This is a genomic window from Pseudoalteromonas sp. SW0106-04, assembly GCF_001293805.1.
GTDB classification, from domain to species: domain Bacteria; phylum Pseudomonadota; class Gammaproteobacteria; order Enterobacterales; family Alteromonadaceae; genus Pseudoalteromonas; species Pseudoalteromonas ruthenica.
In genome coordinates this window covers 115343-172135 of sequence record NZ_BCAI01000007.1, presented here as the reverse complement: position 1 = coordinate 172135, position 56793 = coordinate 115343, and the positions used below count along the sequence as shown (strand labels likewise).

The 56793-nt window shown below is 46.7% G+C and carries 60 protein-coding genes and 4 tRNA genes (2 of these 64 only partly in view); 27 read left to right on the top strand and 37 right to left on the bottom strand.

Going from position 1 to position 56793, the window contains the following annotated elements:
- Nucleotides 1-29 carry the start of a phosphoenolpyruvate--protein phosphotransferase gene (ptsP, locus tag W04_RS10145; RefSeq protein ID WP_053910738.1) on the bottom strand. It extends 2245 nt beyond the left edge of the window, so 29 of the gene's 2274 nt are visible here — the first part of the coding sequence; it begins with the start codon at nt 27-29; its stop codon lies beyond the left edge, outside the window.
- 9 nt (nt 30-38) lie between these two features.
- On the bottom strand, nt 39-560 hold the full coding sequence (gene rppH, locus W04_RS10140; RefSeq protein ID WP_022944084.1) for an RNA pyrophosphohydrolase: 522 nt from the start codon (nt 558-560) through the stop codon (nt 39-41).
- Nucleotides 561-1019: 459 nt separating this feature from the next.
- Here rppH and mutH point away from each other — a divergent pair, with 459 nt between their 5' ends.
- Complete coding sequence (gene mutH, locus W04_RS10135; RefSeq protein ID WP_053910737.1) at nt 1020-1688, top strand: DNA mismatch repair endonuclease MutH; 669 nt, start codon at nt 1020-1022, stop codon at nt 1686-1688.
- 39 nt (nt 1689-1727) lie between these two features.
- On the opposite strand, the gene W04_RS10130 is transcribed toward mutH, so the two are convergent.
- Both W04_RS10130 and W04_RS10125 read right to left on the bottom strand, forming a co-directional pair.
- Nucleotides 1728-2159 (bottom strand): fosfomycin resistance glutathione transferase, encoded by a 432-nt coding sequence (locus tag W04_RS10130; RefSeq protein ID WP_053910736.1) that lies wholly within the window; start codon nt 2157-2159, stop codon nt 1728-1730.
- Between the two features lie 5 nt (nt 2160-2164).
- Nucleotides 2165-2488, bottom strand: a complete 324-nt coding sequence (locus tag W04_RS10125) for a hypothetical protein (RefSeq protein ID WP_053910735.1) — start codon at nt 2486-2488, stop codon at nt 2165-2167.
- A gap of 216 nt (nt 2489-2704) precedes the next feature.
- Here W04_RS10125 and W04_RS10120 point away from each other — a divergent pair, with 216 nt between their 5' ends.
- Nucleotides 2705-2947 carry a hypothetical protein gene (locus tag W04_RS10120; protein WP_022944088.1) on the top strand — a complete coding sequence of 81 codons (243 nt, stop codon included), beginning with the start codon at nt 2705-2707 and terminating at the stop codon, nt 2945-2947.
- 109 nt (nt 2948-3056) lie between these two features.
- Here W04_RS10120 and eno read toward each other — a convergent pair whose 3' ends face one another.
- The 5 genes from eno to rlmD all read right to left on the bottom strand — a co-directional run bounded on the left by eno (nt 3057) and on the right by rlmD (nt 10409).
- Nucleotides 3057-4349 (bottom strand): phosphopyruvate hydratase, encoded by a 1293-nt coding sequence (eno, locus tag W04_RS10115; protein WP_045978620.1) that lies wholly within the window; start codon nt 4347-4349, stop codon nt 3057-3059.
- Between the two features lie 69 nt (nt 4350-4418).
- Complete coding sequence (locus W04_RS10110; RefSeq protein ID WP_053910734.1) at nt 4419-6053, bottom strand: CTP synthase; 1635 nt, start codon at nt 6051-6053, stop codon at nt 4419-4421.
- Between the two features lie 107 nt (nt 6054-6160).
- On the bottom strand, nt 6161-6922 hold the full coding sequence (gene mazG / locus W04_RS10105; RefSeq protein WP_053910733.1) for a nucleoside triphosphate pyrophosphohydrolase: 762 nt from the start codon (nt 6920-6922) through the stop codon (nt 6161-6163).
- Nucleotides 6922-9087: a GTP diphosphokinase gene (gene relA / locus W04_RS10100; protein ID WP_053910732.1), complete on the bottom strand. Its 2166-nt coding sequence runs from the start codon at nt 9085-9087 to the stop codon at nt 6922-6924. Before relA ends, mazG begins: the two co-directional genes overlap by 1 nt.
- Nucleotides 9088-9095: 8 nt before the next feature.
- Nucleotides 9096-10409, bottom strand: a complete 1314-nt coding sequence (gene rlmD, locus W04_RS10095) for a 23S rRNA (uracil(1939)-C(5))-methyltransferase RlmD (RefSeq protein ID WP_053910731.1) — start codon at nt 10407-10409, stop codon at nt 9096-9098.
- A 79-nt stretch (nt 10410-10488) separates the two neighbouring features.
- Between rlmD and barA the strand changes: the two genes are divergently transcribed.
- Nucleotides 10489-13248, top strand: coding sequence for a two-component sensor histidine kinase BarA (gene barA / locus W04_RS10090; protein WP_053910730.1), 2760 nt, complete (start codon nt 10489-10491; stop codon nt 13246-13248).
- 26 nt (nt 13249-13274) lie between these two features.
- On the opposite strand, the gene W04_RS10085 is transcribed toward barA, so the two are convergent.
- From W04_RS10085 to rpoE, 11 genes are all read right to left on the bottom strand, one after another.
- Complete coding sequence (locus W04_RS10085) at nt 13275-13670, bottom strand: hypothetical protein (protein ID WP_053910729.1); 396 nt, start codon at nt 13668-13670, stop codon at nt 13275-13277.
- 72 nt (nt 13671-13742) lie between these two features.
- On the bottom strand, nt 13743-14474 hold the full coding sequence (gene pdxJ / locus W04_RS10080; protein WP_053910728.1) for a pyridoxine 5'-phosphate synthase: 732 nt from the start codon (nt 14472-14474) through the stop codon (nt 13743-13745).
- Nucleotides 14475-14481: 7 nt separating this feature from the next.
- Nucleotides 14482-15177, bottom strand: coding sequence for a DNA repair protein RecO (gene recO, locus W04_RS10075; RefSeq protein WP_053910727.1), 696 nt, complete (start codon nt 15175-15177; stop codon nt 14482-14484).
- 6 nt (nt 15178-15183) lie between these two features.
- Entirely contained in the window at nt 15184-16083 is a 900-nt protein-coding gene (gene era / locus W04_RS10070) for a GTPase Era (RefSeq protein ID WP_026110994.1), read from the bottom strand.
- A 1-nt stretch (nt 16084) separates the two neighbouring features.
- Complete coding sequence (gene rnc / locus W04_RS10065) at nt 16085-16762, bottom strand: ribonuclease III (RefSeq protein ID WP_022944099.1); 678 nt, start codon at nt 16760-16762, stop codon at nt 16085-16087.
- A 2-nt stretch (nt 16763-16764) separates the two neighbouring features.
- On the bottom strand, nt 16765-17700 hold the full coding sequence (gene lepB, locus W04_RS10060) for a signal peptidase I (RefSeq protein WP_053910726.1): 936 nt from the start codon (nt 17698-17700) through the stop codon (nt 16765-16767).
- 21 nt (nt 17701-17721) lie between these two features.
- Nucleotides 17722-19509, bottom strand: a complete 1788-nt coding sequence (lepA, locus tag W04_RS10055) for a translation elongation factor 4 (protein WP_022944101.1) — start codon at nt 19507-19509, stop codon at nt 17722-17724.
- A gap of 68 nt (nt 19510-19577) precedes the next feature.
- On the bottom strand, nt 19578-20027 hold the full coding sequence (locus tag W04_RS10050) for a SoxR reducing system RseC family protein (protein ID WP_053910725.1): 450 nt from the start codon (nt 20025-20027) through the stop codon (nt 19578-19580).
- 3 nt (nt 20028-20030) lie between these two features.
- The gene (locus W04_RS10045) at nt 20031-20918 is read right to left on the bottom strand and encodes a MucB/RseB C-terminal domain-containing protein (RefSeq protein ID WP_231658110.1); all 888 of its coding nucleotides are present in this window, start codon (nt 20916-20918) and stop codon (nt 20031-20033) included.
- 60 nt (nt 20919-20978) lie between these two features.
- On the bottom strand, nt 20979-21581 hold the full coding sequence (locus W04_RS10040; protein ID WP_053910723.1) for a sigma-E factor negative regulatory protein: 603 nt from the start codon (nt 21579-21581) through the stop codon (nt 20979-20981).
- Between the two features lies 1 nt (nt 21582).
- A complete protein-coding gene (rpoE, locus tag W04_RS10035) occupies nt 21583-22164 on the bottom strand; it encodes an RNA polymerase sigma factor RpoE (protein WP_022944105.1) in 582 nt (193 codons plus the stop codon).
- 203 nt (nt 22165-22367) lie between these two features.
- On the opposite strand from rpoE, the gene nadB reads away from it, so the two are divergent.
- On the top strand, nt 22368-23984 hold the full coding sequence (nadB, locus tag W04_RS10025) for an L-aspartate oxidase (protein ID WP_053910721.1): 1617 nt from the start codon (nt 22368-22370) through the stop codon (nt 23982-23984).
- Here nadB and W04_RS10020 read toward each other — a convergent pair.
- Together W04_RS10020 and W04_RS10015 are read right to left on the bottom strand one after the other, a co-directional pair.
- Entirely contained in the window at nt 23959-24384 is a 426-nt protein-coding gene (locus tag W04_RS10020; protein WP_197275955.1) for a protein YgfX, read from the bottom strand. The two genes, nadB and W04_RS10020, sit on opposite strands and share 26 nt — an antisense overlap.
- Nucleotides 24377-24628: a succinate dehydrogenase assembly factor 2 gene (locus W04_RS10015; protein ID WP_053910719.1), complete on the bottom strand. Its 252-nt coding sequence runs from the start codon at nt 24626-24628 to the stop codon at nt 24377-24379. Before W04_RS10015 ends, W04_RS10020 begins: the two co-directional genes overlap by 8 nt.
- A 145-nt stretch (nt 24629-24773) precedes the next feature.
- Here W04_RS10015 and W04_RS10010 point away from each other — a divergent pair, with 145 nt between their 5' ends.
- Complete coding sequence (locus W04_RS10010) at nt 24774-25682, top strand: folate-binding protein YgfZ (protein WP_053910718.1); 909 nt, start codon at nt 24774-24776, stop codon at nt 25680-25682.
- A gap of 12 nt (nt 25683-25694) precedes the next feature.
- Entirely contained in the window at nt 25695-26183 is a 489-nt protein-coding gene (locus W04_RS10005) for a peptidylprolyl isomerase (RefSeq protein ID WP_022944110.1), read from the top strand.
- A gap of 42 nt (nt 26184-26225) precedes the next feature.
- Here W04_RS10005 and W04_RS10000 read toward each other — a convergent pair whose 3' ends face one another.
- The 5 genes from W04_RS10000 to W04_RS09980 all read right to left on the bottom strand — a co-directional run bounded on the left by W04_RS10000 (nt 26226) and on the right by W04_RS09980 (nt 32261).
- On the bottom strand, nt 26226-26666 hold the full coding sequence (locus W04_RS10000; RefSeq protein ID WP_045978551.1) for a hypothetical protein: 441 nt from the start codon (nt 26664-26666) through the stop codon (nt 26226-26228).
- Nucleotides 26667-26699: 33 nt separating this feature from the next.
- The gene (locus W04_RS09995; RefSeq protein WP_053910717.1) at nt 26700-27512 is read right to left on the bottom strand and encodes a YdiY family protein; all 813 of its coding nucleotides are present in this window, start codon (nt 27510-27512) and stop codon (nt 26700-26702) included.
- A 9-nt stretch (nt 27513-27521) separates the two neighbouring features.
- Nucleotides 27522-27836, bottom strand: coding sequence for an HI1450 family dsDNA-mimic protein (locus W04_RS09990; RefSeq protein WP_022944113.1), 315 nt, complete (start codon nt 27834-27836; stop codon nt 27522-27524).
- 121 nt (nt 27837-27957) lie between these two features.
- On the bottom strand, nt 27958-31074 hold the full coding sequence (locus tag W04_RS09985) for an efflux RND transporter permease subunit (protein WP_045978549.1): 3117 nt from the start codon (nt 31072-31074) through the stop codon (nt 27958-27960).
- 11 nt (nt 31075-31085) lie between these two features.
- Nucleotides 31086-32261: an efflux RND transporter periplasmic adaptor subunit gene (locus W04_RS09980; RefSeq protein ID WP_053910716.1), complete on the bottom strand. Its 1176-nt coding sequence runs from the start codon at nt 32259-32261 to the stop codon at nt 31086-31088.
- Between the two features lie 257 nt (nt 32262-32518).
- Here W04_RS09980 and W04_RS09975 point away from each other — a divergent pair, with 257 nt between their 5' ends.
- Genes W04_RS09975 through W04_RS09965 form a run of 3 tightly spaced genes read left to right on the top strand, consistent with a single transcriptional unit; the run spans nt 32519 to nt 34363 of the window.
- Nucleotides 32519-33316, top strand: a complete 798-nt coding sequence (locus W04_RS09975; RefSeq protein ID WP_053910715.1) for a crotonase/enoyl-CoA hydratase family protein — start codon at nt 32519-32521, stop codon at nt 33314-33316.
- Nucleotides 33288-33680, top strand: a complete 393-nt coding sequence (locus W04_RS09970; protein ID WP_022944117.1) for a CidA/LrgA family protein — start codon at nt 33288-33290, stop codon at nt 33678-33680. The genes W04_RS09975 and W04_RS09970 overlap by 29 nt, the downstream gene beginning before the upstream one ends.
- Entirely contained in the window at nt 33677-34363 is a 687-nt protein-coding gene (locus tag W04_RS09965; RefSeq protein ID WP_082342202.1) for an LrgB family protein, read from the top strand. Before W04_RS09970 ends, W04_RS09965 begins: the two co-directional genes overlap by 4 nt.
- Here W04_RS09965 and W04_RS09960 read toward each other — a convergent pair.
- Complete coding sequence (locus W04_RS09960; RefSeq protein ID WP_053910713.1) at nt 34333-35022, bottom strand: glutathione S-transferase family protein; 690 nt, start codon at nt 35020-35022, stop codon at nt 34333-34335. The two genes, W04_RS09965 and W04_RS09960, sit on opposite strands and share 31 nt — an antisense overlap.
- Before the next feature lie 88 nt (nt 35023-35110).
- On the opposite strand from W04_RS09960, the gene W04_RS09955 reads away from it, so the two are divergent.
- The 10 genes from W04_RS09955 to W04_RS09910 all read left to right on the top strand — a co-directional run bounded on the left by W04_RS09955 (nt 35111) and on the right by W04_RS09910 (nt 42847).
- Nucleotides 35111-35644 (top strand): TetR/AcrR family transcriptional regulator, encoded by a 534-nt coding sequence (locus tag W04_RS09955; RefSeq protein ID WP_045978544.1) that lies wholly within the window; start codon nt 35111-35113, stop codon nt 35642-35644.
- 537 nt (nt 35645-36181) lie between these two features.
- Nucleotides 36182-36526 (top strand): hypothetical protein, encoded by a 345-nt coding sequence (locus W04_RS09950; protein WP_231658106.1) that lies wholly within the window; start codon nt 36182-36184, stop codon nt 36524-36526.
- A 66-nt stretch (nt 36527-36592) separates the two neighbouring features.
- On the top strand, nt 36593-37096 hold the full coding sequence (locus W04_RS09945) for a DUF411 domain-containing protein (RefSeq protein ID WP_045978542.1): 504 nt from the start codon (nt 36593-36595) through the stop codon (nt 37094-37096).
- A complete protein-coding gene (locus tag W04_RS09940; protein ID WP_045978541.1) occupies nt 37086-38849 on the top strand; it encodes a copper resistance system multicopper oxidase in 1764 nt (587 codons plus the stop codon). The genes W04_RS09945 and W04_RS09940 overlap by 11 nt, the downstream gene beginning before the upstream one ends.
- 11 nt (nt 38850-38860) lie before the next feature.
- On the top strand, nt 38861-39604 hold the full coding sequence (locus tag W04_RS09935; protein WP_045978540.1) for a copper resistance protein B: 744 nt from the start codon (nt 38861-38863) through the stop codon (nt 39602-39604).
- 26 nt (nt 39605-39630) lie between these two features.
- Nucleotides 39631-39981 (top strand): copper resistance CopC family protein, encoded by a 351-nt coding sequence (locus W04_RS09930; RefSeq protein ID WP_053910755.1) that lies wholly within the window; start codon nt 39631-39633, stop codon nt 39979-39981.
- The gene (locus W04_RS09925; RefSeq protein WP_053910711.1) at nt 39981-40826 is read left to right on the top strand and encodes a copper resistance D family protein; all 846 of its coding nucleotides are present in this window, start codon (nt 39981-39983) and stop codon (nt 40824-40826) included. The genes W04_RS09930 and W04_RS09925 overlap by 1 nt, the downstream gene beginning before the upstream one ends.
- A gap of 17 nt (nt 40827-40843) precedes the next feature.
- Nucleotides 40844-41278 carry a DUF4440 domain-containing protein gene (locus W04_RS09920; RefSeq protein WP_053910710.1) on the top strand — a complete coding sequence of 145 codons (435 nt, stop codon included), beginning with the start codon at nt 40844-40846 and terminating at the stop codon, nt 41276-41278.
- A gap of 21 nt (nt 41279-41299) precedes the next feature.
- The gene (locus W04_RS09915; RefSeq protein WP_022944128.1) at nt 41300-42604 is read left to right on the top strand and encodes an APC family permease; all 1305 of its coding nucleotides are present in this window, start codon (nt 41300-41302) and stop codon (nt 42602-42604) included.
- Nucleotides 42605-42646: 42 nt separating this feature from the next.
- Entirely contained in the window at nt 42647-42847 is a 201-nt protein-coding gene (locus W04_RS09910) for a hypothetical protein (RefSeq protein ID WP_022944129.1), read from the top strand.
- An 18-nt stretch (nt 42848-42865) separates the two neighbouring features.
- Here the strand turns inward: W04_RS09910 and W04_RS09905 are convergent.
- From W04_RS09905 to mutY, 6 genes are all read right to left on the bottom strand, one after another.
- A tRNA-Phe gene (locus W04_RS09905) sits at nt 42866-42941 on the bottom strand.
- 48 nt (nt 42942-42989) lie between these two features.
- A tRNA-Phe gene (locus tag W04_RS09900) sits at nt 42990-43065 on the bottom strand.
- A gap of 7 nt (nt 43066-43072) precedes the next feature.
- A tRNA-Thr gene (locus W04_RS09895) sits at nt 43073-43148 on the bottom strand.
- 57 nt (nt 43149-43205) lie between these two features.
- Nucleotides 43206-43281, bottom strand: a tRNA-Phe gene (locus tag W04_RS09890).
- A 117-nt stretch (nt 43282-43398) separates the two neighbouring features.
- Entirely contained in the window at nt 43399-43671 is a 273-nt protein-coding gene (locus tag W04_RS09885) for an oxidative damage protection protein (protein ID WP_022944130.1), read from the bottom strand.
- A gap of 56 nt (nt 43672-43727) precedes the next feature.
- Nucleotides 43728-44825, bottom strand: a complete 1098-nt coding sequence (mutY, locus tag W04_RS09880; RefSeq protein ID WP_053910709.1) for an A/G-specific adenine glycosylase — start codon at nt 44823-44825, stop codon at nt 43728-43730.
- Between the two features lie 109 nt (nt 44826-44934).
- Between mutY and trmB the strand changes: the two genes are divergently transcribed.
- Together trmB and W04_RS09870 are read left to right on the top strand one after the other, a co-directional pair.
- Nucleotides 44935-45660 carry a tRNA (guanosine(46)-N7)-methyltransferase TrmB gene (gene trmB, locus W04_RS09875; RefSeq protein WP_022944132.1) on the top strand — a complete coding sequence of 242 codons (726 nt, stop codon included), beginning with the start codon at nt 44935-44937 and terminating at the stop codon, nt 45658-45660.
- Between the two features lies 1 nt (nt 45661).
- The gene (locus W04_RS09870; RefSeq protein ID WP_053910708.1) at nt 45662-46708 is read left to right on the top strand and encodes a methyltransferase; all 1047 of its coding nucleotides are present in this window, start codon (nt 45662-45664) and stop codon (nt 46706-46708) included.
- On the opposite strand, the gene W04_RS09865 is transcribed toward W04_RS09870, so the two are convergent.
- On the bottom strand, nt 46671-47165 hold the full coding sequence (locus tag W04_RS09865; RefSeq protein WP_053910707.1) for a DUF3293 domain-containing protein: 495 nt from the start codon (nt 47163-47165) through the stop codon (nt 46671-46673). The genes W04_RS09870 and W04_RS09865 overlap by 38 nt on opposite strands.
- A gap of 69 nt (nt 47166-47234) precedes the next feature.
- On the opposite strand from W04_RS09865, the gene W04_RS09860 reads away from it, so the two are divergent.
- The 3 genes from W04_RS09860 to arcA all read left to right on the top strand — a co-directional run bounded on the left by W04_RS09860 (nt 47235) and on the right by arcA (nt 50198).
- Nucleotides 47235-48854 (top strand): ATP-binding protein, encoded by a 1620-nt coding sequence (locus W04_RS09860; protein WP_053910706.1) that lies wholly within the window; start codon nt 47235-47237, stop codon nt 48852-48854.
- Nucleotide 48855: 1 nt separating this feature from the next.
- Nucleotides 48856-49368, top strand: a complete 513-nt coding sequence (locus W04_RS09855) for a YfiR family protein (protein ID WP_231658104.1) — start codon at nt 48856-48858, stop codon at nt 49366-49368.
- A gap of 107 nt (nt 49369-49475) precedes the next feature.
- Nucleotides 49476-50198: a two-component system response regulator ArcA gene (gene arcA, locus W04_RS09850; RefSeq protein ID WP_022944137.1), complete on the top strand. Its 723-nt coding sequence runs from the start codon at nt 49476-49478 to the stop codon at nt 50196-50198.
- Here arcA and arcB read toward each other — a convergent pair whose 3' ends face one another.
- Together arcB and W04_RS09840 are read right to left on the bottom strand one after the other, a co-directional pair.
- Nucleotides 50199-52529, bottom strand: a complete 2331-nt coding sequence (gene arcB, locus W04_RS09845) for an aerobic respiration two-component sensor histidine kinase ArcB (RefSeq protein ID WP_053910705.1) — start codon at nt 52527-52529, stop codon at nt 50199-50201.
- Nucleotides 52530-52571: 42 nt separating this feature from the next.
- A complete protein-coding gene (locus W04_RS09840; protein WP_157576380.1) occupies nt 52572-54362 on the bottom strand; it encodes a hypothetical protein in 1791 nt (596 codons plus the stop codon).
- Nucleotides 54363-54599: 237 nt separating this feature from the next.
- Between W04_RS09840 and folE2 the strand changes: the two genes are divergently transcribed.
- The 3 genes from folE2 to mtnN form a co-directional block, all read left to right on the top strand.
- On the top strand, nt 54600-55523 hold the full coding sequence (gene folE2, locus W04_RS09835) for a GTP cyclohydrolase FolE2 (RefSeq protein ID WP_053910703.1): 924 nt from the start codon (nt 54600-54602) through the stop codon (nt 55521-55523).
- 68 nt (nt 55524-55591) lie between these two features.
- A complete protein-coding gene (locus W04_RS09830; RefSeq protein ID WP_053910702.1) occupies nt 55592-56209 on the top strand; it encodes a DUF2726 domain-containing protein in 618 nt (205 codons plus the stop codon).
- 71 nt (nt 56210-56280) lie between these two features.
- A protein-coding gene (mtnN, locus tag W04_RS09825) for a 5'-methylthioadenosine/S-adenosylhomocysteine nucleosidase (protein WP_022944142.1) crosses the window boundary here: on the top strand, nt 56281-56793 show its 5' portion. 195 nt of this gene lie beyond the right edge of the window; 513 of the gene's 708 nt are visible here — the first part of the coding sequence; it begins with the start codon at nt 56281-56283; the stop codon falls past the right edge of the window.

Below are 56793 nucleotides of genomic sequence, written 5' to 3'. Positions count from 1 at the left end.
TCTACGATGGTGCGCATGGTGGCTAACATGGTGTTCTCCTATCGGCGTTGGCGCCACTGCCCTTGCGGCTGTGACTCCTTGCGATTAAAAGGCATGGCAACCGGCGCAAACTCTTTCATTACCCGGCGGTATACGTCGCGCTTAAAGGCCACGACCTGACGTACAGGATACCAATAACTCACCCAACGCCAGTCATCAAACTCAGGGTGGTGAGTTTTAAGTAAATCCACGTCTTCATCTTTGCACTTTAATTTTAGCAAGAACCATTTTTGTTTTTGGCCAATACACACAGGTGTGGAATCTCTGCGGATCAACCGCTTCGGTAACTTATAACGTAACCAATGTCTAGAACTTGCCAGTATCTCTACATCTTCAGGGAGTAAGCCAACCTCCTCGTGTAATTCACGATACATGGTTTGCTCGGGCGTTTCCCCATCGTCTACGCCACCTTGCGGGAATTGCCAAGAATGCTGTCCGTAACGACGAGCCCAAAAGACTTGGCCTTGGTTATTACAAATTACGATTCCGACATTGGCACGAAAACCTTCGGCATCAATCACCTTAGTGCCTCATTTGTAAGTCGATTTTTATCGATTGTTCCATAATCCCTAAAGCACAGCAAATATTATTCGCACTAAACACCAACTTACTCACAAGTTGTGCATAACTTTTAAAAAACAAGGGTAAAAATAGAACAAATCCACAATTGATGATCATAAAAAGATGTTTCTCCACAGATTCTGTGGATAAATGTGTTTATAGGACTGTATTTTGTGGATTAAAACAACAGCATATTATTAAACCCCGAGAGACTTAATGGAAAAAATCTTTATTTTTCATAATGTTATTTTTTGACGAGGACTTATAAAGCGATGTTATTTTAACCATTGAAAACATGTTCAAAATAACACCAACTAAGGCACTTACTAGCAATACTTAGCCGAGATAGTAAGGTGACACATTCTCCACTACGCAAGAGTTTGCTAACATAGCGATTGAAATACTATAGAGACAAAGACATGAACGCACCGCCACAAACCCTTAGTCAACTGCAACAACGGGTCGATGCTATAGCAGGTAAAACGCTGGGACAATTGGCAGGTGAGCTTGGCTTTAAAACACCGCAAGACTTGCTGCGTGAAAAAGGCTGGGTTGGTCAGCTTATTGAACTTGCGTTAGGAGCCAGTGCTGGCTCACTGCCCGAACCCGACTTTGTGTCATTAGGTGTCGAACTGAAAACTCTGCCCATCTCGCAAAAAGGTTTGCCACTGGAGACAACCTTTGTCAGTGTCGCCCCCTTAACCAATCTGCAAGGACTAACCTTTGAACAAAGCACAGTGTACAAGAAGCTTAATCACGTACTGTGGCTGCCAATACTGGCCGAACGTGATATCGCGGTAATCGACAGAGTCATTGGCAGTGGCTTTTTGTGGCGTCCCAATGAGCAACAGTTTGCACAACTTAAACGTGATTGGGAGGAGCTCACCGAGCTGATTGCATTGGGGAAAATAGAAACGCTCAACGGCCATTATGGCGACGTATTGCAACTGCGTCCTAAAGCAGCAAACAGCCAAGCGTTAACCGACGCCATTGGCCCACAAGGAAAAACAATTCAAACTCTGCCCCGTGGCTTTTACCTTAAAACCCATTTTACGAGACAGATTCTAGCCAACCATTTCGCCTTATAAACCCGGTATGTGGAGGTCTGACTAGCGCCGCTTTGGGTATCAATCATAGTCTTTTATCACTGCCTGCCCTTGTGGATACCAATGCAATTGTTCGTAGGGCTTTTGCGCTATCGCTGCCAATCGACTACCTAAATCGCCAACATGCGCTTCTAACTTATGACCATCAGGGTCTAGAAAATACAAAGAGTTTCCTTCACTGCTATTTTCCTGCCAAAAACACACATCCGCGGCGGTTAATCGCTGTTGCAATTCACAAAAGCGACTTGGCTCCACCGTTAGAGCAATATGGGAGTAATCTTGCGCTGGTTGGGGTCGGCCAACATTAAGGCATAGCCACAGTTCTTGGTTTTGCAGGTAAGCACCTTGACGCCAACGCACTAACGGAGTGAAACATAGCAGCTCGGAGTAAAACTGTAACGAGCGCCGCAAATCATGCACCGTCAAAGTAAGGTGATTGATGCCTAGCAACATCAGTTTTAGTACTTAAGCAACACTTTCGCACAGAGCTCGCTGAAATGCTGATGCAAATAATGGCGGGCTAAGGTGCTCTCTTTCTCTGCAATAACAATATGCAGTAGCACCATAGCTATCACTGCACTGGCGAGCGCAGCCTCAGTGCCAATCAACACGCCAAGTATCACCGAGGGTAATAGCGCCAAGACAATTAACGACCAGCGTATCGCCCATTTTACCGGGTGCACTGCCCGAAACTCTTTATAGGCCTGTTCCACGACCTGACTACGTTCATCGGTATTAAGCGTGTCTAATTCTGGACATCCGAGAAAATAAAGTACTGTCACCCAGCCCTCCTTGAGCGTTACCAATGCAGATACAGCGACTGTTCCGATTTAGACTCATAGTGACACAACAATGAAAGGTAAACAACATCAACAAAAGGTTAATTTAACTATTAAAAACAATTAATAACACTTACTTTACTGGCAACTGAAAAGTAATTCCCTTATAACATGAAGGTGGTCCCAAAAGAGGGCTAACGGACTATTAAGGAGATAATAATGAAATTAGGATTGCTTTTGGCAGGATGTGCAGTGGTGCTATTAAGTGGTTGCGCTGGGCAAGCTAATGAAGGACAAACCGCTAATAATGACGGCCTAATATGTGAGTTAAAAAGGCCGACTGGCTCGAACATACCCAAGCGCGTCTGTATGACTGCTGAAGAAAAAGCAGCACAAGAAAAAGCAGGTCAAGATTACGTAAAACGTGAGCTCAATCGCGGTACAACCAACAGCCTTCAATAACCCTCGTATTAGTGGTGCTATTTAACCACAAGCCCAGCTTTTAAGTGCTTGGTAATACCAGAAATAAAAAAACCGCAGCTGAGCTGCGGTTTTTTTGTTCAACAACTGGTTATTGACCTTTGATTTCCGAGCGGCCTTTATATACCGCTTTATCGCCCAGTTGCTGCTCAATGCGTAGCAACTGGTTGTACTTAGCGACACGGTCAGAGCGACACAATGAACCCGTCTTAATTTGACCGGCTGCTGTGCCTACTGCCAAATCAGCGATGGTGGCGTCTTCAGTTTCACCACTGCGGTGTGAAATAACCGCTGTGAACCCCGCATCTTGCGCCATTTTGATCGCATCCAAGGTTTCAGACAGAGAGCCAATTTGGTTAAACTTGATAAGAATCGAGTTACCAATGCTTTCATCAATACCGCGCTTTAAGATTTTCGTGTTTGTTACGAATAAATCATCGCCGACCAATTGCACCTTATCGCCAATTTTGTCAGTCAGAATTTTCCAGCCGTCCCAGTCACTCTCATCCAAGCCATCTTCAATAGAGATGATTGGATAGCGCGCTGCCAAGTCAGCCAAGAAATCTGCAAATCCAGCAGAATCAAACTCTTTGCCTTCGCCTTTAAGGTCATATTTACCATCGTGGTAAAACTCTGACGCAGCACAATCAAGCGCTAAGGTCACGTCTTTGTTGAGCTCATAACCGGCAGCTTTAACCGCTTCAGCGATCACTTCCAGAGCTTCTTCGTTCGACTTCAGATCAGGGGCAAAACCACCTTCATCACCCACTGCCGTATTTAATCCACGAGCACTGAGTACTTTTTTCAAGCTATGGAAAATTTCCGCGCCCATGCGCAGCGCTTCACGGAAGCTAGACGCGCCTACTGGCTGAACCATAAACTCTTGGATATCAACGTTGTTATCGGCGTGTTCACCACCGTTAAGAATGTTCATCATTGGCACAGGCATAGAGTAGTTACCTGAGGTGCCATTGATATCAGCGATATGTTCGAATAGCTCTACGCCCTTTTCTTGAGCGGCTGCTTTAGCATTCGCTAAAGACACAGCCAAAATCGCGTTTGCACCTAGTTTTTCTTTGTTTTCAGTGCCATCTAGCTCTAACATCACCGCATCTATAGCGCGTTGTTCAAGGGCATTTTGACCTTTTAATGCGGTGGCAATTTCGTTGTTTACGTAACCGACAGCGGTTAGCACACCTTTGCCTAGGTAACGTGCTTTGTCGCCGTCGCGCAGCTCCAATGCTTCTCGCGTACCGGTTGATGCACCTGAAGGAGCACAGGCACGACCCCATGCACCACTGGCTAAGTGAACCTCAGCTTCAACAGTGGGGTTACCTCGTGAGTCCATCACTTCACGGCCGATCACTTTAACAATTTCTGACATCTTGCTTGATTCCTCTTGTCCCAAGTGTAAAACGAAAAAGCCGTGCATGAGCACGGCTTTATCTGACAATTACGAAGATTGTTTCTGGAAGCTGTTTGCTGCTGCCACGAAACCTTCAAATAGTGGGTGACCATCGCGTGGTGTTGAAGTGAATTCCGGGTGGAATTGCGCCGCAATAAACCATGGATGATCTTCATTTTCGATGATTTCCACCAGCTTTTTATCTTCGGAGAGACCGGTGAATTTCAGACCCGCTTGCTCAAGTTGTTCAACATAATTGTTGTTTACTTCGTAGCGGTGGCGGTGACGCTCAACCACTTGGTCACTGCCGTACACCTCGCGTACTTTTGAACCCTCTTTAAGGTGACATAACTGCGCGCCTAAACGCATAGTGCCGCCTAAATCAGAGTCTTCATCACGCATTTCTACGTTGCCATCTTTATCCAGCCACTCAGTGATAAGGCCAACCACCGGATGCGCAGAGCCAGCATCAAATTCGGTTGAGTTTGCCCCTTCTAGGCCAGCAACGTTACGTGCATATTCAATCAATGCGACTTGCATCCCTAAACAAATACCTAAGTAAGGTACCTTGTTTTCACGAGCATATTGCGCTGTGCGGATTTTGCCTTCAATACCTCGGCCGCCAAAGCCACCCGGTACGAGGATAGCGTCTAAGCCGTGCAGTAATTCAACGCCTTTGCTCTCAATATCCTGGGAGTCAACATACTGGATATTAACAGTTAAGCGATTCTTCAAACCGGCATGTTTAAGGGCTTCATTCACTGATTTATAAGCATCAGGAAGCTCAATATACTTACCGACCATACCTATGGTCACTTCCCCTGTTGGGTTCGACTCTTGATACAGGACTTGTTCCCACTCAGACAGATCCGCTTCTGGGCAATCTAAGTAAAAACGGCGACAAATAATATTGTCTAAATCTTGCGACTTTAATAACGCCGGAATTTTGTAAATGCTGTCGACGTCTTGCAGTGAGATAACTGCTTTTTCTTCGACATTAGTGAATAGCGCTATTTTAGCGCGCTCGTTGGCTGGCAATTTACACGCCGAACGGCACACCAGCACATCAGGCTGAATACCGATAGAACGAAGCTCTTTCACCGAGTGCTGCGTAGGCTTGGTTTTCACTTCTCCTGCCGGGCCTAAGAAAGGCACTAGCGTTAAGTGCATGAACAGCGCATTTTCACGTCCAAGCTCGGTACCAAGCTGACGGATTGCTTCTAGGAAAGGTTGTGATTCAATATCACCAACCGTGCCGCCGATTTCCACGATGGCCACATCATGCCCTTCGGCACCTTCAATTACGCGGCGTTTAATATCATTAGTGATATGTGGAATAACCTGAATGGTGGCGCCTAGGTACTCACCTCGGCGCTCACGGCGCAACACATCTTCGTATACGCGTCCTTGAGTGAAGTTGTTGCGGCTGGTCATTTTGGTGCGGATAAAGCGCTCGTAGTGACCTAGGTCAAGGTCTGTTTCAGCCCCGTCTTCGGTAACAAACACTTCACCGTGTTGAATCGGACTCATAGTGCCCGGGTCAACGTTGATATAAGGATCCAGCTTTAAGATGGTCACCTTTAAGCCACGTGCTTCTAAAATTGCGGCCAAAGACGCTGCGGCAATACCTTTACCCAACGAGGAAACCACCCCGCCCGTAACGAAGATAAATTTTGTACTCATGCGAACCCTAAGATATCAGGAAATGGATTAAATAGAATCAAGACGGGGCGATAGTATAGCAAAGCCACCTGCGCCAATCCAGTTTAAATTGGCCTACGGGTGCGGCCTTACTCTTGTGATTTGACCTTTTGCCACGCTGCTTCCATCTGCGCTAATGAGGCGTCCTCAAGGCTGTGCTGCTGCTCATTGATGTGTACTTCCACTTGGTTGAATCGCTTAGTGAATTTGCGATTGGCTTGGCGCAGTAACTGCTCAGGGTCACGACCAAGATGGCGAGCGACATTAACGGTAGCAAACAGCAAATCACCAATTTCTTCAGCACTGTGATCGCTGTGTGGATCAATGTTGATAGCCTCGCGCACTTCCTCGACCTCTTCATTCACCTTATCCAAAGCGCCGCTAATGCAGGGCCAATCAAAGCCCACACTGGCGACCCGCTTTTGAATTTTGTGAGCCGCGCTAAGCGCCGGAAGATTGCTAGGAATATCGTCTAGGAGCTGCTTTTGCCCTTGCGCCTGGCGCTGCTGATGCTTGCGCTGCTCCCAGTTGCCGGGCTCGGCTTCATCGGCAAAAATATGACCATGACGCTGCTTGAGCTTACGATTTAAACTACTGACGATGTCTTCAAAATCAAACAGCTGCTGTTCTTTACCCAGTTGCGCATAAAAAATCACCTGAAATAACAGGTCGCCAAGCTCGGCTTTAAGGGCGGTAAAATCACCACGTTCGATGGTGTCGGCGACCTCATAGGCTTCCTCAAGGGTGTGCGGCACTATGGTGTGAAAATCTTGCCCCAAATCCCATTCGCAACCCGACTCAGGACAACGTAGCTTGGCCATAATCGCCAACAGTTCATCAACAGAGCCCATTAGCTAGCTCCAACTCGGTTGGCATCGTACACGCCATCAATTTGCAGTAACTTCGTTAGCAATCGATTGGTGCTGCTTAGGTCTGAGACCGCGATCTTCATCGAAAATATTGCCAGTTGCTTCTCATCAATAGTATTCACATTCATGCTCATCACATTGACCTTCTCATTGGCGAGCACCGCGCTGATATCGCGAATTAACCCTTGGCGATCGTTGGCCTCAACCTTAATTGACAGAGCAAAGTCTTGGCTGGTCTTTTGCGACCAACTGACCTCCACAATGCGCTCGGGATGACGCTCTTGTAGCTGCGCAAATTGCTCACAATCACTGCGATGCACAGCGATGCCTCGACCCTGAGTGATATAGCCGCAAATGCTATCGCCTGGCACCGGCTCACAGCAACCTGCCATATGGCTCATCAGCGAGCCAACACCGTCAACCACGATGCCATTTTTATCGCCTTTGTGATTACCACGGTGCGGTTTAAACCTGATTTGTGGTTCGCTTTCACCTTTGTTTTGCACAAAGTTAAGCAGCTGATTTAGACGCACATCACCGGCACCGATAGCGACCAAGAGGTCATCAAGAGCTGAGAAATTAAAACGCTTAATCGCCGGCTCAAGATCTTTGTATTGAATGTCGAGCTTTTGTAGCTCGCCATCGAGAATATCCTTACCAGCTTGTAAGTTTTTGTCTCGATCTAGCTGCTTAAACCAGTGATGGATCTTTGAACGTGCTCGTGAGGAGCGGATATACCCTAAGCTAGGGTTAAGCCAATCACGGCTCGGATTGGGCTCTTTTTGGGTAAGAATCTCGACCTGATCACCGGTTTGTAACTGGTAGGTGAAAGGCACAATTTTGCCAAATACCTTAGCGCCAACACAACGATGACCAACGTTGGAATGAATATAGTAGGCAAAATCCAAGGGGGTTGCCCCATGGGGTAAATCGAAAATATCGCCACGCGGGGTGAACACGTACACCCGGTCCTCGACCACCTGGTTTTTCAATTCATCCGCTAGGTCTGTGCCATCCACAACTTCTTCTTGCCACTGCAGAATCTTCTGCAACCAATTAATTTTTTGCTCGTAACCGGAGTCCCGACCAGGTAGTGCACCTTCTTTATACATCCAATGCGCCGCCACACCTAGCTCCGCATCCTCATGCATTTGCTGGGTACGGATCTGAATTTCTACGGTTTTTCCCTCCGGCCCGAAGACCACGGTATGAATGGATTGATAGCCGTTCGGTTTTGGTGTGGCAACATAGTCGTCAAATTCTTTGGGTAAATGACGCCAACTGGTATGTACGATACCCAAGGCACCGTAACAATCTTGAATTTCATCGACGATGATGCGCATGGCACGAATATCGAATAACTGATCAAACTCGTAGTTCTTTTTGCTCATTTTCTTAAAAATACTGAAAATGTGCTTCGGGCGGCCATATACCTGCGCCTGAATTCCCGCTTGGGTAAGCTTGTCCTCTACCTGCTTGACCATATCGCGCATATACGCCTCACGGTCTAAGCGTTTTTCTTCTAGTAACTTAGCAATGCGTTTGTAGGTTTGTGGATGCAAGTAGCGAAAAGCTAAATCTTCCAGCTCCCACTTTAACTGACCAATACCAAGACGGTTTGCAAGTGGGGCAAAGATATTTGCGGTTTCTTTGGCGGCAATTACGCGCTCTTCTTCTTCGGCATTTTTCACTTCACGCAAATAGCAAACCTGCTGCGCCAGTTTAATCACCACCGCGCGAACATCTTCCACCATTGCTAACAACATGCGGCGAATTTTATCCACCTGCACTTGGCCGCTGCCAGCATGAGCCAAGGTGCTGATGGTCGCCATTTGCTCCACCCCTTTGAGTAACAGACCCACGTCTTTGTTGAAGGTGTTGCGAGTGTCTTCAATATCGATACAACCAGCAAGAAAATAGGGCGTTAGGTAGGCCGTCGCCAATGAATTGGCGTCCAGGTTTAACTGCGCCAAAATTTCTACCATCTCTAAGGCAAGACGGTCATGCTCAGCGCACTGGCGCTCACCACAATAGTCGGCGGCCGCTTTCACTAAGGCATGTTTGTCATCGCTCAGAGCTAGTTGATTTAGCGCCGTATCAAAGCTCTCTATCTGTGCTGTACGGTGTGATTGTCTGGTTGCCACCATGACCGCAACTACCCCCGTTCGAATAAGGCCATTGTTTCAATATGCCCGGTATGCGGAAACATATTCATTATCCCAAGCTTAGTTAGCTGGTGTCCGCTGGCGAGTATAATTTTACTGTCTCTAGCCAGAGTAACGGGATCGCACGACACGTACAAGATACGTTTAAACTGATTGCACGGTAATTGCGCAAGCACCGCTTCAGCCCCAGTGCGAGATGGATCGAGGTTCAGCACGTCAAGCTCACTGGAAAACCACTGTGCTTGCGCTAATGGCTGCGTGAGATCGCTGCAATGAAAATCACAGTTATCAATGCCATTATGCTGAGCATTATCGCGCGCATGGGAGACGGCCGATTCAACTCCTTCGACACCCGTAACATGCTGTGCTTGCATGGCCGCTAACAACGAGAAATTACCCACCCCGCAAAACAAATCTAACACCCGCTCATGCGCCGCTAAATTAAGCCATGACATGGCTTGAGTGAGCATTTTGTCGTTGACCTCGGCATTGACTTGAATGAAATTTTGCAAACCAAAGCCAAGGCGGAGCTGACTACTTTCCAGCTCATAGTATGTGCTAGGCAAGCTCTGCTGCGCTTCACTTTGCCAAACAAGTTGCCAATTGTGCTGTTGCGCTTGCGTGTTTATATCTTCACGCAGTGTTTGCGCTATTGCCTTAGTGTGGCGTACAACAATGAAATTGTGTTCTTTGGCACTCACCAACTGTAAATGGCTAATACAGCGCAAAGCACGATGCGCACCAATAACATCACGAAAGAAGTCAAAGACACCCATAAACCCAGCATCAAGCACCGGGCAAGCAACAATATTAGTGATCTGTTTTGATCCCTGCTGGCGAAAGCCGACTTTGATGGTCTCTTGCTTATTATCACAATATACGCTGACCCGGGCACTACGACGATAATGCCAAGGTGAGCTATCAATGGGACTCTGCCATGGCAATGAACTGAGCCCAGTGAACTTATGAAATAACGCCGCTAACGCTTTTTGTTTTTCAGCCAACTGTGCACTTGCCTCGAGGTGCTGCAAGTTACAACCACCACAATGCTGGTAGTGTTGGCACTTTGGCTCCACTCGTTCAGCACTGGGGCTTAATACTTTCACACAGCGTGCTTCAGCGTAATTCTTTTTATCGCTGAGTATCTCTGCTTTGACTTGCTCCGAGCCGAGCGCCCCAGCAACAAAGATCACTTTACCTTTATCTTTGGCGACACCGCGACCATGGTGGTCGAGCCCGGATATCGACAAGGTACGAAAGCGCTGACTGACTGATTTTTTTGTGGGCTTAAAGAACTTCGCCATTGACTACCCTAATTAACATTGCGAAAGGCCTGTGAAAGCTATAACCTAAACCTATCACAGACAAAAAATATGGTTGATTATGAACCGATTAGGCCTGCGGGACTCGGTATTGATCCTGACCTTGGTGCCTACTGTGGTGATTGGTCTGTTACTTGGCGGTTATTTTACTATAAATCGCTACCTTGAGCTGGATGAATTTCTTATCGAGCAAGGTAATACGATCATCGAGCCCTTAAGTATAGCGCTGGAAAACCCATTGGCGAACAACGACCAAGGCGCACTTGAGCGCATCGCCAGGCATATTCATAACAAACATTCACCTCTTATTAAGTCCGTTGCTATTTTCGATAGCAATGATGAACTGGTGTTGGCCAGCAACTTACACCGTGAGTTTGCGCGTTTAACCCAAGTACCGACACTTGATAATAAAACCAGTAGCAAAACTACCCGAGAAGGTGATTTTCTGGTTATCTACCATGGCATACTTGACCCCAATGCGCCGAGTCACCAGCCTTTTAAAACTAATGGCATTGTCATGGTGCAATTCAATCGCCAAGTTGCAGTAGTCGAGCAGCAAAAGGCGGTGCTGATCAGTGCTGCGGTCATTCTGCTAGCCGTTGGCTTTGCCGTGGTGATATCGATTCGTTTGAGCCGTATGATCACTCAGCCACTGTCGCGTTTAGTTCAAGCAACCCAAGAAGTCGCTCATGGGAAAGAGGCCGACAATATTCAAAAGCCAATGCAAGGCGAGCTCGAACAGCTACGCCAAGGATTGCTGCATATTAACCAACATATGGCCGAAGAAAAGGATGAGATGCAGCGTCATATTGACCAAGCCACTGCTGATTATCAAGAAACCCTCGAGCAGTATGAGATGCAAAACATCCAGCTCAATATCGCCAAACGTGATGCATTGGCTGCCAACCAAGTTAAATCAGACTTCTTAGCGAAAATGAGTCATGAGCTGCGTACCCCACTGAACGGAGTCATCGGGTTTGCCCGCCAGCTTTATAAAACGCCACTGAATAAAAACCAAAAAGATTACCTCGATACCATTGAGCTCTCAGCGAATAGCCTGTTGACAATCATCAGTGACATTCTCGATTTTTCTAAGCTTGAAGCTGGCGCCATGGAACTGGAAAGCATTCAATTCCAAATCCGTGATGCCGTTAATGAAGTGCTCACCTTATTAGCCCCCGGCGCTCATGAGAAGAACCTTGAGTTGTCTATTCACGTAAACCCAAACGTGCCCGATCACCTTGTTGGCGACCCCACACGCTTTCGGCAAATACTGACTAACTTAGTCAGTAATGCCATTAAATTTACCGAACACGGCGAAGTCAATATTGATATTAGTAGCCGGTTGTTGAACGACGAACGTGTCTCATTGTTAATATCCGTAAAGGATACGGGTGTGGGCATTGCCATGGACAAGCAAGACACTTTGTTTACGCCCTTTGGCCAGGCCGACTCTTCCATTACCCGAAAATTTGGCGGCACAGGCCTCGGCCTTATCATTACCAAACATTTAGTCGAGGCTATGGGCGGTCGCATCACTCTGAACTCGGCTCCCGGTAAGGGCACCTGTTTTACCTTCAACGCCGTGTTCAAAGTACCTGAACACCACTTTGAACTTGACCTGCCTTGTGCTTCGTTGGTCAATAAGCGGGTGCTGTATTTCGAGCAGAACGAACACAGTTATATGGCAACCAGCAGTATTTTGGCGGCTTGGGGCGTGCATTTAACCGGGTGCCGCACCATAGAAGAGCTCGAGCAGGCTGCCAGTAACGCATTCAACTACGATATCTGCGTGCTTGGCGACCCCGGCGGCGCAGAGTCCATGGCCAGAATGAAGCAGCTCATTGCCATTGCTCGCCAATGCAGTGACTACCTCTACCTGTTACTCAACACAGTGTCGCATAATATGCGTGAGGCACTCGTTGGCAGTGGTGCCGATGGGTGTCTTAGTAAGCCAATTAACCATCGCAAATTTTGCGAAATGTTGGCCGCGCCATTTCGCTTGGATCACCCAACTATTCATACTCACGACCATCATACGACCCGTTTGCCACTCAAAGCCTTGGTGGTCGATGACAATGATGCCAACCTAAAACTGATCTGTGCCTTACTCGAAGAACAAGTGGAGAGTCTAGATACCGCTCATAACGGCGCGCAAGCGGTCGAAGTATGTAAAAGCCATCGTTACGACTTAATTTTTATGGACATTCAAATGCCGATTATGGATGGCATTACCGCGTGTAAACTAATCTTAGAGTCATCTCTAAATGAAGACACCCCGATTATTGCGGTCACTGCCCATGCCTTAGATGGTGAAAAGGAGCAGTTAAAACATGTCGGCTTTGCCAGTTACCTTACTAAGCCGTTAGATGAGGATATGCTCAGCGATGCTCTATTGCATTATGCCCCCAATGACAAGCTTGCTCGTGAGCGCGTCAGTGCTAAACCGCCACTAAGCGAGCCCCCCTTTATCAGCGACAGTTTAAATTGGGAGCTGGCATTGCAACGTGCCGGTGGCAAGGAAGATTTGGCCCAAGAGATGCTGAATATGTTGCTATTAAGTATTCCTGAAACACTGAACCTTATCGAAGAGGCGATGGCAAAAGGTGACCATGAGCGTTTGCTGTCGATAATCCATAAGTTTCATGGTGCTTGTTGCTATACCGGCGTGCCTAAGTTGAAAAAGCTCGCCGAGCTGATTGAAACTGCAATGAAAGAAAAAGCCAGCATTAATGATATTGAGCCCGAGCTTTTAGAGCTACAAGACGAGTTAAGCAATCTGATGGCTGACGCCGGTTTAGAGAAAAGCAGCTCATCTTAATTGTACTGATACGTGAAGGCCGTGCATTAAGCATTGCCTTGCACTTGTCGCCAGTGCTTTATCCTTGGCGCTAATGCCTGCCAATGATGGTGCAGATAGCGACGATAACAAAGCGAGTACAGATACAGTAACGCCCGCCTTAGCGGTGTGCGTGCGCTAAGTACATGCTTGTTGACCGCGCTGATAAGCCACTGCCCATCAAAGCCACTCCAGTGCCCAGCAGGTGATGATAAGTTTCGCCACAGTACTGGGGCAACTTCATGATGTAAAATAAAGGCAAGTTCATTGAGGCTGTAAGGTGAATGCGCACAGCACCGGGCGATAGCATCATAGTGATCACTCACTGCAGTATCTAAAAACAATTCCGACAGCGCCAGCCAAACAGGTGCCCTGTTTTCGAGATCGGTTGAGGCGCTGCGCATGTTATGTTTACTTCAGCCACTGCAAAGCACTCATACCACCGAACTGGGCAGCACTAGCGCTTTAGGGTCTAATTACGCCCGCGCTTCTAACATCAAGCGCTTCATGTCACGAACCGCTTTTTCCATGCCATCAATGGCGGCACGAGCAATAACGGCGTGACCAATATTAAGCTCATAGATTTCTTCCATCGCAGCAATTGGCTTCACATTATGATAGTTCAGGCCATGTCCCGCATTGACGATGAGTCCTTGATTATGAGCATAACGCACACCCTCACGAATAATTTCTAGTTCCTTCGCTTGTTGCTGATCATTCTCGGCATCAGCATAGGCTCCGGTGTGAATTTCAATATAGGGTGCCGCCGCTTTCACACTGGCGTCAATTTGCGCTTTATCGGCATCAATAAATAGACTGACTTTGATACCCGCAGCCGTGAGCCGTTTAACCGCGTCGGCAACTTTATCGAATTGACCGACCACATCAAGCCCCCCTTCGGTGGTGAGCTCCTCACGCTTTTCTGGTACTAGGCATACAAACGCCGGTTGTACCTCAAGGGCAATGGCCAGCATCTGTTCAGTCACCGCCATTTCTAAGTTCATACGGGTTTGAATGGTGTCTTTCATCACATACACATCGCGGTCTTGGATGTGACGACGGTCTTCGCGCAAGTGGATAGTAATACCATCAGCGCCCGCATGCTCAGCGATTGCTGCGCCATGGGCAGGGTCAGGATAACGAGTGCCGCGCGCCTGGCGCAAGGTGGCGATATGATCAACGTTAATGCCTAATAGAATCTCTTTCATTGCTGCCTTACCTTGATTTAAATAGTTCTCTGCTTTTCAATGGCTTATTGCCTAGCAAGGGTTTAAGTAGAAAGCGACAAAAATGCTTCGCCGCCTGTTGAATTTCAGGATCGGTAAACTCACGCGCAGCCATTGCAAGCACTTGCTTACCGCTAAAACCATAGCCATATTTAGGCTGTTGTTGCATCACCCACCCTTGCTCTGGATAGTAGTCATAATGACAATCAGCGCTGATTTCTTTGCCGGTATTATCGTATTCAAAATCAACACCATAACCCAAGCTTTCCAATAAGGTGAGCTCGTAATGGCGTAGGCTCGCTGCCATGTGGTTAGTGGCCGCCAAGGCCTTGAGCTGCGCTTGATAAAGGTCGTACACCTGCTCCAGCGGCTCGTTCAAAGGTACGATACGCACGGCCAACTCGTTCATGTAAAAACCACAATATAGTTTGTCACCAATTAAAGCGGGCTGTGAGCCTGATAGTTCGAAATGCTGCAAATACTTAAGATCGCCGCCGCCTTGATAGCGTATGAGCAAAGGTTGGAAAGGCTGTAACTGAGCCTTATGTTTTACGGCGTGTTTACCACTGAGGCGCACGATCATGCGCATCATACCACGGTGTTGTACTAAAAAATCAGCGAGCCACTGCGAGTCACTAATGGCTCGACGATGAAGTAAAAAGGCACGGTCAAAACCGGCTTCCATCGGCGTTTAATCTTCGCCATAACCTAAGCTGCGCAGTGCTCTCTCGTCATCTGCCCAACCTGATTTGACCTTCACCCAAAGCTCTAAAAACACTTTATTATCGAGCATATGCTCAAGGTCTTTACGTGCTTCTCGGCCGATAGTTTTTAACTTTTCACCTTTGTTACCGATCACCATACGTTTTTGCGTTTCACGCTCAACAAGGATCAGTGCATTAATATGCCATACACCATTGTCTTGCCACTTAAACTGTTCAATCTCTACAGTAACCGAGTAAGGCAGCTCATCACCCATAAAGCGCATCAGCTTTTCACGCACTACTTCAGCAGCTAAAAAGCGCATTGAGCGATCGGTAATATAATCTTCTGGAAAGTAAAACTCACTTTCTGGCAAGCGAGCACGTACCTCTTTTTTGATCAAATCAAGATTGCGGTTATGTTTTGCCGATACTGGAATAATGCCAGCAAAATCGCCTTTCTCACTGAGCCACTTAATGTGCGGCAAAATCAGGTTGTTGTCTTTAACTTGATCGGTCTTATTGATCACGACCAACACCGGGGTTTTGCCGCCACTGACTTTGCTGAGTACCATTTCATCATCATCAGTCCAATGCGTCCCCTCAACAACAAAAATCACCAATTCAACATCACCAATAGAGCTTGATGCTGCGCGGTTCATTAGCCGGTTAATGGCACGTTTTTCCTCTACGTGTAAGCCTGGCGTGTCAACGTAAACAGTTTGGTAATTATCTTCGGTGTGGATACCCATAATGCGATGGCGCGTGGTCTGTGGCTTACGCGAGGTAATACTGACTTTTTGCTCAACAATTTTATTGAGCAAGGTCGATTTTCCTACATTGGGGCGGCCAACAATGGCGACCATACCGCAATGGGTATTTGTTTGCATATCAGCTGTCATTCTTTAACATCTTTAAGGCTTTTTCCGCCGCTTTTTGCTCTGCTTTACGGCGTGAACTGCCTACAGAAATAATGCTGTCCATGCCTTCGACAATACATTCAACCGTGAATGTTTGATTGTGCGCTTGACCTTTCGTATCAATCACAGTGTAGCCCGGCAAGGGAAGTTTGCGCGCCTGTAAAAACTCTTGTAGTAGAGTTTTTGGATCTTTTTGATTCATTCCAGGGGAAATTGACTCAAGGCGAGTGGCATACCAGCTTAGTACTAGGTCACGACAGGTATCGATATCGGAGTCTAAGAACACCGCACCGATGATCGCTTCTACCGCATCAGCTAATGTAGACTCACGGCGATAACCGCCACTTTTTAGCTCACCGGGGCCCAAGCGCAGGTAATCACCCAATTCAAATTCAACGCCAAATTCGGCAAGTGTTTGCCCACGAACCAAGGTCGAGCGCATACGGCTTAAATCGCCCTCTCGCGCTTTAGGAAACTTGTGGTACAACGCATCGGCAATAACGAAGCTGAGGATAGAGTCACCTAAGAACTCCAAGCGCTCGTTATGCTGGCCTTTATGGCTGCGGTGTGTAAGGGCTTGCTCTAGTAAGTTTTGCTCACTAAAGGTATAACCAATTTTTTTATAAAGTTCTGCTACGTTTTTCTTCATTGTTACTGAATATTACCTAGGCGTTCAAATCGTACGCCGGTTGGAACCCAACTTGGAAGCGCGCTATCTGGTTCATGTTCAAATTCAAAACTCATCCAAATAAACACGGCCTTACCTACAAGGTTAGCCTCAGGTACAAACCCCCAAGCGCGTCCATCTTGACTGTTATCGCGATTGTCACCCATCATAAAATAATGGCCTTCGGGAACAATCCATTCATCAATTTTTGACCCCTGCTGGCGATAATATTTGCTCTTAAACTCTGGCAAAGTTGGGTTAATCAGAATGTCATGCTCAACTTCACCCAAACTCTCTTGCAGCCGCACCAGCGAATGCCCTCTAAGCGAGAACTCATCCTTATTGATGATCTCTAGCGCAATTTTATTATATTCGCCACATTGCAATGCACCTTGAGTACGCTCACCCTCGGCGCAATTTGGCTTGATATACAGCTGCTTATTGCGATACACAATGGCATCGCCAGGCAGCCCAATGACACGTTTAATAAAGTCTAATTTAGGATTTGGTGGAAACTTAAATACCGCAATATCTCCGCGCTCCGGCTTGCCGGTCTCAATAAGCTCACTGCGCCAGACCGGATCTTTAACGCCGTAGGAGTATTTCTGTACGAGGATAAAGTCCCCCACCAAAAGGGTCGGCATCATTGACCCCGATGGAATTTGGAAGGGTTCAAAAATGAAAGAGCGAAACAGCGTTATGATAGCGATCATCGGGAAAATCGACTTAGCATGCTCGGTAAGCACAGGCTCAGGCGCGATTTCTTGCTTCAACTCTTCATCAAGTTCTTTACCCGCCGCCCCTTCAGCTAGGGCTATACGCTCTTTACGTTTAGGTGCATATACAAGATGGTCAACCAACCAAATTAACCCAGAGCCAAGGGTTAATAACACCAAAAATATGGAGAAATATCCGGCCATCAGAGGCATTTCCTTTTGTTATTATTTGCCAACTTTCAAAATTGCTAAGAAGGCATCTTGAGGCACTTCCACGTTACCAAGCTGCTTCATACGCTTTTTACCTTCTTTTTGCTTCTGCAAGAGCTTTTTCTTACGACTCACGTCGCCACCATAACATTTAGCGATTACGTTTTTACGCAACTGCTTAACTGTTGAGCGGGCAATAACGTGATTGCCAATGGCCGCTTGAATTGCGATATCAAACATCTGCCTTGGAATAAGTTCGCGCAGTGCTTCTGCAAGCTCACGGCCTCGCCCTTGAGCATTATCGCGGTGACAAATCATCGCTAGGGCATCAACACGGTCGCCGTTAATAAGAATATCAACCCGCACCATGTCTGAGGTACGGAATTCTTTAAAGTTATAATCCAGAGACGCAAAACCACGGCTGGTCGACTTCAGCTTATCGAAGAAATCCATCACCACTTCAGCCATCGGCAGTTCGTATGTGATAGCCACTTGGTTACCATGATAATTCATACGCGTTTGCACGCCGCGCTTATCAACACACAAAGTAATAACGCTGCCTAAGTATTCTTGTGGCACAAGAATATTGGCCTCAACAATAGGCTCGCGAATTTCAAGAATATCGTTTACAGCAGGCAACTGCGATGGATTATCAATCTGAATCGTGCCGTCTTTGGTCTCAACCTCATAGATTACCGTAGGCGCGGTTGTAATGAGGTCAATATCATATTCACGCTCTAAGCGTTCTTGGATGATTTCCATGTGCAACATACCCAAGAAGCCACAACGGAAACCAAAACCTAATGCAGTTGAGTTTTCCGGTTCGAAAAACAGCGATGCATCATTGAGACTGAGCTTATCAAGAGCATCACGGAATGCCTCGTATTGATCCGAAGAGATCGGGAACATGCCTGCATATACCTGGGGCTTAACGCGCTGGAAGCCAGGTAAACGCTCTTGTGCTGAATTTTTCGCCAGGGTAATCGTATCACCGACTGGCGCACCATGGATTTCTTTAATACCGGCGATTACAAACCCTACTTCGCCCGTTTTCAGTGTGCCAGTATTGGTTTGTTTAGGGGTAAAGATACCCACTTTGTCAGCAATATGAACTTGCTCGTTCGACATGATTTTTATCTTGTCGCCCGTTTTCAGCTCGCCTTGAACAATGCGCACCAAAGACACAACGCCTTGATAAGGGTCAAACCACGAGTCGACAATAAGCGCTTTAAGAGGCCCGTCGGTGTCGCCCTGTGGTGGTGGGATATCGCGAACAATGCGCTCTAGCACATCGTCAATACCAATTCCTGTTTTTGCACTACACTGCACGGCATCAGTGGCATCAATACCAACAATATCTTCTATTTCTTCGGCAACACGCAGTGGATCTGCTTGTGGTAGGTCTATTTTATTAAGAATAGGCACCACTTCTAAGTCCATTTCAATGGCAGTGTAACAGTTGGCTAAGGTTTGTGCTTCTACACCCTGGCCAGCATCAACAACAAGCAACGCGCCTTCACAGGCCGCAAGAGAGCGTGATACCTCATAGGAGAAGTCAACGTGCCCTGGGGTGTCGATAAAATTAAGCTGATAAGTTTCACCGTCTTTGGCGGTGTAATTCAAGGTTACACTTTGCGCTTTGATGGTAATACCACGCTCACGCTCGAGGTCCATTGAATCCAGAACTTGCTGCTGCATTTCGCGGTCGGTTAACCCGCCACATACTTGGATCAAACGATCGGAAAGGGTCGATTTACCATGGTCGATATGGGCGATAATCGAAAAGTTACGGATATGCTTCATAAATTGGATTCTGACTTCTTAAACTTGAGCTCGTGTAAATAAAGGCCCGATTTTACCTTTAATTGACGCTAATCACCAACTCTTTGCGAAATAGGTAGGCTCAAAGGGTAAATTTTTAATACTTTTACATCATGAACAACCTGTGCAAGACGTTGTTTTGCCATGACAAAGCCAACGAAACCGGCCACCACAGCAGTGCCAATTTGCGCCAGTTCGCCTAAGCCTAAAACAGCTTGTACAAGCACGGCGCTCGCCAATGCCGCCAACAATGGCCAGATATAAACAACAAACGAACTGCTGACAATGTGGGAGTCATCCAAGGCCAACTTCACTTTTTGCCCTACAACGACAGGTTCAGAAAATTGATACGGGAAGGTTTTTTTTTCGGTTTTGAATAACTTGGCAAAGATTTGCGCGCCACATTTACCGTTGCACCCTGCACAAGCTGGCTTTTGTTCGCTTTTTAAAAAGGCGATATCTCCTTTCACTGATACCACCGTTAGGGTTTGCTCTATCATAATCTACAGAGGGCGCTGGACAGATTCGGCAATATTTTTCGCGGTTGCCGTCGGAATATTTCCTATCACCGAAACATCGTAAGCTCCGGCATTATGAATATACACGGTAGTTGCTCCCGAGGTCAGTGCACCGCTAGGACGCTGACTAGCTAGAGGCCGCTGCACAAACACCGAGACATCAACTAAGCCGTCAGAATAAAGGTAGTAATCGGCCAGCTCATTATTCATGTTCAGTTTATGGCGGTCGGCTTTAAGTAGTTCAAACCCTTGCGGCAGCCATCCGATACTCCAGCTGCTTTCACCGCTTTGCCCATCTAGTTTCGGCAGCGGCGTGGGAAATTCACGTTGACTGATTTCCACCAGCTCCGGAGCGGGTTGCTCGGTCACACTGATATGGCTTAACTGTAACTGCTCTAGTAACTCACCGCTGTGATTCACATAAGCGGATTTGAGCAATAACGAGGTCTCAGTATCCAACCATAACCAGTAATTGTATTTATCTTGGTCTTTCGCCTCGATGCGAATTTGCTGTGCCGGTCGCCCAGCGATACGTCCTTTATTTCCAAGCACAAAGCGGTAGTTGCTTTGCAACTTATCAATATCACTAAATAAGACTTCGGGAATAGGTCCAGCGATGGTGTTAGTAGCGATTGAATATGGCTGATTTTGCGGCTCGTAATAGGTGACCTGATCATCAACTCGCACCATTTCCAAGCCGGCACCATTTAACAGCGTAAGAAGCTCTAACTCCTGCTCTTGATAAATACCATGGCTCCAACGATAAGGCTCCATGGCACGGTCTTTGACGACCACGAAAGAAGCAACAAAGTTGCGCTGCTTAACGGCCGTAGCCATGTTATCCAACCACTGTTTAGCGGTCATCTCGGACATGGCCACCGCAGGAGTCAGCCACAGACTAAAAAGCGCAACATACAGGTACTTCATTACTTGTTACTGATCCTTTTTACTTTGTGACTCGTCGTTAGCAGCGATGCGCGCCGCTTCACGGGTTTGTCGCTGGTGCTCCATAACAAGCGCACCAATACGCTGCTTCTGCAAATCTCTTAAACCACGCTCGGCGTTATCAAGCGCCGGCTCCGAAGAATAACTTACCGGCGATGCGGAGCCTAAAAAGGGCTGCGATTGCAATGGTGGCAAGTCGCTTTGCTCTGAACCAGAAGTGCCATATTGTTGCACACCCACTACAGCAACCACTGCAACACTTGCGGCAATCGCTGTTTGGGCGATACCACGCCACCATCCACCAGAAATAACCTGAGCGCTTTGCTGTGATGCGGCTGGCTGTTGTTGTGCTTGTTGTTGGCCGAATTCAGCATGGACAGGTTCATTTTCTAATTGCATAGCAACCGAAGCGGCAATATCTAATTGAATTGAAGGCGCGGTCTCTGAGCGCATCGCGTCGCCAATCAGGCTGTAGCGGGCTAAGGTTTGCGAATCAATATCTTCAGTTTGGACATTGTCCAAAGACACTTCGTTGTCAACCAAAGCAGAGACAAACGCCTTATCCTGCTCACTACACTTTGCTTTAGTCATATTAAGACTCACCTATTAACGGAGTTAACTTATTATCTATCGCTTCTCGGGCACGAAATATACGCGAACGCACCGTACCCACAGGGCAATCCATCACCGCAGCGATTTCCTCGTAGCTCATCCCCTCTAGCTCCCGCAGAGTGATGGCTGTTTTTAAATCTTCTGGTAGCTTATCTATGGTTGCAAAAATAACGTCTCTGACTTCGTCACTCAGAAGCAAATTCTCGGGCGTTGAATTTGAGCGCAACAAATCAGCACCTTCGTAAAACTCTGCTTCATCTGCATCTACATCGTTCGCAGGCGGCCGACGACCCTGTGCTACTAAGTAATTTTTCGCACAGTTCACTGCAATACGGTATAACCAAGTATAAAACGCACTGTCGCCCCGAAAGTTAGGCAGGGCCCGGTAGGCTTTAATAAACGCCTCCTGAGCTACATCTGCAACATCACCTTGATTGGCAACGTAACGAGAAATCAATCCTGCAACCTTATTCTGATATTTGGTGACCAACAGGTTATAAGCATTTTTATCTCCTTGTTGAACCTTTCTTACCAGCGCTAAATCCAAATCCTGCTCGCTCATTCGAGCCGGTACTCCTCTGCGTTGTCGTGCTTTTCTTGCTGCATCTTTGCTACCAAATACACTGTGTCTGACCTGAGTAAAATGAAAAAGTTCGCGCTTGAGCAAATATTTTTGTATTGGCAAGCAACTAAAGTCGTGTGACACCCGTAAATATGATACATATAGAGCCACGTAGGTATAAAAACCTCAAGCCACATTATAACATGAACCCAAACAAACAACATCACAGCGACGTTACCGTCATAGGTAGCGGTGCCGCTGGTTTATCACTGGCCTTGTCACTTGCCAACCATTGCCAAGTTACGGTTATTAGTAAAGGTGCACTGCGCGAAGGGTCGACTTTATATGCCCAAGGCGGTATTGCTGCCGTTTTCGACAAGCAAAACGACAGCATTGAGTCGCACGTTGAAGACACCTTAGAAGCGGGTGCTGGGCTGTGCGATCGCGAGGCCGTACACTACACAGCATCGAATGCGAAGGCTTGCATGCGCTGGCTAATAGAGCAAGGTGTCCCTTTTGATATGGAAACCGATGACAAAGGTCATGAGCGTTACCATCTAACTCGTGAAGGTGGACACAGCCATCGCCGTATTCTGCACGCCGCCGATGCCACCGGTAAAGCAGTGCAAACAACGCTGATTGAGCGGGTGCAAGCACATCCCAATATTACCTTGTTAGAGAATTACAACGCCATCGACCTTATTACCGACGCCAAACTTGGGCGCGACGGCAAACATTGTCATGGCGTGTATGTTTATAACCGCGCCAAAGAGCAAGTAGAAATTCTCAGTGCTCGCTTTGTTGCTTTGGCCACCGGCGGCGCCAGTAAGGTGTATTTGTATACCTCGAACCCTGATGTTGCCAGTGGCGATGGCATTGCCATGGCGTGGCGAGCAGGCTGCCGAGTGGCTAACATGGAGTTTAACCAGTTTCATCCCACAAGCTTGTATCATCCAAAACTACAGAACTTTTTAATTACCGAAGCAATGCGCGGTGAGGGGGCTTATTTATTGCGCCCAGATGGTACACGCTTTATGCCGGAGTTTGACGAGCGCGCCGAGCTAGCCCCTCGCGATGTCGTAGCCAGAGCCATTGATTTTGAAATGAAGCGTTTAGGGGCTGATTGCGTCTATTTAGACATCTCCCATCGTGATAAAGAATTTATCATCGAACACTTCCCCACCATTTACGCCAAGTGCCTAAGTGTGGGAATCGATATCACCAAAGAACCCATTCCGGTAGTCCCTGCAGCGCACTACACCTGTGGCGGCGTGATGACCGACTTTAACGGCAAAACCGACTTGGACAATCTTTATGCTATTGGCGAGGTCGCCTACACGGGTCTGCATGGAGCGAATCGCATGGCTAGCAACTCGTTGTTGGAGTGTATTGTCTTTGCCCAAGCTGCAGCCAAGGACATCGTCGCAAAATTGGGGTTACCCGCAGAGCCTAGCACCCTGCCCGATTGGGACGAAAGCCGGGTCACTAACTCCGATGAAGAGGTCGTCATTACCCATAACTGGCATGAGCTCAGGCTATTTATGTGGGATTACGTCGGCATTGTGCGCTCGACCAAACGCCTTGAGCGTGCACTGCGTCGAGTAGAGTTATTGCAACAAGAGATCCATGAGTATTATGCGAATTTCCGAGTATGCAATAACTTATTGGAGCTACGTAACCTCGTCCAAGTTGCCGAGCTTATTATCCACAGTGCCTTAGCGCGCAAAGAAAGCCGAGGCCTACACTACACCTTGGACTACCCAGAACGTTTACCACACAGCCATATCACCGAGCTTAATCCTGCGACACTGGGTCGTTAAGGTTTTCGTTAACAGCCCGAGCGAAGTCACGAAACTGCTCGGGCGCCATCGCATTATCCGCTATAAACACGTGCCGCTTGGCGCCGGTGTAGGTACTTTGCAAATGCAGCCATACTAGGCCATTGAATACCTTAGTTCCCTTTAATAGCTTGCCACTGAGTTCAATGCCTTGGCCATGTAATTCTACTTGCTGATTATCAATAGTAATAATGCCATAGCGTGGCCAGCAACGCTTATATACCCGCCAGCCATGCCAACTCGCGATCATGAGCACAATTGCACATAGCAAAGCCCATAGCCATTGCGGCTGACTAAACACGAGTATTATGTAGATAAGCCCGACTAGCCCCAACAATGGCCGGTGATTCGCCGTATTGGCAGAAAATACACCTCTATACACGTACGCGATCTAGAATGATTTTAACCATACGCGCAAGTTCTGCGTCTTTGCATTGCTCATGACCCATAAACCAAGCAAATAAATCGGGATCATCGGCCGCCAACAAACGTTGAAAAGTCGCCTTGTCATCATCATTAAGGGAGTCGTACGCCTCTTCAACAAAGGGCATAAACAACACATCAAGCTCAAGCATGCCTCTACGACACGCCCAACGTAAGCGTGCTTTACTGTCTAACTTCGCCATGGTTTACCTCTTTATGGTTTACTGCGCCGCAGTTTAGCAAAAACTGTTGCTACTCACAGCTATTTTGCGTCTATCGGGTGTCATCACTGCGACGCTTACGATACACTTGCGCTTGTCATTAGCTTGCGTACCTAAGGAGTCGTGTATGTCTGCATTTACTGTTTACGCAACAGATTATGTTGCGATCTACGTTAGTGGTGTTGATGCTAAATCTTACCTGCAAGGACAACTCACACAAGATATCAACCTTGTTGAGCCAAACACTTGGCTGTGGGCAGGGCAATGCAGCGCAAAAGGAAAGCTATGGGCCTGCTTTCGCATCGCAGCTTATCAGCAAGGTTATTTATTAATTTGTAGCGCCGATGAGGCCGAAGCAGCGCTGCGAGAGCTAAAGAAATATGCGGTATTTAGCCAAGTTGAAATCACCTCTATGCCGCAACAGGTATCTGGCATTTTAGGTGACAAACAAGCTCTAGGTGCGCACTTAGGAGTCAACCTTGATAATCCCGCGACCAGCCTGCCTGAAGGGTTGGTGCTCACTCTTGCCGATGACCGTTACCTTGTTGTAGCCGATGCCGACACCTTAGCACCTGCGCATTCAAGCGAGGCTTTTTTGTGCGCGCAAATTAAGGCCGCAGAACCCAGCTTATGTGCTGCCGCAATTGATGAATACGTCCCGCAAATGGTTAATTTACATGCGCTTGGCGGCATCAGCTTTAGTAAAGGCTGCTACACTGGTCAAGAGACTGTCGCGCGCATGAAGTACCTAGGTAAAAACAAACGCGCGATGTTCGTACTCTCTGCGCAAGCAGACAGCAAGCTAGCGCCACCGCTCACTGAGGGTCAAGTACAGCCTGTGGATTTAGAACGTCAGGTCGGTGACAATTGGCGTCGCGGTGGCACCTTGATAGCACAAGCGGTTGATGAAGGCAGACTTTATGGCTTGGCAGTGTTGCCAAACGATCTTGAACTCGACAGTCAACTTCGTGCAAAACACGCACCTGAGGTGATGTTCAGTATTGAGCCACTCCCTTACTCACTCACTGAAGAATAATTGGGAAACGTTATGAATATAGCCGAGAAAAAAGTCGTAACTATGCACTACAGCGTAGTCGACAAAGCCGATAACACCATCGACAATACCTTTGATGGTGAGCCATTAGTCTTTATCGTTGGCACTGGCTTTTTGATCCCGGGCTTAGAGAATGCGCTAATTGGTAAACAAGCAGGTGATACCCTGAGTGTCGAAATCGCGCCGGAAGATGGCTATGGTGAGCGTCATGAGCAATTGATGCAAGCTGTACCTAAATCAATGTTCGATGGTATGGATATTGAAGTAGGCATGCAGTTCCGCGCCACCACTGATGACGGTGAGCAAACAGTTATTATCGTTGATATTCAAGGTGAAGATGTGATCGTTGACGGTAACCACCCACTTGCAGGTGTTCACCTAAAATTTGACGTAGAAATTGTAGATGTACGCGATGCCACCGCGGATGAATTAGCCCATGGCCATGTTCATGGCGAAGGGGGATGTGATCACGACCACGAATAGTTGTCTGTGACTCTTTAAAAAAAGGCGCTTAAGCGCCTTTTTTTAGCTTTGTTCCTGAGCCGGTAAGTGAGCACTAATGTGCTTAGCTAGATTATCAGCGTCATTACTGCCAACGCGATAAAATGTGCCGTCATGCAGCTCGATGGCCACAGCAGCAAAGCCACTGGCATTGTATACCCAGCCATCATGAGTAATGCGAATGCCCACCCCGTGACGAAACGAGTTACTCACAACAGCAACCGATTTAATCTCATCAAATGCGAGTCGCTTTTTAGCGATACCAGGGCCAAAGAACCATTCTACGCCCTGTTCATCTACACGTACTGTTAAGCCATGAAATAAAAATGCCAGTATCACTAAAATGGCCGCAAACAGCATCATCGGACCATCCCCTTCCATAAGATAAAAGGCTAATCCCAAAAAGCCGCCCACCCACAATAAAATAATGAGAATGGCCCAAGCAGTTTGCTTATGTTGATACATACTATTCCTTTTTGTGTCAGCGCAGCGCTAACATTAATTGAAACTATAGACGAAAGTGGCGCTTAATTCTGAGTCAAACTTGCGCTTATCTTCTTCCGGTTTGGAGTTATAACGATATAAATAAGCAAATTTAAGTGATAACTGTCCCATAATTTGGCTGATCAAAGAAGTTTCTGATTTTAGCCGCGAATTCAGCCCTGAGAGTGACTGCTCAGCACTGATAAACTGATTAAAACGAGTACGTTTAGAGACGGTGCGCTCCCACTGTAAAGCCAAGCGCAGTAAATAACCCGTTTCACTTTCAGTTGGCTCCTCACCTTCTTCAGCGGGTTTGCCCTCAGAGCGATATAGACCTGGCCCGATGTCAAAGTCGACGGTGTTTTTCACCCCTTTGTAGAGACGATTACCATAGCCGGTTGCCACTGTGGCCTTATACTCCAAGCCGCTGAATTCATCTTCCTCGTAATCGGCGTAAAAGAACAACGAGGCGTTTTTTTCGCCTACTTTGTAGTTAGTTTGTGCAGAGCCAAAAAATCGTTGCGCCGAAATAGTTTCTTCGCCGGTTTCGGCATCAACATCACGGCGGTATAAAGAGTCAAATTTGAACTGATTGCGCCAATGGGTGAAATCTTGGTAAATATTGCTACGTAGCTTAAAGCTCGTTGAATCGGTGTTACCTCGAGTCACGATAAAGCCAAACTCAGCATCGCCGTAGAACATTTCACCTTGGTGAATTTCGTGGATTTCTGCATCCGTCAACTGTCCGTATTCATGAAAGTCTTCAAATGGGTCAACGGCCCAACAACTTACACTCCAACAAGCAATTAATAGAGCGATAAAACGCATAGTTAGTGCTTACTCTTTCCAAATAACGTGACAAAATGGCGCATCTTTATCACGGCTGATCAATACCCGAGCGAATACCAAGTCTTCATTCTCCAACTCGAGCCCGATGCTCACCTCGCTGTAAAACTCCGGCTCGATTTCCATCGCCACAATCCCTTGCCATTGCTCACTCGGCGCACTTTCCTCTATAAACCCCAGAGCCTCACGATGCTCGTTAAAATCGTTGATATCCTGCTCCGACAAGTGCTCAGGTGCAAGCTCCAAGAATACTTCATAGGCATGATGAGTTATTTCTTGTTCGGTGAATAGGCGCGGCCCTGACATGGTGCTGATCCCGTTGATGCTTATTTCTGGCGATAATAACAAAACTTGATAAGAATGTGCATTGTCTCGCGACCAATAAAAAGCCGGGAAATTCCCGGCTCTTAGTGCACTGCTCTATACTTTAGCTATTAATACCGAGTCGCCTCTTTACACCCTCGCGCATATGCTGAATATAGGTATAAAAAAGGGGTACAAACAAGGTACCAAACACAGTTGCGGCAATCATGCCTGACATCACTGTGACACCTAAAGACACTCGACTTGCCGCCCCAGCGCCACTGGCCAACACAAGCGGTAGCACACCTAGGACGAACGACAAGGCCGTCATTAAGACCGCTCTGAAGCGCTGCGATGCGGCTATCTGCGCCGCATCAAAGATACTCTGTCCCGCCTTGCGTTGCTCCATAGCAAACTCAACAATCAAGATAGCTGTCTTAGTCGACATGCCTATTAGCAGTACAAAACCGACTTGGGCGTAGATATTGTTCGTCATTCCCACCGTAAACAAGGTAGCCATGGCCCCAAAAATAGCCAAGGGTACAGCGGCTATGACCGCAAACGGAATCGTCCAACTCTCGTATTGCGCGACCAAGAACAAGAACACAAAGAGTACCGCCAGTGAGAAGAGTACCGGCGCGAGGTCGCCCGCTAAAATTTCTTGTCGTGTTTGCCCTGCCCAATCAAAAATATAGCCATTGGGCAGCTGTGCGGAGAGCTCCTTCATGACCGCAATGGCATCCCCACTGGAATAACCAGGTGCAGCACTGCCGGTAATACTGGTACTTCTATATAAATTGAAGTGGTTCATACTGGTAGGGCCAAGAATAGGCTTCAGCGTGGCTATGGTCGTCAAAGGAACCATATCCCCCTCACTATTGCGTACATAGTAATGCTGCAAATCAGCAGGTTCAGCACGGAACTGCGCCTCTGCTTGAATAGTGACCTGATAAGTGCGGCTAAACTGATTAAAGTCGTTCACGTAGAGCGAGCCTAACTGCGCTTGCAAGGTTAAGAAGATATTGCTCAAGGTGATCCCTTGTGCTTTCGCTTTATTGCGATCGACCTCTAAAAAGTATTGCGGCACATTGGCGCGGAATGTACTAAATACATTTTGCAGTTCAGGGCGTTGGTTGGCATCGTATATCAAACCATTCATAACTTGCGCTAGCTCGGCTGGGTCTCTACCTTCGGAGTCTAATAATCGATATTCAAACCCCGAGCTATTCCCCAACCCTGGGATAGGCGGTGCATTAAACACCATAATCTGGGCATCTGGCATAGCCCATAACTGCCCTTGGATACGGGTAATAATCTGCTTTAAGCCCATATCTGGAGCTGTTCGTTGCTCCCAGTCTTTGAGTACCATAATGCCCAACGCGTTGTTTGAGCCAGCACCGCCAAGTAAAGAGAACCCAGAGACGCCAATAAAATCTTCGGTGGCTGGGTCTTGCATGATCACATCACTGATTTTCTTTACCACAGCATCGGTACGATTAATCGCGGCGGCATCTGGCAATTGCACATCAACAAAGACAAAGCCTTGGTCTTCTGGGGGCACAAACCCGGTAGGTACATTAGTAGCAAACCAACCGGTGGCAACAAATAGCGCCACCACAACAATACCTATACGCCCTGCTCGTTTGAGCATAAACCCAACCACACCGGTGTAACTCTTCGTGGAGCGGGTTATGGCGTTTTCAAAAGGTCGTAACCATTTTATTGGCTTCATTTTTTCAGCTGACAACAACAAACTACAGAGCGCCGGGCTCAGTGTCAGGGCATTGATTGATGAAATCAGTACAGCAAAGCTAATGGTGACAGAAAATTGCTTGTATAACTCTCCGGTGATCCCTGGCATAAAGCCTACGGGTACAAACACCGCTAACAGCACCAACGTTGTAGCCACAATAGGCCCGCTCACCTGCTCCATGGCTTTGGTCACTGCTTCCTTAATGGGCAGCTTGTCCTCTCTGAGTATGCGCTCAACGTTTTCTATCACGATGATGGCATCATCCACGACAATGCCGATCGCCAGTACTAAACCAAATAACGTGATCAGGTTAATGGAGTAGCCCATCGCCATCATCGCCGCAAAAGTACCAATGAGCGATACTGGGATCGCCACGGTTGGTACCAAGGTGGCACGCCAATTTTGCAAAAATAGAAATACCACCAAGATGACCAATGCCACCGCTTGATAAAGAGTTACAACCACCTCATCAATGGAGCGATTAATAAACTCAGTGGTGTCATAAGGCACTTTGTATTCAAGGCCATCAGGAAACTGCTTAGACAGTTCCGCCATACGTTTTTTAACTTGCTCAGCAACCGCCGTGGCATTGGCGTCGGTGAGCTGATAAATAACAATAAAACCGGTGTCTTTTTGATTGAATGTAGCACTACCTGAATAGCTTTTTGAGCCCCGCTCTATGCGCGCGATGTCTTTAAGACGCACAAAATTACCGTCCAAATTAGCACGCACAATGGTTTGACCGAACTCATCGGCAGAGACAAGCCGCCCCTGAGCTTGAATCGCATATTCGAATTGTTGGTTGGGGAGCGCCGGAGCAGCGCCCAGCTTACCAGCGGCGACCAGGGTGTTTTGCTCCTCCAGTGCAGCCTTCACTTCCGCAACCGTTACTCCTAGTGAGGCCATTTTGTCTGGCCGTAACCAAATACGCATGGAATAGGTTTTCTCACCCATCACCTCGGCAGAGGCAACCCCAGGGATACGCCCGAGTGGCTCAGTAAGATAATTAGTGGCATAGTTACTTAAGAACATAGCATCCATGTTGGGGTCTTCTGAGTACAAACTTATGCCCATCAACATGTTGCTAGATTTTTTCTTAACCGTTACCCCCTGACGGCGTACTTCCTGAGGCAAACTAGGTTCTGCCAACGCCACCCTGTTTTGCACATTCACTTGGGCCATATCGGTGTCCGTACCGACATTAAAATAAACGGTGATGGTTGCCGAGCCATTGTTACTGGATGTGGACTCGATGTACATCATGTCTTCGACGCCATTAATTTGCTCTTCAATGGGACGAATAACTGTCTCTTCAATGGTTTGTGCGCTGGCCCCGGGGTAAATCGCAGTCACCGATACCTGCGGCGGCGTGATTTGCGGATACATATTGACGGGCAGCTGGGTCAAAGAGATAAGCCCAGCCAATGTAATAACAATGGAGATCACCAGCGCCAGTTTGGGCCTGGATATAAAAGTTTTACTGATCATCCTCGACTCGCTTATTGTTGGTCACTGATGGTGCCGGTTTTGGCGTCGACTTGTTTAACAACAGGATTTACTTCCACCCCTGAGCGCACTTTTTGTAGGCCTTCGACAATAACCCGCTCGCCTTGCTCAATACCTGATTTAACCACCCACATCGCATCGATGCGTCGACCCAACTCCACCAAACGCTGCGCCACTGTATTGTCATCTTTGACAACCAAGACAAATTTGCCTTGTTGATTTTCCTGCACTGCTGCTTGCGGCACCAAGGCTTGCGACTGCTTATCTTGACTCTCAACCACTAAGGTCACAAACAAGCCCGGCATTACAATGCCATTGGGGTTATCAAATTTGGCACGTAACTCAACCGTCCCCGTGCTACGGTCAATTTTAGTGTCGGCAAAATCCAGCGTACCCGGCTGTTCAAAGTCAGTATCATTGGGTAAGCGCAGGCTTAAGTCTAAAGGGACATCTTCAGGGCTATTATTAGTTTGCTGATGCGACTGTTGGTAACTGATGTAATCGGATTCCTCTACTTGAAAACTAACATAAATGGGGTCGATATCTGTTAGTTGTGCCAAGGCACCGGATTGTGGGTTAACGATATTGCCCACATCAAAGCTCACTTTACCTATGCGGCCACTAAATGGCGCGTCGATAGTGGTGTAACTGAGGTTCAGCTTGGCCTTTTCTAACGCCGCTTCACTGGACTTAACAGCGGCTTGGGCTTGATCTAAGTTCGTTTGCAATTTGTCTAAGTCTGCCTCAGAAATAAACCCATCTTTGGCAATTTCACGCCCTCGCTTAAGATCTCGCTCAGCTCGAGAGGCCGCTGCACGATTACTTTTTAAGGACGCTTCAATTTCACTCACACTGGCGGTGTATTCCGATGCATCAATTTTAAATAACCTTTGGCCTTTTTCTACATATGCGCCCTCACGGAAAGTCCGCTCAATGAGTTCACCCTCAACTCGAGCACGAATATCTGCCTCCTGAAAGGCTTCGGTGCGAGCGACAAACTCGCGATAATTACCAACCTCTTGCATCGCCACTTCATAAACAGACACCGCCGGCGCTGGCATGCTCTGGTTTTGTTGTTGCGGTTCAGAGCAGCCCACCAAGGCTAACGAACAGAGCCCAGCTAAAACTGAATGATAGAAATACTTTGGGCCCGAAGGGGATAAATGCATCGCGTGTCTCCTTAGAATCGTTATGTCGCTAGCAATGTTGTTTTCAATGGCCAGATAGGCGCTCAATAGACTGACATAAAATAAATCTAGTTCCCTGAGAAATATAGACTATTTTGTAACTCACTGTATTTAAGTTATACCGATATTTAAAAATGAGTACAGTGCATTGCGCAAGCAGAGTATATCAAGTGCTAATAACGGGAACATGACATCAATCAGATGTTGAGGTAAATTGATACTGGTCAGAGGAGATAATAATGATAACACTAACCACTGCTAAGCAAGTCGCCTATGTAACCTTGGCTAATGAAAGTAAACGTAATGCACTGAACTTTGAGATGTTCAAACAACTTGATGGGGTGATTAAACAAATCAAGAAGCAGCGTGATTTGCGAGCGGTGATACTTCAAGCACAAGGGCCGGATTTTTGCACTGGGCTAGACGTTAAAAGTGTGATCAGCAAACCCACCGATATCTGCAAATTGCTGTTTAAACCGCTGCCAGGTAACCAAAACCTCGCTCAACGTGTGGTGCTGGGGTGGCAGTCGTTAAGTATTCCCGTAATTGCTCTACTACAAGGGCGATGTTGGGGTGGCGGGATGCAAATAGCCTTAGGTGCTGATATTCGCATCGCCAGTGAGGATGCTAGCTTAGCAATCATGGAGTCACGCTGGGGGTTATGCCCCGATATGGGGGCAAGCTTAGTGCTTCCAGGAGTCCTCAGTGCCGACAACTACTTACAGCTTGCCATGTCTGCAGAGCCTGTTACCGCGCAACAGGCCCTCAATTTAGGCTTGGTATCTTATGTTGATAACAATTTGCAGCAACGAGCTGCACACATCATCGACACCTTTAGCGCGCGTTCACCGGATGCCATCAGTGCAATCAAACGGTTAACGCAGAGCGCTTACCGACAGCCCCATCGTAGACTATTGGCTAAGGAAACTTTCTCGCAAATTAAACTGCTGATATGTAAAAATACCCGTATTGCTATTAAAAATGCTTCGCGCAAGGATGATTCCTTCGATGAGTACCAACCGCGTCGGCGCTGGTAAAAAGATCATTAAACACAGCGCTAGATTCATGTTGAGTGCTGCTATAATTAGCGCTTTTCTATTCTCAGCCCATGCCCTCAGCGACTACTTCTCAGTGAGCTTCCCAGCACCACTCAGTGCCATGTTAGCGCTATTCTTAGCTTTGCAATTAGGCATTGTTAAACTGCACTGGCTTACTAGCAGTGCTCATCCTTTACTTAATTATATGCCGCTGTTTTTTGTGCCCGCAGCCGCTGCCATTATAGAGCATGTCGAATTGGTCGCCCGCTATTGGTTGCCACTGTTGTTGTGCTTAGTAATCGTCCCGCTGATTGGACTGTTTATCATCGGGACGATAATGCAACGTTTGGGTAAAGAGCAATGATGTATTTGGCTATCCCTATGACAGTGGCCTTATTTTTAGCGTTTCGAGCCCTGCACACCAAGGTACGCTCGCCACTATGTAACCCCGTCTTGCTCACTATTGCCGCCTCGGCATTTATCTTGTCGGCCTGGCACATCGACATCAACGAGTATCGCGCTCACACACAAATTTTCGATTACCTTTTGGAATTGGCCGTCGTTGCTTTAGCAGTGCCACTTTATAAGCAAATCCACCAGTTGAGGCGACAGCTTTTATTGATGTTTATCGCTGTGGCTGCCGGAATAATCACGGCCACCACCACCGCCGTTGTGATCACCTCTTTGCTTGGGGTACCCGAACAATTGCAGGCCTCCCTTGCTAGCCTTGCAGTCACTACCCCTATCACCTTACTTGTCACCGAGCAGTTAGGCGGACTTGGCAGCATTGCCGCATCCATGGTCATTCTCATTGGTATTGTTGGTGCTATTGTTGGCTTCAACACCCTTAAGCTGACTGGCATCAATCATAAGGGGGCTCAGGGCGTGGCCCTCGGCGGTGCTTGCCATGCCATTGGCACCGCCACCGCTATTGCCGATAATGAAACCAGCGCGGCCTACGCCTCAGCAGCCATGGCGTTAAGTGCATTGCTCTCGCCTATCATCGTGCCTATCTATTACCCTTGGCTTGCCAGCTTAGCGCTTTGACTATCTGAGGCATTGATACTGGCCGGTTGCAACACCTTCTTGGCTCCTGAATGCTTTCTTACGTTATTTAGGTACTGATGTAGTGGCGAATGCGGTGTTAGCAAAGCAAGCTCTCGAGGAAGTAAGCTTACATAATAAAGAGACGGCAATGCCATCATATCAACCAAAGACCAAGTTGAACCTGCTAGGAATTGATTTTCAGCTAACCAGGTCTCTACAATTTTTACTGCATCAAGTGCTGCACTTTTATTTTCCATCATCCACTGCACACGAACTTCCCCGCCCCTCCCCTTCGGTAAGGCTAACTCTAAGGCATAATCTCGAATCAAGGCGTTGTTAACATAATGACTTAATAAGCTCATACGTTCTAACTGATGGGCTCTGCCAATAGGGTCGAACTTCAAGAACTCCCCACTGGCATAACTGTCGTTTAGGTAATGTAAAATCGCTGTTGTCTCACAAAGATGCGTATCACCGTCTATTAAAATAGGAATTTTTGCCATCGGGTGTAGTTTGCGGTGATGCTTATCGTGCATCTCTATAGCTTTGTCAGCATGCGACATCGCTAGCGTGTAATTGACCCCTATTAGCTCACAAAAAAGCTGGACACTGCGGGTATAAGTACTAAAGGGTAAGCCAATAATATGTACTTTATTCACTGTTCGTATTCCTATTCTTGACACTGTTGCTTGAGCATAAAAAAAGCGACAATATGTTCAAGAACATATTTTAAATATAGGGAATATCATGGCTTGGCACCCTGAGCACAAGAAAAATTCTAAAAATAGAATCCTTACTAGTGCGGCTAATCTCTTTAGCCAGCATGGATACGATAAAGTGGCCATTGACGATGTTATGGGTGCAGCTCAACTCACCCGTGGAGCTTTTTACAGTCACTTTAAATCGAAATCAGAGTTGTATAGCAAAGCCCTCATTCATGCCGCAAAGTTAAGGGCTAACCAAGTCAATGATAGCTATGACGCTGAAGACATTCGCCAGTTTTACTTAGCAGATGAACACGTCAATGCTGAACATGCTGGGTGCCCATTAGCGTTTTTAGTGAGTGATATCAGCCACCGAGATGAGCAAGTCAGGGCAACTTACACTGCAGTGCTGAATAATATCCTCACTAAACTCGAAAATACTGGTCTGACGCGCACAGCCGCTATTCATCAAGCGCTTATGATGATCGCTACCGTCGCTGTCTCTCGTGCAATAACCGATGAGTCACTTAAAGAAGAGCTATTAACTGTTGGACGTCAAAGTCCTCAACACGAGTAAGATACATAGACTGTATAAGCGTGAGATTACGCCTTGCATTATGCTCCAAGCAATAAAAAACCCCGACCATTACTGATCAGGGTTTCTTAAATCGCGGTGCTTAGATGCGGCACCGCCTATGCCCGACAGCTTATTATTTTATAATTGATGAAAAACTAGAAACCTCTTTACAAATATTTTTAGCTCGCGTAAATGAGTAGAAAATAGCTATATAGAGGACCGTATTTTGTATAAGTGTAGTATCAAATACATTAGGGCTCCCAACCAGAGATAGAAAACTATATTTGTCACTTTGGCGAAAGAGACAAAGTAAATATGGATGATATTTGCAATAGGGAAGGCAACCAATAACTCAATGTACCAGAGTGCTCAACTCGTTAGTAGATGCGCCATGCGGAAACAATAGCGCCTGCAATCAGCATCAATAGAAAGCCCATACCGGAGAAAATTTCGTGACTCATCACTCTCTACCCCTTACTTGACACGCTCTAAAATGACGTTAAGCTGGCGTTATTAAATTGCAAAAACAGGGTGCTCGTGCGAGTTCTACTTTCGTTATTAATGGCAGTGCTACTAGTGCTGATGTCGTTTGCGCAAACGGCAGACGCTCACGTGTGCCATGATAACGGGCAAGTGCAGCACAGCACGATGCAAGAAGCGGACGCAAGAGATTGTGAGAATGGAGAGCAAGAGCACAACTCGTGCTGTGCTGATATGACCATTCGACATTGCTCCGGCAGTTCTGTTTTATTTGTTGGACAGTCTTCTGCGGTTAATGCCGCTGCAATTAACTTCTCTACTAAAGTCGATTCGCCCATTGACACCTCAATTCGTGCTAAACACGCGTCTAATTTATTCCGCCCCCCAATAATTATCGCTTAATAAGTTACTAGAAATTTAGCACACGCTCGGCGTGTTCCATTAATACTTATTAATTGGTGAATAATTATGTTTATCAAACGCAATAGCACTGTTTTAGCGATGCTGTTTTCGGTGTCTGTGCCTGCAACTGATTCACAAGAGCAGCAGCTAACCGTTCTAAAAGATCCCAACTGCGGTTGTTGTGAGCAATGGTTAAAAGCTTTACCGGATGGCTTTAGTGTGTCTGTACAACACCCGAATAACCTGACTCAACGAAAACGGGACTCCGGTATTAGTGCCGAGGTCCAATCCTGCCATACCGCTATTTCTAACAATGGCTATGTCTTTGAGGGACACGTTCCTCCTACATTAGTTGCTCATTATTTAGCTGGGAAAAAGTCAGATAATGGCATTGGCTTAACTGTTCCAGGCATGCCGCTAGGGTCTATCGGTATGGAGATGGGCACTCAATTTCAACCTTATACGGTCTACGAAATCAAAAGTGACGGTTCGATCACATCCTATCGGCAGATAGTCAGCCTAGAGCGGCAGAAAGCGCTTTCGAAGGAGGTAAAAAGTTATGAACAATGATTTTACTAAAGGACGTCGAAAGTTTGTTAAATCAGCATTCACTGTAGCGTCTGCTTTAGCAATCGCCAAAGTAGCGCCGACCTGGGCAGTCCCTCAAGGACGCAGTTTTAAGGATCAGATCCTGACAAACGATGAAATTGATCTGACCATTGCAAAATCTCCACTGCTCGTGGGAAATAAGGTAGGAACGCCGATAACCATCAATGGCCAAATGCCGGGTCCTTTGATCCGTTTAAAAGAGGGACAGAGAGCAAAGTTAAATGTGATTAACCGGTTGCTGGAAGACACATCGATTCACTGGCACGGCATTATATTGCCAGAGAATATGGATGGCGTGCCTGGCGTATCTTTCGAAGGGATAAAGCCAGGACGAACGTTCAAGTACCGCTACGATGTCGAGCAAAACGGAACTTATTGGTATCACAGCCATTCCGGTTTGCAGGAGCAATTGGGGCACCTGGGGCCGTTAGTGATTGAACCGAAAGACGGAGACATTGGTGCTGATCGAGAACATACCATTATTCTAAGTGATTGGACATTTGAAGACCCGGATACCGTGTTTCGTAACTTGAAAGTTGCGGAGGGGTACTATAACTATCAAAAACGTACGATATTTGAGACCTTCGAGGACGTGCGGCAACAAGGGTTAGAGAAAACTTGGAAGCAACGAGAAATGTGGGGGCAAATGCGAATGAGCCCTCGTGATATTGCGGATGTGACGGGCAGCACTTACACCTACCTGATGAATGGCCGCGATTCGCAGATGAACTGGTCAGCATTGTTTAAGCCTGGTGAAAAAGTACGCCTTCGTATCATTAACGGTTCGGCAATGAGTTTCTTCGACGTGAGAATCCCTGGGTTGGAGATGACGGTTGTGGCCGCTGACGGGCAGCCTGTGAAACCAGTGCCAGTTGACGAGTTCCGCATTGGTGTGGCGGAAACCTACGATGTAATTGTCCAGCCTAAGCAAAACAAGCCGTACACTATTTATGCTGAGAGCTTTGATCGAAGTGGTTATGTCAGAGGCACGTTAACGCCAGAACTGGGTCTTGAGGCTGAAGTGCCTGAACTACGGCAAGCTCCTGAGCGCGGCATGGCGGCTATGGGCATGGGAGCGATGGCAATGTCTGGTGATATGAAAGGCAATAGCATGAATATGAAGCATATGGGCGGCAATAACAGCCATATGACTCATAAAATGACACACAAAAGAGAACTCCCCGTCGAGAATATTAAAATCAAGCACCGTGAGTCCGGACATGGCGCCGGGGCGGCTATGATTGCTACAAACCCGGTAAGCCGTTTGCATGAACCCGGGATTGGATTGGAAGATGTTGAGCACAAAGTATTGTTGTATACCGACTTGATCGGCGCGCATGAATGGCCGGATACGCGAGAGCCCGAACGACAGATAGAGCTGCACTTAACGGGTAATATGGAGCGTTACATGTGGTCTTTCGACGGGAAGAAGTTTACCGAGGTGGATGGCCCAGTTCAGTTTCATCATGGAGAACGACTGAGGTTGGTGATGGTAAACGATACGATGATGGACCACCCCATACACTTACACGGCATGTGGATGGAGCTGGAAAACGGACAGTATCCCCGTCCCCGTAAGCACACAATTAGCCTCAAACCCAATGAAAAAGTGTCGTTATTGATAACGGCGGACGCGCCGGGCAGCTGGGCGTTCCACTGTCATCTGTTGTATCACATGAAAGCGGGCATGTTCCGTGTGGTCAATGTCGCATAAGGAGGACGATTATGTACGGTAAATCATTACTAATGGGCGTGGCCTTTTTGCCGGTGTTAGCTGTTGCGGAACATGCGGAAGAAGACTGGCCAGAACCCGTCAAGGAATATCACACCGGGCAAGTGCTGTTCGATCGGTTGGAGTTAACGCGAACTAACGAGGAGGAGAACCTTGCTGTCTGGGACATGATGGCTTGGTATGGCGGCGATTATCATCGGTTTGTCTTTAAAAGTGAAGGTGAAAATGTTCAAGATGACGGTGAGTCCACTGACTTGGAAAGTGCAGAACTGCTGTATGGATACTTGGTGTCTCCATTTTGGTCGTTTCAGGGCGGTATCGGTACGCGAGGCACATTATCGTCGGATGCATCTATGGAAAATTATGCTGTCGTGAGTTTTATGGGGTTGGCGCCCTATTGGTTTGAAATGGATAACTCGCTGATGATGAATGAAGAAGGTGATGTTCAATTTGTGAGTGAAACTGAATACGAATGGCAACTCACACAAACATCGTATTTGCAACCTCGTATTGAACTAACAGCCAACCTAACCGATTCAGACAAATATGAACGTCAAAGTGGCTTGAGCAACTTGCGCGTGGGGTTGCGCTATCGTCACGAAATCAATCGTGAACTTGCACCTTACATCGGTGTTTATTGGAACGGTGCGTTAGGGAATACGGCAGATGAAATGAAACGAATGGGTGAAGACACCACAGAAACAGGCGTGGTCCTTGGGGCCAGAGTTTGGTTTTAATTGATAATAAACAAAGAGGAAACAACGTGAAAAACATACTTAAATTAGCCTTCGGTACCGCGTTATTTTTTAGTGCATGGGCTAGCGCTCACGCCGATTTGACATCCAGTAGCCCGAAAGACGGTGCCACTTTATCGCAGCCACCCACAGAAATTACGATGAGTTTCTCCGGTGATGTTCGCCTGGCTAAAGTTATGCTGCATTCAGATGATGGCAAAATGCACCCGTTGGACTTTTCGATGAACATGACACCCAAAGTAGCATACGAAATAGCGGTTAAAAACAAACTAGCGCCGCGTGGTTACACAGTTTATTGGACGGCCATGGGTGGGGACAGTCATAAAATATCGGGTGATTTTAGCTTTGAGGTGAAGTGATGACCCTATGGAGTGTGGCCAGCGTTTTAACGCTGGCCTTTATATTCTGGCTTAATTCGGTGATAACGGCCTCTCCTTATATCGCCTATTTGTCTGGTTTAAAAAAGCTGTCTGAACAAAAGAATAGCGTTGTTGCGTTGCTTCTACTACTGGCGAGCCTTCTCTACTTCTTTCTGAAAGTTGGTAGTTTCACTGCTGAAGGCTTTGCCGGAATGGTTGACTCGACCTATATGCAATTTATATGGGCTGGCCCTGTTGGGTTGTTCATCCAACTTCAGGTAACCGTTGCTGTTGTCTGGATTATTTACTCTGTTGTTAAAGTAACAAGCATACAGTGGATACTTTATGTTGTGGCGGTTGGACTCATGGGATGGAGTTTTTTAAGTATCGGCCACGGTAGTGACGCGCTCTGGTGGGGAAAGTTAGCGCTTTTAACACATCTGTTAGTCGCCTGGGTCTGGTTTGGCAGTCTGAATTCACTGCGTAAGCTGGCAACCTCCGTATCGCTTGATAAAGCGAAATTGATTATGGAGCGTTTTGGCGGGCACATGTCTGCAGCGGTTTTAATACTCTTGATTGCTGGTGTAGTTATGTATCGAAGCGCAACCGGACAATGGTTACCAGAGCTGCCATTAACTTCATACGACACAGTATTGCTGGCGAAGCTTGTGTTTGTGGCGTTGATTTTTCTTGTCGCTGCACTGCATAAGTTAAAGTTGGTACCCCAGTTAAATAATGAGTCGGCTGCGAAGCGACTTAAACAGTCGATAACGGTAGAAATGGTATTGGCTGTCACTATTTTTATCCTGGCCTCTGCGCTAAGCAGCGCGTTTTCTCCTGGTTAATGTAAGGAATAAGAAGAATGAAATTACTTGTGAGTGTTTTTATGATTTCGGTAATGTTTGTTTCAGCGCCCAGTAGCGCCGAAAAACTACCTGAGCCGACCGCTGTGCTTGACGCATTTCGAACTGCTTTGACTGAAGGTGACATGGAGGTTTTTAAAGACGTGCTTTCCGATGATGTGCTTATCTTTGAAGGTGGTGGCGTTGAACGGTCCCTGGCTGAATATAGTGCCCATCATCTAAAGTCAGATATCAAATTTAGCCAGGAGGTTCCTTCAAAACTGATTGAAAGAACAAGATATGAAGTGGATAGCCTTGCTGTGATCACGTCTCGATATAGCATTTCCGGGGCGTACAACGGGCAGGAGATTGATTTAACGATGAATGAAACTGTAACCGTTTCACATACACCGGAGTCTGGCTGGAAAATTATCCGGATTCACTGGTCCAACTAACGTCAACCACAGGAGCTGATTATGGCGGAACATAAACACGGACATCAAGATTATCAGAAAGGAAGCTTGAGTCTTTGGGGGGCGGTGTCTTTAGGGACTGGTGTCATGATTGGCGCTGGTATTTTTGCACTGACAGGACAAGTTGCTCAGCTGGCAAAAGAATGGTTTGTACTGGCATTTGTGTGCGGCGGTGTTATCGCCGGGTTCAGCGCCTATTCATATGTAAAATTAGCCAAAGCTTACCCATCAGCGGGAGGCATTGCGATGTTCCTCAGTAAAGCTTATGGAAAGGGAAGTGTGACAGCGATATTTGCACTGTTAATGTACTTTTCTATGGTCATTAATGAAAGCTTAGTTGCTCGTACATTTGCGTCCTATACAAGCCAATTAATTTCTTTTGAAGCGCAGTGGCTTGTCCCGTCGCTGGCGGTTGGCTTGCTGCTCTTCGCATTTTTTATCAATATTCTGAGTAATCAGTTTATTCAAACGTTCTCGTTTTTTATGGCCTTTGTGAAGGCTTTAGGGCTGGTTGTTTTAGCGGCTGGTGGTTTATGGGCATCTGGCATTCAATTTGAATCGATATCTGCTATTCCAAAAGAAGCTTCGGGCGGCGGTATTCTAGCAGGGATTGCTTTGAGCATACTCGCGTACAAAGGGTTTACAACTATAACTAATAGTGGTGGTGAAATCATTGAGCCAAAGAAGAATGTTGGACGTGCCATTATTATTTCGTTGATTATCTGCGCCTTAATATACCTATTAGTCACCCTGGCCGTTGGCTCGAGCCTTTCCATAGATGAGATTGTGAAAGCAAAAGACTACGCACTTGCTGAAGCCGCAAGACCAATCTATGGCGAGACAGGGCTTTGGATTACGGTTGGATTTGCGATTGTAGCCACAGTTTCCGGCGTGATCGCCAGCGCGTTTGCCGTCTCAAGAATGTTGGCAATGTTGACCAATATGAAACTTGTGCCACACAGCCATTTTGGCATGCCTGGTTCAATTCAGAAACATACACTGGTTTACACCATTGTTATGGCTATGATCTTAGCTGCTTTTTTCGATTTGAGTCGAATCGCTTCGATTGGCGCTATTTTTTATATCGTTATGGACATTGCGATCCATTGGGGTGTATTGCGACACCTTAGAGAAAAAGTAAATGCCAATATTTATATACTTGCCTGTGCTATAACGCTGGATATTGTAGTATTAGCCGCCTTTATATGGACAAAGTGGAACAGCGACCCATTAGTTATTTGGATCTCTGTTATCGGCATGGCGATAATCTCGGCTGGTGAGATTTTGTTTTTACGCAAAAAGCGTTAAAACAGTCACTCCGCCCAAGCATTTAATTCATAAAGAATAAAAATGAAATTACCTACAACGTTTGAAAAGATGGTGGTGCTTAGATGCGGACAAAATTGTCTGGAGCAATTTTGGGCAATGGCAATTGCCCGCAAAGCGGTGAAATACATGGATGTATTTTACCATCGAACCACCCGAGCTAATAAGCGTGAGATTACGCCTTGCATTATGCTACAGGCAATAAAAAACCCTGACCATTACTGATCAGGGTTTCTTAAATCGTGGTGCCCAGAGGCGGAATCGAACCACCGACACGAGGATTTTCAATCCTCTGCTCTACCGACTGAGCTATCTGGGCAAAAGTTTTTTCATAAAAATGGCGCCCATTGAGCGCCACCTTTAATAATGGTGCCCAGAGGCGGAATCGAACCACCGACACGAGGATTTTCAATCCTCTGCTCTACCGACTGAGCTATCTGGGCAAATGAATGGTGCCTGCTGCCGGAGTCGAACTGGCGACCTACTGATTACAAGTCAGTTGCTCTACCAACTGAGCTAAGCAGGCACACAAAACTGTGTGCAAAAGCACGTGCTTCTGAATTGTCAAAAACACCTTTAATAATGGTGCCCAGAGGCGGAATCGAACCACCGACACGAGGATTTTCAATCCTCTGCTCTACCGACTGAGCTATCTGGGCGTGCGGCGTATTAAACGGTTTTTAGGGTATCAAGTCAACCATTTTTTAAAATAAACAAACCGTTTGCACAGTTTTCATGCAAACCGAGATTTATTGGCGAAAATCCCGGCTAAGTTGCTACTTTTCAGGTGGTCTGTAACCTTCAATTTCTACATCTTTACCTTCAAACAAAAAGCCAACCATTTGCTCTTCTAAATAGGTACGATGCTCCGGATCCATCATATTTAGATGCTTTTCGTTAATTAACATGGTCTGCTTCTTTTGCCACTCATCCCATGCTTGTTGAGAAATATTGTTGAAGATCTTCTCGCCTACTTCACCAGGGTAAAGTTGAAAAGCAAGTCCCGGAGCTTCTTTTTGCAGCTTCTGACAAAATACCGTACGTGCCATGTTTATCCTCATTTACGATTATCTAATACATATTGCTCTGTAGTGTAACCTAATGCTTAAACACTCGCACCTGCAAGGTGCTGCTTTAGCTGTTTCAATAATTTCTTTGTCGGTGCTGCTAGCCCCACCTCAGGTTGCTGCGCTAGTGAATAAGTTAGTACTGCGCGCTCTGCAAGCTGTTGTATGGGTTTGTGCAAATGCACAACAACAGGCTCTATAGTTAACTGAAAGTGTGAAAATACATGAGTAAATGGCTCTAACCTATGTTCTTTACCGCTAATACCATTGATTGCCATAAACTCTTTAACCCCATCCTGGCTCGCAAACTCGATAAAACAATGTAGCCCTCCCCAAATGCCTTGATCGGGGCGTTTTTCCATGTAGGTGTGCCCTTCATAAACGGGAATAAACATTACGCAATGCTTCTTCGGCACTTGCTTTTTGGGTTTTGAATGTGGGAACTCGTTTACTTTGTCATTGATTCGCGCCTGGCACTTATCATTGAGTGGGCAGGGCTGACAGTCATACTTACTACGTGAGCACAGGCTTGCTCCCAAGTCCATCATCGCCTGATTAAACTGAGTGACACCGTGCTTTGGTGTTAATTGTTCGCTTAGATGCCAAAGTTGGTTTTCCACTTTTTTGACACCATACCAGCCCTCAATCATAAAAAACCGCGCTAATACCCGCTTTACATTGCCATCGAGAATCGGGTGATGCTCGCCACGCGATAGGCTTAAGATAGCCCCCGCAGTAGAGCGCCCTATCCCGGGCAGGGCCATTACTTCTTCCAAGGTATGCGGAAACTGACCCTGATACTGCTCACAGATCAACTGTGCGGTTTTATGTAGATTACGTGCTCGAGCGTAATACCCTAAACCTGTCCAATAATGGAGAACCTCATCTTGCGGCGCTTCAGCCAACACCTCAATAGTCTCAAAACGCGCCATAAAGCGGTTAAAGTAAGGGATCACCGTAGCAACTTGCGTTTGCTGCAGCATAATCTCTGATACCCAAACTTTATAGGGTGTTTTTTCTAGCTGCCAAGGCAGCGTCTTGCGACCATGTTTGTCGTACCAATCGAGTACTTGAGTGGCAAACCAATCACGCGTGCTTTTACTTATTTCCACTACTTTTATAACGCCCCTGTACATATTTGCGCTCAGTCTATAATTGTGCAGGTAAATATCAATACCCTTTACTTGTACTTCCTCTTACAACTGGGGATAATACGCACCCATTTTTACAGAGACAGCCAAGACCATGAGTGAATCTACGCAACAAGCATTGGAGCAAGCACAGCGCGAAGGAAAGTATATCCGTAAAGTACGCAGCTTCGTAAAACGCGAAGGCCGACTGACCAAAGGTCAAGCAGCGGCACTAGAGAAATGCTGGCCGACAATGGGGCTTGAGCATCAAAATGGCTTGCTTGATTTCAGCCAAGTGTTTGGCAATGACAACGATGTTGTTCTTGAGATCGGTTTTGGTATGGGTAAATCGCTTGTAGAAATGGCTAAAAACGCACCAGAGCAAAACTTTATCGGCATCGAAGTTCACCGCCCTGGAGTAGGTGCTTGCCTGATGGACGCTGATGCCGAAGGCGTTACCAATTTGCGCGTTTTTGAACACGATGCGGTGGAAGTGTTAGCGGACTGTATCAGCGATGAAAGCCTAGCTAAAGTGCAATTGTTCTTCCCCGATCCATGGCATAAAAAACGTCACCACAAACGTCGCATTGTGCAACCTGAATTTGTCGAAAACCTACGCAGCAAACTAAAAATTGGCGGGGTCTTTCATATGGCAACAGATTGGCAAAACTATGCTGAGCACATGCTCGAAGTCATGCAAGGCAATAGCCATTTCAGCAACCAATCAAGCACGAATGACTATGTACCACGCCCAGATTTTCGCCCACTCACTAAGTTTGAGCAACGTGGCCATCGCCTTGGCCATGGTGTTTGGGATTTAATGTTTGAGCGCGTGAAATAATATGGTACTGAGCAACCCGTCGCAGATACTACTACGAAGCCCTGAGCTATTAGTCGCGCAAACCATTTTAGTGGTCAATTTTAACTGTGATGGGTTTGCAAGCGAACTGCGTGAGCTGAACCCAACAGCTGATATTCATTTATTCTCATATAACCAAGCGAATGGCGACTTTGCACAACGCCAAGCCCAGCAACATCAGGCCCACACTCTGGTGTCTCATGAGCTTCCTAAACACCGCTTCGACTTGGTAATTTACTATTATCCTAAGGCCAAAGCCGAAGCTTTAATGACCTTAGATAATATTCGTGCTTGTATTAATGATGATGCGCAGTTACTGGTGGTGGGAGAGAAAAAAGGCGGCGTAAAATCCATTGATAAACAGCTTAAAGGCCTCGCTCATGGCCATAAGGTTGACTCTGCCAAACATTGTCAATTATACCAATACAGCGATATCACCCCGCTGCCCGAGTTCGATATCAGCCGCTACGAAAAGCGCTTTTGTCTTACTCGCAGCATAGCTGGTGAACAAGTGAGCTGTGATATAGTCAGCCTACCGGGTGTATTCAACCATGGTCAACTGGATGATGGTACGGCGTTGTTACTGGATAACTTACCTGATTTAACTAACACCCAATCCTTACTTGATTTTGGTTGCGGCGCCGGAGTTATTATCAGCTTTTGCTTGAAGCGCTTTGCCCACATTAAAGGCAGTGCCTTGGATGTAAACGCCTTAGCCGCATATGCCAGTGAGCAAACCCTGCGCGCCAATGACCTGCACGGCAATATTGTGCTCAGCGATGGCCTAACCAACATCAACGAACGCTTTGACATCATCGTCAGTAACCCGCCCTTTCATACCGGGCTAAAGACCGATTATGATATCACCGCTCGCTTTTTTGCCAGCGCGAAAGCACACCTGAATAAAGGCGGTGCGCTTACTCTAGTCGCTAATAGCTTCTTAGCCTACCCAGAGCAACTACAGCAGCAATTTAACACTCACCAAACAATTGCTAAAACGAAGCGTTTTGCGGTGTATCAAAACCAATAGCATAATTACGCCGTGGCAGTTGTCTTAGATGGCTTACACGGCGCTGCCAATCCCCGTTGACCGATGTTTCTTGAGCATTATAGAAATACAAATATAGTCGCCCACCTTTTATTAGGTAGATAGCATTTTGACTAAATTCCTTCATTAGCTTCTTGCCATAACTGCGAGGTGCTCGCACTAAGGCGCTGCGCTCGCGATAGCTCATCTCTTGGTTACCACCAAAGCCCCAGAGCGCATCAAAGCCTGCGAGCCGTTTAGCCAAGCGCTGCGTATGTAAGCGATTTTGTCTTTGCCCAAGGCGCAGCCCCTGTGGGTTCCAAGCGGTTATAATAAACCCAGACGCGATATAGCTAGGTTTTTGAGCAAACCAGAAGTAAGGATTTTCATAGGCCGCCAAGGTGTCCTTATCTATGCTGACAAAAGTGCTTTTATTTCTGCATTTTTCTGATTTTAACATTCGACTATTCAATGATTTGCTAAACTAGTTTAATGTTGTAACACAGCTATTAGTGAACCGCGCACACTCATGAGTATTCAAGGCTCAACAACTAGTATAAGAAAGGCATTGATCTACGCGGTCATGTCTGTTGCGTCATTGTCGCTCATTTTGTCTATTACTATTTCTACTTACATTGACATTCAAGAGCAGCGAGAACAGCTGGAAGAGCGCGTAGAAACCTTTGCTGAGCTCACCGCTTTTAACGCTCAAGTGACGGTTCTTTTTGACGACAGCAAAACCGAAGAGCAGCGCCTACAAGCCTTTCAGGCTGTAGAGGCAATAAAAAACATTCATATTTATCGTATAGATGAATTCAATGACGAAGTTGAGTTTTTTGCCAGTTATAACGCTCCCCGCACGCCACCAGTGCCAGTAAAAACCAAACGTCTCGAGAGTATCGGTAAGGGAGAAGTCGAAGATGGCCATTTAGAAATCATTAAAGCCATCACCAACCAAGACAACACCATAGGTTATGTGTATGTTCGAGCCAGTTTAGAGAGTATTGAGAATTACCTGCACCGCAAAATAATTATCGATATTATGTTGAGCGTAGCGGTGCTGGTTGTTGCCTATGTTATAGCGCGTATTTTTCAGCGCCATATCGGTAATCCTATTGATACATTGAGCCAGTTACTGCAAGACGTTGCCAAAAACCGTAACTACACCGTTCGCGCCCCGAGCAGTAATATAGCAGAACTCAATCAGCTGGCGCTAAGTGTCAACACCATGCTGCGGCGCACAGAAAAGCAAATCGAGCGTAATGAGACAGATAAAAAAGAAATAGAAGCTCTAAACCAGAGCCTTGAGGAAAAAGTGAACCTGCGCACCGATGCCCTGCGCGACGCTAACCAAGAGCTACTCAGTACGCTAGAGCGGATGCACCAATATCAGAATCAAATTGTTGAGAATGAAAAGATGGCGTCACTGGGGCAAATGGTTGCGGGTGTCGCTCACGAGGTCAATACCCCTTTGGGATTGGGGATAACTTCCTCAACATTAATGCGTGACAAGCTCGGTGATATTCGCCATTCATTTGAAGAAAAAACACTCACCTCGCAACAACTAGGGCGCTTCCTAATAGATGGTGAAGAAAATCTGTCGTTGATTTATCGCAACCTTAACCGCGCAGCCGAGCTTATCGCCAGCTTTAAAAAAGTCGCTGTGACCCAAGATAGTGAGAGCATCACCGACGTTAATCTAAGCGCGCTCATTGGCGAAGTCATGATTAGTATGCGTGCTGACCTTGATGACATTAGCCCGCAGATAAACGTGCACTGCCCCGAAGATTTACATATCCAATCAAAGTCTGGGCCTATCCAACAGATATTACAGCAGCTTATCAGTAACTCTCTTATCCATGCCTTCAAAGATCACCCTGATCCACGTATAGATATTGATGTACAAATCGACTCCGGACAGCTACAGATTGACTACCGAGACAATGGTAGCGGCATCAGCGAAACATTAAAGCCCAGAGTTTTTGATCCTTTTGTGACCACGAAGCGAGGCTCTGGCGGCAGTGGTTTAGGCTTACACCTAGTCTACAACCTCGTAACTCAAGCACTTGGCGGCAAGGTGCTGCTTGCTCCTGAGCATAAACAAGGCAGTCACTTCATAGTTCAGATCCCATTAAGTGGGGTGCAGTAGTATGCGTGTAGTCTGTTTAGTCGCCTTGATGTGCAGCCTATCTGCGCAAGCAGGAACGCCCGATCAAGTGCGCTCAGCGCTGCTTTTTCAAATAGCCAAGTTTATCGACTTTACTCATGTTCAGTCTGATTCGGTGCGTTATTGTTTTACTAACTTAAGTAAAGGGCCTGGTGCATTTCTTGCGCAACAACAGAACTTATTGATACGTGGACAACCAATTGCCATAACCGAACTCAGCAAAAGTTCACAAAATGATGAACTTTCTCGGCAATGTGACATCACATACTTTGATGGAAAAATAGAGAATGATATACTGTCGCCTTGGATCAAAACTCGGCCTTTAACAACATTCACCGTTGGCAGTAATTTCGAGTTCCTTGAGCAAGGCGGTGTGGCTGCCTTAATTCAGGAAGGTAAGAAGATTCGACTGTATATCAACAGGGAGCAGCTCGAGCAAGTAAGCTTTAAAGTACAAGCCAGGCTGATGACAGTATCTAAGTTTTATCCAAATTGATTTTACTTGTTAACATTTAGATATACTCCTATAATCGCAAGTATTCGCGGAATTCTCGTTTTTCCGGTTTTTCTGTAAATAAAATATTCCGAAAAGGTTAATTAACAATGCAAACGCCAGTCATTCTGATCGTAGAGGATGAAGACGTAACCCGCCTGAACCTCGTTAGCTTATTTGAAGCGGAAGGCTACACTGTAGTTGAAGCCATTGATGGTGATGATATGCATGATAAGCTCACCACCAATGATGAAATTAACCTGGTTGTTATGGATATCAACTTACCAGGTAAAAATGGCTTGATCCTCGCCCGTGAATTGCGTCAAAAACGCAATGTTGGTTTGATTTTCTTGACCGGCCGTGACAACGATGTCGATCGTATTTTAGGTCTTGAAATTGGTGCGGACGATTACATCACTAAGCCATTTAACCCACGCGAATTAACTATTCGTGCCCGCAACCTTATTTCTCGCACAGCAGCCAGCAAAGATGACCCTGCACTTGAGTCTGATGGTGTGCTTAACTTTAACGGTTGGGAATTAGACGAAAACAGCCGTTGTTTAACGTCTCCTGCGGGTGAATCTAAGCGCTTACCTAAAGGTGAGTATCGTGCATTACGTCTAATGTTAGACTCACCAGGTCGTATCTTTAGCCGCGAGCAGCTGATTAAACATATGACTGGCCGTGAGCTTCGTGCTAACGACCGTACTGTTGATGTGACTATTCGTCGTATCCGTAAACACTTTGAAAGCGACGCCAGCACGCCTGAGCTGATCAGCACCATCCATGGTGAAGGTTATCGCTTTATCGGAAAAATCGATAGCAACTCGTAATTACTGAGCTAACTGAGATAAGAATGACTGAAGGGCCTTGAGCCCTTCTTTTATTTGCCCATCTAACTGCGTTAACCATTGCTGGCGCTGTTCTTGTTCAACCTGCTGACAATTATTCTCCATTTCCTTGGCCTGCAACTGCACCGCTTTGAGCCCCACTGAGCCTGCGGCTCCTTTCAATTTGTGGGCGACTGATTTGTATTCATCCACATCACTGACAAGGCTATCTTGCATTTGTTGCTGATATCCTGGCGCCAACTTTGCAAACAAGTCAACGCTGCGGGCAAAGGCTTTCGCCCCCATAGAGTCCAAGAACTCAGAGATAATCTCTCTATCTAGGTGCATCTCATCCACATCGAGTGCTTGCGGCGGGGCAGCACCAACTAGTTGTTTGGCTGCTGCCTGCTGTGCACAGTCTTTTCCAATACCAAAGAGCGTCGCTAACATCTTATCAAGTTTATTGGTATTAATCGGCTTGGCGAGTGAGCCTTGCACTTTAATGCCCCGTAGCTCTTCCTCAGCACTGCGCACGTTTGCGGTTAACACCACAATAGGTAGATTATCGAAGTGCTCATCGGCGCGGATTTCACGAGCCACCACGTCACCATTAATATCTGGCAATTGCATATCGAGTAACACTAAATCGAGATCATCCTCTGTTTGCACAAAAGACAGCGCATCCTCACCGGTTTCAGCCCAAATGACCTCGTGCCCCCGTTGCTCAAGTAAGTTGGTAGCAATTTCGGCATTCAAAGGAACATCCTCGACCAGAAGAATATTTAGGCTGGCACAATCATATGTTTCCAATTGCGGAGCTTGCGTCAGCTTAAGAGGAATATGTACTTTAAAGCTACTTCCTTCTCCTGCCATAGAGCTGACTTGAATATCCCCACCCATTGCTTTAACTAAGGCTTTAGTAACCGCAAGGCCAATCCCCGAACCTATGGCATTGGCGCCGCTGGCATCCGGCGCTTTGTAATACATATCGAAAATATGCCGTAGTTGCTCTTGTGGAATACCTATTCCTGTATCTGTAACACTTAACTCAAGCCACACTTGTTTACCGGTGTCGTGGCGACGACAGCCCAAGGTCACCCCGCCGTGTTTGGTGAATTTCACCGCGTTGTTGATGAGGTTCCAGAGCACTTGACGCAAACGCGTTGGGTCTATTTCGGCGTAAACGTCCAAGTCGCCGTCACGGGATACATCGAAAGACAGTGACTTTTGCTCGGCAATGAGAGAGCCAAAATTCACCACGTCATTTATAAAATCTGTGACACCGACCGGTTCGGTGACAATATCAAGTTGCTCTCTGTCAATCTTGTCTAAATCGATAATGTCGTTAAAGATGTTGCCTAAGGTTTCAGCGCTTGAGAAGACCGTATTGCACCAACTGCGTTGTTGTTTCGTTAGTTCAGTATCAAGCAGCATACGAGTGAGACCAACAATGCCATTCAAAGGAGTGCGCAACTCATGAGACAAAGTAGCAATGAATTTACCTTTGTCTTTGTAAGCAGTCTCGAGCGCTTGTTCGGCTTCCTTACGGCTTGTGATATCACGGCCGAAAGCAAGTAGACCAATATATTCGCCGTCGTCATTAATAAAGGGGAGCTTGCGCATTTCAAACCAATGGGGTTCTCCATCCACAGGATACTGAACGTCTAACGTTATGGGCTCATGCGTCGTTTCTACTTGATGGTCGGTGCGTAACACCTCAGGTAGCAACTGCGGTGGGTAAATATCTTCGGCAGTTTTGCCAATTAAGTCGCCTGAACTGCGGTTCATCACCTTTTCAAACATTTTGTTGCAGCCAGCAAACACCCCCTGTTGATCGCGGTAATAGAATAAGTCAGGGGACGAGTCGACAATTGAGCGCAATAGCATGCCTTGTTGGGCTAGCTCTAGCTGCGTTTTCTTGCGCTCCGCTATCTCACGACGTAACTCTTCAATGGCCCGATGCTTAGCGTTGAGCGCCATTTTACGCTCATCAATCTCAGTGTTGAGCAGACGAATATTATCTTTCAGTGACTGGTTTAATAGCTTTTCTTGCTTAGTGGCGGTTTCCAAAAACTTTTGCGAGTCTTGCAGCTGTGCCACTGATTGCAACACCACCATAATCACCACAGGCGCGCTAATGGCCGTGAAGAATACCACTGCGAGTACATCCAGTAGGGTCACTTCACCGGTGGCAACGTAATAATACATTGAGCCAAGGATCTGGGCCGCGACGATAAACACACCATAAACAATAGCGGCTGCGTACCAGATCCCAAATCGGGCAAGGAGATTAGTTAATACACGAACCCAAGGGCTCAGGGAAGAGTCAAACATAAAAACAGGGGTTTTGCTACAAACCCCTTTATTGTAATCAACTTAGAGTGCCTTTGGCAGTATCTGCGTTGAGATTCTTGCAAACGAGCATACGCCGATGCGTTTGCCGCCTTTTGCGAGCACGCCTTTTCGCATGTTCGTGGCGCCACTGGCTTTTAAGGTTAACTCAAAGCGCTGTGAATCAATATCCGTGCTACCACTGGCAGTTGCAGCCCCAGTGTTGCACTGCATTTGTCCGAGCTTATGGTAATTAGAGCGGCTAAATGGTGTGGACGAATTCACTAATGGTCCGGCGGTTGTGGTATTGATGGCTTGCTTCCATGGCGCTAATTCAACGTTAATCATGTCATTTCGGAGCATGATTTTGTCTTCATGAGTCAAGAAGTAACTATCAAAAGGGCCAAACTGCATTGCTGTAGCCATAGAGTCATTGCTTTGGCGCAAGTCACCAAGCCATAGTCCACCCTCGCCAAATACTTGCATCTGCACGTACTCGCCGTCATCACTTTCACTGCTGATGCGGGCATAACTATCACTATCGAGACCAAAAATTAAATTACTGCTGTTATCAAAACCGGTTTTAATTAGGCGCGGCTGATTACCATACTTGGCTACTTTAGTATCCAAGGTGCCCCAGTTGAACAAACCAAGCACACCCGATTGCATGTAACTTAGTTCACGGCTGTTAACCACTGAGATACAGTCCACTCCCAAGCGACAGGCTTCAAAACCATTGCTGTAAACCGTGGGTCGCCCAGTCAACACCTGCACGCCATCACCAGAGAGTACAGTGGCATTGTTTTTACCACCGACCAAGGCATGTACCGCATCACCCTGCGCGGCGACCATTAATTGCCCTTTTGCCACCATATCTTGTATTTTTGTTAGCAACTCACTGGGCTGGTTAGCATTTTTATAAAACGCATGATATAGCAAGAGCGGGCTTGAATCGGCTATAAACACCGCATCAGATTTGCGCAAAAGGTTATATAGCTTCTCTGGGTCGCGACACAGTTTTTGCTGTTTTTGATAAAGATCAGGGTATAGCACATCACGGCGGAAGCTCGCTAACTTCGACACCTGATAATCAGCCAAGCTATCACACAACTTGGTATCTTGAGCACTCATTACCGTTTGCATAGCCCCATCGATAGCAAGCCAATGCGCTTCAAAGCCTAGCTGCTCAAATAAGGACTGATAATAATCAACATCGCGATAGGGGTCGCGACTGCCACCGGTGATAAAAGCAACACGAGGTTTGCGTTTGGCATCAGCAATCTTTTGCGCATCACTAAGCAGCTGCGCAAACGCCTCTTTGGTTACCCAATTACGCGTGCCCTGAACATCAACTTCGCCTTGGCGACGACGCTTACCATTGGCTTGCTTTTGCTCGAGTAAATCAAAAAAGTTACGCTGTTCGAAATCAAATAAATTAAACCAAAATTCACGTGCTGATATGTCGCTGCCAGTAAGGGTGAAATCACTGCGGCGTAGGTAACGTTCGAATTCACGTTGACCGAATGCTTCATCGTTAAAGTGCTTTTTCGCCGCATTTAATAATTCGACTGCTTGGGCGCGAATATCAGGCTGCTCGGTCCAGGCCATATCGGCAATACGGCCCAGGCCTTCTTCTGTAATTTGATAAATTGGCTGTTGTTTATAAGTATCCTTACTTAAGCTTTCGCGGGATTCAGAATTACAATATCTCAGCCTTTCGCTGGAGCACACCTGCAGGTCGTCAGCAAACAACATCAGCTGAGGCTTGGCGAACGCAGCAACACTACAGCTACTTAACATCGCCACAGTGGCGGCTTTTTTTAGAATTGATTTCATCGGACTGGTCATTATTGTTATTTTGCAAGTTATGGGTGTAAATGGCGCGTCTTAACAGCAACACACAATGTTAACAATTACTGGACAATAAAGGAAGCATGTTGTCACCACTTAGCTGCCAGCATTGCTTTACATATCCCTTCTTTGGCAATTTATCCTGCAACTTTGGGCCGCTCCACATTTGCGCATTTTCAGGTAGAATGTCGCCTTTTCGTTGCTTCAATAATGAGGAAGGCTATGCCACATCCAATGCCAGATATCGCCAACACCAGCGCGTCTTCAGTACATCATACGCTTGATTGGGTGGGTATGAGCGCCATAGAAATACCTTTAAAAATTGCGACTAAGGGCCTGGCAGCAACCGTTATTAATGCCAAAGCACAAGCCTTTGTGAACTTAATTGACACGCACGCCAAGGGCATTCACATGTCGCGCCTATTTTTGGCACTGGACCAACTTTCTAATGAGCCCAGCGTGACTCCTGCGCAACTCAAAACAACCCTTGATGCGTTTATCAGCTCCCATGACGATATTAGCGATAGAGCGCGACTCAGCCTCAGTTTTGAGCTTCCATTGCGTCGCAGCGCGTTACTAAGCGATAACAGTGGCTGGAAATTCTATCCCATCACCTTAGACATGCAGTTAAATCAAGGACAGCTGCGTGTTGAAGCCGGTGTTGAAGTAACCTACTCGTCTACTTGCCCTTGTTCAGCCGCCCTTGCAAGGCAATTGATTCAAGAAAACTTTAAACGCGATTTTGACGCCGAGAACCTGAACTTTGAACAAGTGCTAAAGTGGCTGGGCACAACAGAGGGGATCAGCGCCACCCCCCATTCTCAACGCTCCGTCGCACAAACCAAGGTGTTATTGGATGCGCAACTTGGCGAATTTGACTTCGTCGCCATCATCGATGAAATTGAGCAAACACTAAAAACCCCCGTGCAAACCGCCGTGAAACGAGAAGACGAGCAAGAGTTTGCACGATTAAATGGCGCCAATTTGATGTTTTGCGAAGATGCCGCTCGTAAGGTGAAAGCAGCGTTAGATGAGCGGGCAGATGTGCTCGATTTTTGGGTTCGCATTAACCACTATGAATCACTTCACGCCCATGACGCCGTTGCTATCACCACTAAAGGCTTACCCCAGGGCTATCAACCCTAACCAATTCAATTTTAGGCACGCTTATTGCTTTAATGTAAGCGTGTCAAAAATTCGTTTTGGAGTAAAAAATGGAATTCGCGCTTTTATCTATATTGGTGCTGGTTGTTGTTGCTTCCGTGGTGGCTTCCAAGTTCACTGATAATAACGAAAACCCTTACCCTTTCGTTCGTAAAAAAGAGATCTATACGCAGGTTGAGAGCGCCTTTCTATCGCTTCTAGAGCGAGCGGTTGGCGATAACTACCGGATCGTCAGCCGAGTCAAATTAGCAGATGTCATTGATTGCAAGGCCGGACTTTCTAGCAAATCGCGGCGTATTGCCATGACTAAAACTAAGAATAAGCAACTCGACTACGTACTGTTAGATAAACAGAAAATGACCATCGTCGCCGCTGTGGATCTGGTTAATAATGCCAATAAAGACGGCCACAAGGCACAGCGCGATTGGTTTGTTAGCGGTGCCCTAGAAACCGCCGGTATTCCTCATATTCGTATGAAAGTAAAAAGCGGCTACCGTGTTGAAGACGTACGCAACGCCATTTTATTTAAAATCGGCAAACCAGAAACAGCAACAAAACGTAAACCGACGCGCACGCCAACGCGCCCAGCAGTGCTCTCGCCTTCGCAAGCCAAAGTGCAGACTAGCGGCTCAGCTATCGCTACATCAACCCAACTTGCAGAGATCTAATTAAGCCAATGCCATATTAAAACAGCCTTTGATATACTAAGGGCTGTTTTTGCTAATTAATCAGAGATGCTATGAAAGTAGGTATTATTGGCGCCATGGAGCCAGAAATCGCGATTTTGCGTGAACGTATGAGCGACGTAGAAACTCACCAACACGGTGGTTTTACTTTTTACCATGGGCAACTCAATACTCAGACCGTGACTTTAGTGCAATCAGGGATAGGTAAAGTCGCTGCCACCGTTGCAACCACCTTATTGATCGACCACTTTCACCCTGATTGCGTTATCAATACAGGTTCAGCAGGCGGTTTTGACCAGCGTTTAGAAGTGGGTGATGTAGCTATTGCCAGCGAACTTCGCCACCATGACGTCGATGTTACCGCATTTGGTTATGAGTATGGTCAAGTACCACAAATGCCAGCGGCTTATGAGTCTCACCCGCAATTGATACAAGTGGCCGAGCAATCAATTTCACAGCTGCAACAGTGTCAATCGTTGGTTGGCTTAGTGTGTACAGGTGATTCATTTATGTGTGATCCTGAACGCATTGATGCAACACGCAAACAATTTCCAGCGATGCTTGCT

Excerpts from the sequence above, each read along its gene's own strand:
- W04_RS09840 (WP_157576380.1), bottom strand. The coding sequence starts at position 54,362 with ATGAAATCAATTCTAAAAAAAGCCGCCACTGTGGCGATGTTAAGTAGC.
- mutH (WP_053910737.1), top strand. The coding sequence starts at position 1,020 with ATGAACGCACCGCCACAAACCCTTAGTCAACTGCAACAACGGGTCGAT.
- W04_RS10085 (WP_053910729.1), bottom strand. The coding sequence starts at position 13,670 with ATGCGCAGCGCCTCAACCGATCTCGAAAACAGGGCACCTGTTTGGCTG.
- W04_RS09910 (WP_022944129.1), top strand. The coding sequence starts at position 42,647 with ATGAAATTACCTACAACGTTTGAAAAGATGGTGGTGCTTAGATGCGGA.
- W04_RS09980 (WP_053910716.1), bottom strand. The coding sequence starts at position 32,261 with ATGCATTTATCCCCTTCGGGCCCAAAGTATTTCTATCATTCAGTTTTA.
- W04_RS10000 (WP_045978551.1), bottom strand. The coding sequence starts at position 26,666 with ATGTATCAACATAAGCAAACTGCTTGGGCCATTCTCATTATTTTATTG.
- W04_RS09915 (WP_022944128.1), top strand. The coding sequence starts at position 41,300 with ATGGCGGAACATAAACACGGACATCAAGATTATCAGAAAGGAAGCTTG.
- arcB (WP_053910705.1), bottom strand. The coding sequence starts at position 52,529 with ATGTTTGACTCTTCCCTGAGCCCTTGGGTTCGTGTATTAACTAATCTC.
- W04_RS09925 (WP_053910711.1), top strand. The coding sequence starts at position 39,981 with ATGACCCTATGGAGTGTGGCCAGCGTTTTAACGCTGGCCTTTATATTC.
- W04_RS09870 (WP_053910708.1), top strand. The coding sequence starts at position 45,662 with ATGGTACTGAGCAACCCGTCGCAGATACTACTACGAAGCCCTGAGCTA.
- recO (WP_053910727.1), bottom strand. The coding sequence starts at position 15,177 with ATGGAAGCCGGTTTTGACCGTGCCTTTTTACTTCATCGTCGAGCCATT.
- W04_RS09970 (WP_022944117.1), top strand. The coding sequence starts at position 33,288 with ATGAGTACCAACCGCGTCGGCGCTGGTAAAAAGATCATTAAACACAGC.
- W04_RS10005 (WP_022944110.1), top strand. The coding sequence starts at position 25,695 with ATGAATATAGCCGAGAAAAAAGTCGTAACTATGCACTACAGCGTAGTC.
- W04_RS09990 (WP_022944113.1), bottom strand. The coding sequence starts at position 27,836 with ATGTCAGGGCCGCGCCTATTCACCGAACAAGAAATAACTCATCATGCC.
- W04_RS10010 (WP_053910718.1), top strand. The coding sequence starts at position 24,774 with ATGTCTGCATTTACTGTTTACGCAACAGATTATGTTGCGATCTACGTT.
- W04_RS09975 (WP_053910715.1), top strand. The coding sequence starts at position 32,519 with ATGATAACACTAACCACTGCTAAGCAAGTCGCCTATGTAACCTTGGCT.
- lepB (WP_053910726.1), bottom strand. The coding sequence starts at position 17,700 with ATGGCCGGATATTTCTCCATATTTTTGGTGTTATTAACCCTTGGCTCT.
- W04_RS09995 (WP_053910717.1), bottom strand. The coding sequence starts at position 27,512 with ATGCGTTTTATCGCTCTATTAATTGCTTGTTGGAGTGTAAGTTGTTGG.
- barA (WP_053910730.1), top strand. The coding sequence starts at position 10,489 with ATGAACCGATTAGGCCTGCGGGACTCGGTATTGATCCTGACCTTGGTG.
- W04_RS09830 (WP_053910702.1), top strand. The coding sequence starts at position 55,592 with ATGGAATTCGCGCTTTTATCTATATTGGTGCTGGTTGTTGTTGCTTCC.
- pdxJ (WP_053910728.1), bottom strand. The coding sequence starts at position 14,474 with ATGAAAGAGATTCTATTAGGCATTAACGTTGATCATATCGCCACCTTG.
- trmB (WP_022944132.1), top strand. The coding sequence starts at position 44,935 with ATGAGTGAATCTACGCAACAAGCATTGGAGCAAGCACAGCGCGAAGGA.
- W04_RS09920 (WP_053910710.1), top strand. The coding sequence starts at position 40,844 with ATGAAATTACTTGTGAGTGTTTTTATGATTTCGGTAATGTTTGTTTCA.
- W04_RS10130 (WP_053910736.1), bottom strand. The coding sequence starts at position 2,159 with ATGTTGCTAGGCATCAATCACCTTACTTTGACGGTGCATGATTTGCGG.
- eno (WP_045978620.1), bottom strand. The coding sequence starts at position 4,349 with ATGTCAGAAATTGTTAAAGTGATCGGCCGTGAAGTGATGGACTCACGA.
- rlmD (WP_053910731.1), bottom strand. The coding sequence starts at position 10,409 with ATGGCGAAGTTCTTTAAGCCCACAAAAAAATCAGTCAGTCAGCGCTTT.
- W04_RS09860 (WP_053910706.1), top strand. The coding sequence starts at position 47,235 with ATGAGTATTCAAGGCTCAACAACTAGTATAAGAAAGGCATTGATCTAC.
- arcA (WP_022944137.1), top strand. The coding sequence starts at position 49,476 with ATGCAAACGCCAGTCATTCTGATCGTAGAGGATGAAGACGTAACCCGC.
- rnc (WP_022944099.1), bottom strand. The coding sequence starts at position 16,762 with ATGAAGAAAAACGTAGCAGAACTTTATAAAAAAATTGGTTATACCTTT.
- relA (WP_053910732.1), bottom strand. The coding sequence starts at position 9,087 with ATGGTGGCAACCAGACAATCACACCGTACAGCACAGATAGAGAGCTTT.
- nadB (WP_053910721.1), top strand. The coding sequence starts at position 22,368 with ATGAACCCAAACAAACAACATCACAGCGACGTTACCGTCATAGGTAGC.
- era (WP_026110994.1), bottom strand. The coding sequence starts at position 16,083 with ATGCAAACAAATACCCATTGCGGTATGGTCGCCATTGTTGGCCGCCCC.
- W04_RS10110 (WP_053910734.1), bottom strand. The coding sequence starts at position 6,053 with ATGAGTACAAAATTTATCTTCGTTACGGGCGGGGTGGTTTCCTCGTTG.
- W04_RS09885 (WP_022944130.1), bottom strand. The coding sequence starts at position 43,671 with ATGGCACGTACGGTATTTTGTCAGAAGCTGCAAAAAGAAGCTCCGGGA.
- rpoE (WP_022944105.1), bottom strand. The coding sequence starts at position 22,164 with ATGAGCGAGCAGGATTTGGATTTAGCGCTGGTAAGAAAGGTTCAACAA.
- W04_RS10120 (WP_022944088.1), top strand. The coding sequence starts at position 2,705 with ATGAAATTAGGATTGCTTTTGGCAGGATGTGCAGTGGTGCTATTAAGT.
- W04_RS09985 (WP_045978549.1), bottom strand. The coding sequence starts at position 31,074 with ATGATCAGTAAAACTTTTATATCCAGGCCCAAACTGGCGCTGGTGATC.
- W04_RS10050 (WP_053910725.1), bottom strand. The coding sequence starts at position 20,027 with ATGATAGAGCAAACCCTAACGGTGGTATCAGTGAAAGGAGATATCGCC.
- lepA (WP_022944101.1), bottom strand. The coding sequence starts at position 19,509 with ATGAAGCATATCCGTAACTTTTCGATTATCGCCCATATCGACCATGGT.
- mutY (WP_053910709.1), bottom strand. The coding sequence starts at position 44,825 with ATGTACAGGGGCGTTATAAAAGTAGTGGAAATAAGTAAAAGCACGCGT.
- W04_RS09955 (WP_045978544.1), top strand. The coding sequence starts at position 35,111 with ATGGCTTGGCACCCTGAGCACAAGAAAAATTCTAAAAATAGAATCCTT.
- W04_RS10015 (WP_053910719.1), bottom strand. The coding sequence starts at position 24,628 with ATGGCGAAGTTAGACAGTAAAGCACGCTTACGTTGGGCGTGTCGTAGA.
- W04_RS09945 (WP_045978542.1), top strand. The coding sequence starts at position 36,593 with ATGTTTATCAAACGCAATAGCACTGTTTTAGCGATGCTGTTTTCGGTG.
- W04_RS09935 (WP_045978540.1), top strand. The coding sequence starts at position 38,861 with ATGTACGGTAAATCATTACTAATGGGCGTGGCCTTTTTGCCGGTGTTA.
- folE2 (WP_053910703.1), top strand. The coding sequence starts at position 54,600 with ATGCCACATCCAATGCCAGATATCGCCAACACCAGCGCGTCTTCAGTA.
- W04_RS10040 (WP_053910723.1), bottom strand. The coding sequence starts at position 21,581 with ATGACTAAAGCAAAGTGTAGTGAGCAGGATAAGGCGTTTGTCTCTGCT.
- W04_RS10045 (WP_231658110.1), bottom strand. The coding sequence starts at position 20,918 with ATGTCCGAGATGACCGCTAAACAGTGGTTGGATAACATGGCTACGGCC.
- W04_RS09965 (WP_082342202.1), top strand. The coding sequence starts at position 33,677 with ATGATGTATTTGGCTATCCCTATGACAGTGGCCTTATTTTTAGCGTTT.
- W04_RS09940 (WP_045978541.1), top strand. The coding sequence starts at position 37,086 with ATGAACAATGATTTTACTAAAGGACGTCGAAAGTTTGTTAAATCAGCA.
- mazG (WP_053910733.1), bottom strand. The coding sequence starts at position 6,922 with ATGGGCTCTGTTGATGAACTGTTGGCGATTATGGCCAAGCTACGTTGT.
- W04_RS09865 (WP_053910707.1), bottom strand. The coding sequence starts at position 47,165 with ATGTTAAAATCAGAAAAATGCAGAAATAAAAGCACTTTTGTCAGCATA.
- W04_RS09855 (WP_231658104.1), top strand. The coding sequence starts at position 48,856 with ATGCGTGTAGTCTGTTTAGTCGCCTTGATGTGCAGCCTATCTGCGCAA.